The organism is Holdemanella sp. DFI.5.55, assembly GCF_020593575.1.
Lineage (GTDB): Bacteria > Bacillota_I > Bacilli_A > Erysipelotrichales > Erysipelotrichaceae > Holdemanella > Holdemanella hominis.
In genome coordinates this window covers 1-57,671 of record NZ_JAJDMK010000006.1, presented here as the reverse complement: position 1 = coordinate 57,671, position 57,671 = coordinate 1, and the positions used below count along the sequence as shown (strand labels likewise).

The 57,671-nt window shown below is 34.4% G+C and carries 57 protein-coding genes, 2 pseudogenes and 1 riboswitch; of the genes and pseudogenes, 7 read left to right on the top strand and 52 right to left on the bottom strand.

What is annotated here, in order from left to right; all coding sequences use genetic code 11:
• Positions 1 to 78: 78 nt before the first annotated feature.
• The 10 genes and pseudogenes from LJE08_RS02850 to LJE08_RS02805 form a co-directional block, all read right to left on the bottom strand.
• A complete protein-coding gene (locus tag LJE08_RS02850; RefSeq protein WP_186999573.1) occupies positions 79 to 1,773 on the bottom strand; it encodes an ABC transporter substrate-binding protein in 1,695 nt (564 codons plus the stop codon).
• A 77-nt stretch (positions 1,774 to 1,850) separates the two neighbouring features.
• Entirely contained in the window at positions 1,851 to 3,629 is a 1,779-nt protein-coding gene (gene pepF / locus LJE08_RS02845) for an oligoendopeptidase F (RefSeq protein ID WP_227402359.1), read from the bottom strand.
• An 81-nt stretch (positions 3,630 to 3,710) separates the two neighbouring features.
• Entirely contained in the window at positions 3,711 to 4,358 is a 648-nt protein-coding gene (pcp, locus tag LJE08_RS02840; RefSeq protein ID WP_227402358.1) for a pyroglutamyl-peptidase I, read from the bottom strand.
• Positions 4,359 to 4,371: 13 nt separating this feature from the next.
• Positions 4,372 to 5,234: pseudogene (locus LJE08_RS02835) on the bottom strand (DUF979 domain-containing protein).
• 89 nt (positions 5,235 to 5,323) lie between these two features.
• The gene (locus tag LJE08_RS02830) at positions 5,324 to 5,995 is read right to left on the bottom strand and encodes a 5-oxoproline transporter, DUF969 family subunit (RefSeq protein WP_227402357.1); all 672 of its coding nucleotides are present in this window, start codon (positions 5,993 to 5,995) and stop codon (positions 5,324 to 5,326) included.
• A gap of 93 nt (positions 5,996 to 6,088) precedes the next feature.
• On the bottom strand, positions 6,089 to 7,081 hold the full coding sequence (locus LJE08_RS02825) for a dipeptidase (protein WP_117925221.1): 993 nt from the start codon (positions 7,079 to 7,081) through the stop codon (positions 6,089 to 6,091).
• Between the two features lie 3 nt (positions 7,082 to 7,084).
• The gene (locus tag LJE08_RS02820) at positions 7,085 to 7,891 is read right to left on the bottom strand and encodes a Cof-type HAD-IIB family hydrolase (RefSeq protein ID WP_227402356.1); all 807 of its coding nucleotides are present in this window, start codon (positions 7,889 to 7,891) and stop codon (positions 7,085 to 7,087) included.
• Between the two features lie 95 nt (positions 7,892 to 7,986).
• Positions 7,987 to 9,315 (bottom strand): phosphopyruvate hydratase, encoded by a 1,329-nt coding sequence (gene eno / locus LJE08_RS02815; RefSeq protein ID WP_117925217.1) that lies wholly within the window; start codon positions 9,313 to 9,315, stop codon positions 7,987 to 7,989.
• Between the two features lie 62 nt (positions 9,316 to 9,377).
• Positions 9,378 to 11,543 (bottom strand): U32 family peptidase, encoded by a 2,166-nt coding sequence (locus LJE08_RS02810; RefSeq protein WP_227402355.1) that lies wholly within the window; start codon positions 11,541 to 11,543, stop codon positions 9,378 to 9,380.
• A 45-nt stretch (positions 11,544 to 11,588) separates the two neighbouring features.
• Positions 11,589 to 11,960, bottom strand: a complete 372-nt coding sequence (locus tag LJE08_RS02805) for a metal-dependent transcriptional regulator (protein WP_117925213.1) — start codon at positions 11,958 to 11,960, stop codon at positions 11,589 to 11,591.
• A gap of 81 nt (positions 11,961 to 12,041) precedes the next feature.
• On the opposite strand from LJE08_RS02805, the gene LJE08_RS02800 reads away from it, so the two are divergent.
• A complete protein-coding gene (locus LJE08_RS02800; protein WP_117925235.1) occupies positions 12,042 to 12,572 on the top strand; it encodes a TetR/AcrR family transcriptional regulator in 531 nt (176 codons plus the stop codon).
• Here LJE08_RS02800 and LJE08_RS02795 read toward each other — a convergent pair.
• Positions 12,562 to 13,176, bottom strand: a complete 615-nt coding sequence (locus LJE08_RS02795; RefSeq protein WP_117925211.1) for a pentapeptide repeat-containing protein — start codon at positions 13,174 to 13,176, stop codon at positions 12,562 to 12,564. The genes LJE08_RS02800 and LJE08_RS02795 overlap by 11 nt on opposite strands.
• A complete protein-coding gene (locus LJE08_RS02790) occupies positions 13,173 to 13,775 on the bottom strand; it encodes a hypothetical protein (RefSeq protein ID WP_186998752.1) in 603 nt (200 codons plus the stop codon). The genes LJE08_RS02795 and LJE08_RS02790 overlap by 4 nt, the downstream gene beginning before the upstream one ends.
• A gap of 79 nt (positions 13,776 to 13,854) precedes the next feature.
• Between LJE08_RS02790 and LJE08_RS02785 the strand changes: the two genes are divergently transcribed.
• From LJE08_RS02785 to LJE08_RS02770, 4 genes are read left to right on the top strand one after another with little or no spacing between them, the layout of a single operon-like run.
• Entirely contained in the window at positions 13,855 to 14,469 is a 615-nt protein-coding gene (locus LJE08_RS02785) for a M15 family metallopeptidase (RefSeq protein WP_117925207.1), read from the top strand.
• A complete protein-coding gene (locus tag LJE08_RS02780) occupies positions 14,459 to 14,830 on the top strand; it encodes a hypothetical protein (protein ID WP_217255987.1) in 372 nt (123 codons plus the stop codon). Before LJE08_RS02785 ends, LJE08_RS02780 begins: the two co-directional genes overlap by 11 nt.
• A complete protein-coding gene (locus LJE08_RS02775; protein ID WP_186998750.1) occupies positions 14,830 to 15,657 on the top strand; it encodes a hypothetical protein in 828 nt (275 codons plus the stop codon). Before LJE08_RS02780 ends, LJE08_RS02775 begins: the two co-directional genes overlap by 1 nt.
• Positions 15,658 to 15,667: 10 nt before the next feature.
• Positions 15,668 to 15,973, top strand: coding sequence for a multidrug transporter (locus tag LJE08_RS02770; RefSeq protein ID WP_186998749.1), 306 nt, complete (start codon positions 15,668 to 15,670; stop codon positions 15,971 to 15,973).
• Between the two features lie 28 nt (positions 15,974 to 16,001).
• On the opposite strand, the gene LJE08_RS02765 is transcribed toward LJE08_RS02770, so the two are convergent.
• The 9 genes and pseudogenes from LJE08_RS02765 to LJE08_RS02725 form a co-directional block, all read right to left on the bottom strand.
• Positions 16,002 to 16,922, bottom strand: coding sequence for a MetQ/NlpA family ABC transporter substrate-binding protein (locus LJE08_RS02765; protein WP_222620937.1), 921 nt, complete (start codon positions 16,920 to 16,922; stop codon positions 16,002 to 16,004).
• Between the two features lie 18 nt (positions 16,923 to 16,940).
• A complete protein-coding gene (locus LJE08_RS02760) occupies positions 16,941 to 17,639 on the bottom strand; it encodes a methionine ABC transporter permease (protein ID WP_186998748.1) in 699 nt (232 codons plus the stop codon).
• Positions 17,632 to 18,678, bottom strand: a complete 1,047-nt coding sequence (locus tag LJE08_RS02755) for a methionine ABC transporter ATP-binding protein (RefSeq protein WP_227402354.1) — start codon at positions 18,676 to 18,678, stop codon at positions 17,632 to 17,634. The genes LJE08_RS02760 and LJE08_RS02755 overlap by 8 nt, the downstream gene beginning before the upstream one ends.
• A gap of 224 nt (positions 18,679 to 18,902) precedes the next feature.
• Positions 18,903 to 19,823 carry a LysR family transcriptional regulator gene (locus LJE08_RS02750; protein WP_227402353.1) on the bottom strand — a complete coding sequence of 307 codons (921 nt, stop codon included), beginning with the start codon at positions 19,821 to 19,823 and terminating at the stop codon, positions 18,903 to 18,905.
• Between the two features lie 99 nt (positions 19,824 to 19,922).
• On the bottom strand, positions 19,923 to 21,128 hold the full coding sequence (locus LJE08_RS02745) for a M20 family metallopeptidase (RefSeq protein WP_227402352.1): 1,206 nt from the start codon (positions 21,126 to 21,128) through the stop codon (positions 19,923 to 19,925).
• A gap of 127 nt (positions 21,129 to 21,255) precedes the next feature.
• Positions 21,256 to 22,002 (bottom strand): annotated as a pseudogene (locus tag LJE08_RS02740) (transporter substrate-binding domain-containing protein).
• Positions 22,003 to 22,039: 37 nt separating this feature from the next.
• Positions 22,040 to 22,780: an amino acid ABC transporter ATP-binding protein gene (locus LJE08_RS02735; protein ID WP_227402351.1), complete on the bottom strand. Its 741-nt coding sequence runs from the start codon at positions 22,778 to 22,780 to the stop codon at positions 22,040 to 22,042.
• A gap of 3 nt (positions 22,781 to 22,783) precedes the next feature.
• Positions 22,784 to 23,440, bottom strand: a complete 657-nt coding sequence (locus LJE08_RS02730) for an amino acid ABC transporter permease (protein WP_117925185.1) — start codon at positions 23,438 to 23,440, stop codon at positions 22,784 to 22,786.
• A 58-nt stretch (positions 23,441 to 23,498) separates the two neighbouring features.
• Positions 23,499 to 24,434: an AEC family transporter gene (locus tag LJE08_RS02725; RefSeq protein ID WP_227402350.1), complete on the bottom strand. Its 936-nt coding sequence runs from the start codon at positions 24,432 to 24,434 to the stop codon at positions 23,499 to 23,501.
• Between the two features lie 158 nt (positions 24,435 to 24,592).
• Here LJE08_RS02725 and fucO point away from each other — a divergent pair, with 158 nt between their 5' ends.
• Entirely contained in the window at positions 24,593 to 25,756 is a 1,164-nt protein-coding gene (gene fucO / locus LJE08_RS02720; RefSeq protein ID WP_117925181.1) for a lactaldehyde reductase, read from the top strand.
• A gap of 73 nt (positions 25,757 to 25,829) precedes the next feature.
• Here fucO and LJE08_RS02715 read toward each other — a convergent pair whose 3' ends face one another.
• The 9 genes from LJE08_RS02715 to LJE08_RS02675 form a co-directional block, all read right to left on the bottom strand.
• A complete protein-coding gene (locus tag LJE08_RS02715) occupies positions 25,830 to 26,699 on the bottom strand; it encodes an NlpC/P60 family protein (RefSeq protein WP_227402349.1) in 870 nt (289 codons plus the stop codon).
• Positions 26,700 to 26,891: 192 nt separating this feature from the next.
• The gene (gene metK, locus LJE08_RS02710; RefSeq protein WP_227402348.1) at positions 26,892 to 27,986 is read right to left on the bottom strand and encodes a methionine adenosyltransferase; all 1,095 of its coding nucleotides are present in this window, start codon (positions 27,984 to 27,986) and stop codon (positions 26,892 to 26,894) included.
• A 40-nt stretch (positions 27,987 to 28,026) separates the two neighbouring features.
• A riboswitch (SAM-I-IV-variant riboswitch) is annotated at positions 28,027 to 28,149 on the bottom strand.
• A 103-nt stretch (positions 28,150 to 28,252) separates the two neighbouring features.
• Entirely contained in the window at positions 28,253 to 28,882 is a 630-nt protein-coding gene (locus LJE08_RS02705) for a lactate utilization protein (protein ID WP_227402347.1), read from the bottom strand.
• 4 nt (positions 28,883 to 28,886) lie between these two features.
• Positions 28,887 to 31,919 (bottom strand): DNA polymerase III subunit alpha, encoded by a 3,033-nt coding sequence (locus LJE08_RS02700; protein WP_227402346.1) that lies wholly within the window; start codon positions 31,917 to 31,919, stop codon positions 28,887 to 28,889.
• A 54-nt stretch (positions 31,920 to 31,973) separates the two neighbouring features.
• Positions 31,974 to 32,906, bottom strand: a complete 933-nt coding sequence (locus tag LJE08_RS02695; protein ID WP_117925372.1) for a bifunctional oligoribonuclease/PAP phosphatase NrnA — start codon at positions 32,904 to 32,906, stop codon at positions 31,974 to 31,976.
• Positions 32,899 to 34,098 (bottom strand): acetate/propionate family kinase, encoded by a 1,200-nt coding sequence (locus LJE08_RS02690; RefSeq protein WP_186998739.1) that lies wholly within the window; start codon positions 34,096 to 34,098, stop codon positions 32,899 to 32,901. Before LJE08_RS02690 ends, LJE08_RS02695 begins: the two co-directional genes overlap by 8 nt.
• A gap of 12 nt (positions 34,099 to 34,110) precedes the next feature.
• The gene (locus tag LJE08_RS02685; RefSeq protein ID WP_117925376.1) at positions 34,111 to 34,404 is read right to left on the bottom strand and encodes a sigma factor-like helix-turn-helix DNA-binding protein; all 294 of its coding nucleotides are present in this window, start codon (positions 34,402 to 34,404) and stop codon (positions 34,111 to 34,113) included.
• Positions 34,404 to 35,363, bottom strand: coding sequence for a signal recognition particle-docking protein FtsY (ftsY, locus tag LJE08_RS02680; protein WP_217256267.1), 960 nt, complete (start codon positions 35,361 to 35,363; stop codon positions 34,404 to 34,406). The genes LJE08_RS02685 and ftsY overlap by 1 nt, the downstream gene beginning before the upstream one ends.
• A complete protein-coding gene (locus LJE08_RS02675) occupies positions 35,363 to 38,290 on the bottom strand; it encodes a chromosome segregation protein SMC (protein ID WP_227402345.1) in 2,928 nt (975 codons plus the stop codon). Before LJE08_RS02675 ends, ftsY begins: the two co-directional genes overlap by 1 nt.
• Positions 38,291 to 38,398: 108 nt before the next feature.
• Between LJE08_RS02675 and LJE08_RS02670 the strand changes: the two genes are divergently transcribed.
• A complete protein-coding gene (locus LJE08_RS02670; protein WP_186998737.1) occupies positions 38,399 to 39,055 on the top strand; it encodes a hemolysin III family protein in 657 nt (218 codons plus the stop codon).
• 44 nt (positions 39,056 to 39,099) lie between these two features.
• Here LJE08_RS02670 and rseP read toward each other — a convergent pair whose 3' ends face one another.
• From rseP to LJE08_RS02560, 22 genes are all read right to left on the bottom strand, one after another.
• Positions 39,100 to 40,173, bottom strand: a complete 1,074-nt coding sequence (gene rseP / locus LJE08_RS02665; RefSeq protein WP_217256265.1) for an RIP metalloprotease RseP — start codon at positions 40,171 to 40,173, stop codon at positions 39,100 to 39,102.
• A gap of 11 nt (positions 40,174 to 40,184) precedes the next feature.
• Entirely contained in the window at positions 40,185 to 40,952 is a 768-nt protein-coding gene (locus LJE08_RS02660; RefSeq protein ID WP_117925387.1) for a phosphatidate cytidylyltransferase, read from the bottom strand.
• Entirely contained in the window at positions 40,949 to 41,641 is a 693-nt protein-coding gene (locus LJE08_RS02655) for an isoprenyl transferase (RefSeq protein ID WP_227402344.1), read from the bottom strand. The genes LJE08_RS02660 and LJE08_RS02655 overlap by 4 nt, the downstream gene beginning before the upstream one ends.
• Before the next feature lie 40 nt (positions 41,642 to 41,681).
• Complete coding sequence (gene frr, locus LJE08_RS02650; RefSeq protein WP_186998734.1) at positions 41,682 to 42,227, bottom strand: ribosome recycling factor; 546 nt, start codon at positions 42,225 to 42,227, stop codon at positions 41,682 to 41,684.
• An 11-nt stretch (positions 42,228 to 42,238) separates the two neighbouring features.
• Positions 42,239 to 42,949, bottom strand: coding sequence for a UMP kinase (gene pyrH, locus LJE08_RS02645; protein ID WP_003865905.1), 711 nt, complete (start codon positions 42,947 to 42,949; stop codon positions 42,239 to 42,241).
• A 103-nt stretch (positions 42,950 to 43,052) separates the two neighbouring features.
• Positions 43,053 to 43,943, bottom strand: a complete 891-nt coding sequence (tsf, locus tag LJE08_RS02640; RefSeq protein ID WP_186998733.1) for a translation elongation factor Ts — start codon at positions 43,941 to 43,943, stop codon at positions 43,053 to 43,055.
• A 24-nt stretch (positions 43,944 to 43,967) separates the two neighbouring features.
• Complete coding sequence (rpsB, locus tag LJE08_RS02635; RefSeq protein ID WP_227402343.1) at positions 43,968 to 44,873, bottom strand: 30S ribosomal protein S2; 906 nt, start codon at positions 44,871 to 44,873, stop codon at positions 43,968 to 43,970.
• A 144-nt stretch (positions 44,874 to 45,017) separates the two neighbouring features.
• Positions 45,018 to 45,893 carry a site-specific tyrosine recombinase/integron integrase gene (xerA, locus tag LJE08_RS02630; RefSeq protein WP_117925397.1) on the bottom strand — a complete coding sequence of 292 codons (876 nt, stop codon included), beginning with the start codon at positions 45,891 to 45,893 and terminating at the stop codon, positions 45,018 to 45,020.
• Positions 45,886 to 47,184: a methylenetetrahydrofolate--tRNA-(uracil(54)-C(5))-methyltransferase (FADH(2)-oxidizing) TrmFO gene (gene trmFO, locus LJE08_RS02625; RefSeq protein WP_217256262.1), complete on the bottom strand. Its 1,299-nt coding sequence runs from the start codon at positions 47,182 to 47,184 to the stop codon at positions 45,886 to 45,888. Before trmFO ends, xerA begins: the two co-directional genes overlap by 8 nt.
• A complete protein-coding gene (topA, locus tag LJE08_RS02620; protein WP_227402342.1) occupies positions 47,184 to 49,316 on the bottom strand; it encodes a type I DNA topoisomerase in 2,133 nt (710 codons plus the stop codon). The genes trmFO and topA overlap by 1 nt, the downstream gene beginning before the upstream one ends.
• A 55-nt stretch (positions 49,317 to 49,371) precedes the next feature.
• Positions 49,372 to 50,103, bottom strand: coding sequence for a DNA-processing protein DprA (gene dprA / locus LJE08_RS02615; RefSeq protein ID WP_227402341.1), 732 nt, complete (start codon positions 50,101 to 50,103; stop codon positions 49,372 to 49,374).
• 32 nt (positions 50,104 to 50,135) lie between these two features.
• A complete protein-coding gene (locus LJE08_RS02610; protein WP_217256260.1) occupies positions 50,136 to 50,744 on the bottom strand; it encodes a ribonuclease HII in 609 nt (202 codons plus the stop codon).
• On the bottom strand, positions 50,734 to 51,582 hold the full coding sequence (ylqF, locus tag LJE08_RS02605; protein ID WP_227402340.1) for a ribosome biogenesis GTPase YlqF: 849 nt from the start codon (positions 51,580 to 51,582) through the stop codon (positions 50,734 to 50,736). The genes LJE08_RS02610 and ylqF overlap by 11 nt, the downstream gene beginning before the upstream one ends.
• Positions 51,582 to 52,247 (bottom strand): signal peptidase I, encoded by a 666-nt coding sequence (gene lepB / locus LJE08_RS02600; protein WP_186998729.1) that lies wholly within the window; start codon positions 52,245 to 52,247, stop codon positions 51,582 to 51,584. Before lepB ends, ylqF begins: the two co-directional genes overlap by 1 nt.
• Before the next feature lie 85 nt (positions 52,248 to 52,332).
• Positions 52,333 to 52,680 carry a 50S ribosomal protein L19 gene (gene rplS, locus LJE08_RS02595; protein WP_117571589.1) on the bottom strand — a complete coding sequence of 116 codons (348 nt, stop codon included), beginning with the start codon at positions 52,678 to 52,680 and terminating at the stop codon, positions 52,333 to 52,335.
• A gap of 119 nt (positions 52,681 to 52,799) precedes the next feature.
• Positions 52,800 to 53,522 carry a tRNA (guanosine(37)-N1)-methyltransferase TrmD gene (gene trmD / locus LJE08_RS02590; protein ID WP_117925412.1) on the bottom strand — a complete coding sequence of 241 codons (723 nt, stop codon included), beginning with the start codon at positions 53,520 to 53,522 and terminating at the stop codon, positions 52,800 to 52,802.
• Positions 53,519 to 54,007: a ribosome maturation factor RimM gene (rimM, locus tag LJE08_RS02585; protein WP_227402339.1), complete on the bottom strand. Its 489-nt coding sequence runs from the start codon at positions 54,005 to 54,007 to the stop codon at positions 53,519 to 53,521. Before rimM ends, trmD begins: the two co-directional genes overlap by 4 nt.
• A gap of 38 nt (positions 54,008 to 54,045) precedes the next feature.
• The gene (locus tag LJE08_RS02580; protein WP_003865918.1) at positions 54,046 to 54,294 is read right to left on the bottom strand and encodes a KH domain-containing protein; all 249 of its coding nucleotides are present in this window, start codon (positions 54,292 to 54,294) and stop codon (positions 54,046 to 54,048) included.
• Positions 54,294 to 54,563 (bottom strand): 30S ribosomal protein S16, encoded by a 270-nt coding sequence (gene rpsP, locus LJE08_RS02575; protein WP_117571593.1) that lies wholly within the window; start codon positions 54,561 to 54,563, stop codon positions 54,294 to 54,296. Before rpsP ends, LJE08_RS02580 begins: the two co-directional genes overlap by 1 nt.
• 96 nt (positions 54,564 to 54,659) lie before the next feature.
• Positions 54,660 to 56,078: a signal recognition particle protein gene (ffh, locus tag LJE08_RS02570; RefSeq protein ID WP_227402338.1), complete on the bottom strand. Its 1,419-nt coding sequence runs from the start codon at positions 56,076 to 56,078 to the stop codon at positions 54,660 to 54,662.
• Between the two features lie 34 nt (positions 56,079 to 56,112).
• The gene (locus tag LJE08_RS02565; RefSeq protein ID WP_227402337.1) at positions 56,113 to 56,616 is read right to left on the bottom strand and encodes a GNAT family N-acetyltransferase; all 504 of its coding nucleotides are present in this window, start codon (positions 56,614 to 56,616) and stop codon (positions 56,113 to 56,115) included.
• Complete coding sequence (locus LJE08_RS02560; RefSeq protein WP_227402336.1) at positions 56,601 to 57,533, bottom strand: glycosyltransferase; 933 nt, start codon at positions 57,531 to 57,533, stop codon at positions 56,601 to 56,603. The genes LJE08_RS02565 and LJE08_RS02560 overlap by 16 nt, the downstream gene beginning before the upstream one ends.
• Positions 57,534 to 57,671 lie beyond the last annotated feature (138 nt).

Below are 57,671 nucleotides of genomic sequence, written 5' to 3'. Positions count from 1 at the left end.
CCTATTTCTTGGTGAGTCATAATAATAGACTCACCCCCTTTTTTTTAACAAGAAAAAAGAATGTACATATGTACACTCTTAATCTAAAGTAGCTGTATCCATTGCTTGTGACCAGTTATGAATTGGACCTGTCTTCATATTCTTAACACGCTTGTTATATAAGTTGAAATTCTGGTTTCCATATAATGCTAAATATGGCAATAAATCATTTTCCTTAATCATAACCTGTTTATAAAGCTCTGTTGATTTTGCTTCATCTGTTGTATACATTGCTTCATCCAATAATGAATCCAATTCACTATCTGATAGTCTTGCATAGTTATTTACATCCCCTGTTTTCAACATAGAATTTAAATCTGTATTAGCTACACCTGTAAAACTCATCGCAAGACAACTCATTTCCCATTCACCCAATGCACTATCATCACTTGTTTTTGATAATAATGAATTGAATTCTAGAATTGTCTGTTTTAAATCAACACCAATATCTTTGTATGTCTTTTCAATCATAGGAATCAAAGTTTCCAATGAACTAGAACCTTCCGCAATCATGAAACGAATGCTTAATTTTTGACCATCTTTATAACGATAACCATCATCTGCCATTTCCCATCCAGCTTCATCTAAGATTTGATTTGCCTTATCTTCATTAAATTCATAAGTTTCAAGACCATCCAAAGCCTCTTCACCACGAATATAAGTGCCTAAATTGGCGCTTGCTGGATTCGCATATACAGCTGGTACAAAGGCTAGTTTTTCTTTTTTTGCTTCCTTACTTGCTTTTTCCCAAGAGAAGAAACTATCGACAAAGCCTTGACGATCCGTCGCATAAGCTAAGGCTTTACGTACGGCTGGATCGGCTGTAGGACCTTGTGCACAGTTAAAGTAAACATAGCCTTCTGTCGCACGTGGGTATGTATTAAATGTCAAATTGTCATCTAGACTAACTTGTCCAATTTTAGTTGGATCTGCATTCTCAGGTAAATAATCCACATTTCCTTTTTGAAGTTCATTTAACTCAGTTGAAGTACTGCAAACTTTGATAATAACCTTATCAATTGAATATTCTCCTTTTTTAGCTTTAAAGTTCTCGTTTCTTACAAAGCTAGCGCCGGTTGCCTTTGAATATTTATTCAATTTATAAGCCCCACTACCAATCGGATTGGAAGTATCTTTTTCAATCTTTGATATGTGTCCCTTCTTGTACTTATATTGTGTATCCGAGCAAATAGCACGAGTACCAAAAGTAGTTACCGCATCAATTCTTGGCTGTGTCATATGGAAAACAACCGTATAATCATCTGGTGTCTCAATTCCACTTAATTCTGTAGCATCCCCATCATGATATTCCTTATAACCTTCAATATTCTCTACATCACTCGAAAACCTTCCTGTATAGCTAGGATCTGCCAACACTGTAAATGTATATTTTACATCACTAGAAGTAAGCTTAGATCCATCGGAAAACTTAACACCTTTATTCAACTTAAAAGTAACCGTTTTTCCATCATCACTAATTGTAGGAAGCTCCTTAGCCAAAACTGGCTGTAATTCTTCATTTTCATCATACTGAAGCATTGATTGATATATCAAGTTGATCGCATATGCATCGTATGCACTTTCATAATACAGTGGTGAAAATACACCATTCATCTGCGCAGTAATTCCAACGGTCAAAACATTATTCGAATTATCACTTGACGCAGATGAACATCCCACTAAGCTTGCAGCCATCATTGCTGCTAATCCTGACTTCATAATCTTATTGTTCATTCACATCACCCTCTTAATTTAAAAATATGATACATTTCTTTCATTTTCTTTGCAAGCCATTTTCAGTAAAATTTCAATTATTTACAATTGATCAATTCATCAAACTCATCCACAAGCTTATCAAACTGGCAAATCGCATCATGAATTGGTTGTGGACTTGTCATATCGACGCCTGCCATTTTTAATAAATCAATTGGAGACTTAGAACATCCACCCTTTAAGAAATTCAAATAATTCTCAATATCTTCTGGATTGCCTTTTAATAGCTTTTGCGAAATGGCCATGGAAGCACAAAAACTTGTCGCATATTGATACAAATAGAAATTCATATATAAGTGTGGGATTTTTGCCCACTCTAAATCAATTGGCTCATCTACAATCACATCTTCACCATAATATAATGCATTTAAATCATGATTGATCTTATTCAATAATTCAGCACTCAACGTATTATTTTTAGCCACTTCCTCATTGATCAACATTTCAAATTCTGCAAGCATAGCCTGGCGGTACATTGTTCCACGATATTGTTCCAATAGATAATTAATCAAATAAGCACGCTCTTTTTTATCCGTAGTTCTTTCCAATAAATAATGCATCAACAAAGCTTCATTACATGTACTTGCGACTTCAGCCACAAAAATCTTATAATCGCTATTAATAAAAGGCTGATGTTTAAAAGACATATAAGAATGCATCGCATGACCCATTTCATGTGCCAAAGTAAATTCACTTCTTAATGTATCTGTATGATTTAATAAGACAAAAGGATGGCATGGCACACCACAAGAATAGGCGCCTGAACGCTTTCCTTCATTTTCATATACGTCGATCCATCGTGAATTTAAACCTTTTTCATAAGCCTCTACATACTCTTGTCCTAATAAAGCTACGGAAGCTAACGCTTCTTTTTTTGCCGTTTCAAAGGTAATTTTCTTATCAAATTCCTTAACTAAAGGAACATATAAATCATACATATTTAATTTATCTTTCTTTAAAGCCTTTTTACGAACCTTCATATATTTATGCAAAGGTGCAATATCCTTATGTATCTGCTTAATCAAATTCTTATACACACTTGACGGAACTCCATTTTTATTTGTACTTGCCTCCAATGATGTTGTATATCCTCTTAAATCCGATTCATATTTCAACATCTTACATTGTGAATTCAATAAAGAAGCCATCGTATTTTGAACCTTACCATAAGCTGCATACATATTTTCGAAAGCCGACTTTCTTAATGTCTCATCTGCACTTTCTAAATAATCCACATAACTTCCTGATGTCAATGGTAGAACATTCCCCTTCGCATCTTTAACATCTTCAAACCTTGTATCCACATCATTCAAAATATTGAATGCTCTTTCACTACTAGAAAAAATATCTTGACACCCTGCTAACAATCCTTCTTTTTCCATAGACAAAGTATATGGCTTTAATCGATAAATATCTTGAATAAATCGTCTATATCTCTCTAATCCCGGTTCATTTTCGAAGTATGTTTCTACATCAGACAATTTTAAAAGCTCTACTTCAAAAAAGGCTTGCTGAGAATGAATCTCTGTAATAACTACGTTTGCCTTTCCTTTTAAATCTTGATAAAAAGCATTTGAACCATCTTGATCACTTAATAAAGATGTATAACAATCCAATGTATATAGTTTTTCATTTAATTCTTCATACCCTTTTAAATACGCATATAAACTAGATGCATTTGTTAGATGATCTTTATATTTCAATAATTCTTTTGATTGCGTCTTTGCTTTCTCTAATTCTTTATAAAACACATCTAGATTTGGATAGATATCTTCTATTTTCCATGTATTTTCAATTAATTGTTCATTTCTTTTCATATACACACCTCTTTTTTTTACATTTAGTGTAATCTCTTACATTCTAAAAGTCAAAAAAAAGAAAAGAATAAATCTTTTCTCTTAATGCGTTTCTCCAGAAACCACTTTAATATCCGTATCACTCTCTAACATAGCTTCTACAGATAATTCAATGGCTTTAGCAATATCTTTTAAATTCATTCCAGGAGTTCCTGCTGGCTGATTTACTGTTTGTTCAGTGGCAAAAGGCACATGCATAAAGCCACCTTTTACATCTTTAAATTCTGTATGACAATAATGCAATACAGAATACATTACATCGTTACAAACATAAGTTCCTGCTGTATAACTAACACTTGCAGGAATTCCATTTTCCTTCATTTTTTCAACCATTCTAAACACAGGAAGCATTGTAAAATAAGCTTCTGGGCCATTTTCTACAACACTTGTCTGTAAAGGTTGATTGCCTTCATTATCGGCAATTCTCGCATTTCTAAAGTTAATACCCACCCATTCTGGTGTGACTTGACTTCTTCCTCCTGCTTGACCAATACACAATACAAAATTTGGCTGATTCTCTTGAATCGCTTCATAAACTGCATCTGGCCCTTTTTGAAATACTGTAGGAATTTCTTTCTTAATAATTTTTGCCCCACCAATTTCATCCGGCAATAATTTAACAGCTTCATAAGCTGGATTGATTTTTTCTCCTCCAAAAGGATCAAAACCTGTAATTAATACTTTTTTCATAACATTTCATCTCCTATGACATCATGATCATCATGACAATTTGTACCACTAACATAATTACGGCAACAAGCACTTGTTTTTTAATGACACCATTTTTGTCTTTCATTTCTAAGATTGCAACAGGACCCATATTAAAGTTTACTGCCATTGGCGTACATAGTGTACCACAATATCCACAAGTTAATGCTAAAGATCCAATCACTACTGGATCTGCTCCATATTGAAGGACAAAAGGTGCCCCAATACCAACTGTCATTACGGTAATTGCCGCAAAAGCATTTCCCATGATCATGGTAAATACCGCCATGCCAATCACATAAACAATAATTCCAATTGTAATGTTGCCTGCAGGAATAATATTCGATACTAATCCAGAAATTACATCTCCAACGCATGCAGCTGTAAATATGGCACCTAAAGCAGAAAGTAACATTGGAAGCATACTTAATGGTCCAACCACATCCATCATTCTACGACAATCTTTTAAGAAGACACTTGGTGTATTTGATTTTGAATAGATACGCAAAATAATCACGGCCACAAAAACACCTACACTCATTCCAACCCGTGGTGAAATCTTAGTAAAGAATGCAGCTAATAGCGTAAATAAACCAATACATACTGCTGGAACAAATATTTTTGAGCCAATCTTCTTGTTGTTTTGTTCCATCTCTTCAAGAGTAGGTTCAGGCTCATTACCAGTGAAACTTTCTTAAAAATTGGAGGTAAAACCAAGATAATCAACAAAATACCATCTACCAATGCTGGCAACCATTTACCTAGCACAAACATCAATCCTAAATCAAACCAGAAAATAAATGAACCAACATTATTTTTGTTTTCTTTATCTTTTAGATTTTTAAAAGCAACATACATAGAAATCAATCCAATAATACAATACATGACTTCTAAAAGTTTATCTGAAAGTGTAACATCTACACGCGTATAAAATTGAATTGGATTCATTATTTAGTCTCCCTCCTAGATAATTGTTTATCTTTAATATAGTAATAAACAATCGCAACAGCTACGGCAATAATTGCCACTTGAATTTGTACTTTCATTAAATCAACCAATTCAACATTGTAGCCTAAAACAGCTAATGTAGATTGTACTAAAATCATTCCACTTGTTCCTACAAACAAAACTTGTCCGAAGAACCATGCGATATTTTCCATACTACTTGCCATTCCTTTTAAGTTTTCTTCATACTTTTCACTGATCTTTTTATCATTTTTCTTAGCTGCAGCTGTAGCCATAGGTAACACAATAGGACGAACAAATCCGGCAACGCCACCAAAGCTTACATTAAATGCCGCAAAGACTAGACGGAATACACCATAAATCGCAAGAACAACATCGGCTGATGCATTTTTAAATTTCTTCATTAAATTAGCTGCTGCTTGTTTTAAACCATTTCTTTCCAAAGTACCCGTAACTACCATAACCATCACAAACACACACATACTGCGGTTAGCTAAAAAACTAGATCCAAGTGTTTCCAAGGAAGTAACTGGATCTATACCTGCAACAAGTGCAGTCACAATAGCGGCAATCATAATAATCAAAATCGAATCGAATTTTAATACAAATCCGATTACGACAATTAGAATACCTAACAGTTTTAATGATTCCATAGCCTTTCATTCTATCTTTCATGTTTCTTACAGATTTTTACATCAGAAATTATATCATGTCCCTCACAAAAAAAAATGGATCCAACGATCCATTTACAATACTGATTTATAGACTCTTAATACATTCTTATAGAAGATTTTTTCCACTTCTTCTTGTGTAAGACCCGCCTTATATAAAGCTTCTTCTAATAAATTCATCATAGAAGCATCTTCAATTTCTAAAGGACATGAAATCCCATCAAAATCTGTACCTAATCCAATGACATCAATTCCAGCTAAGTCTTTGATGTATAGAATATGTTTCACCATATCTTCTACACAACTCTTGTGATCAGTGCGATCCGCCAAGAAACTGCCACAGAAATTAAGTCCCATGACACCACCACGTTTTGCCAATTGAAGAATCATATCATCACTCATATTACGGGCTACATTACATACACTTCTTGCGTTAGAATGTGATGCCACAAATGGTTTTGTCGTATATTTCAATACATCATAGAAACCTGCATCATTTAAGTGAGAAACATCAATGATCATGCCTAATCTTTCCATTTCATTTACATATGAAATACCAAACTCTGTCAATCCTCTTTCTGTATCTACACTACGCTTATAGTTAGGTTGATTCCCATTCATATCTTTCATAGAAAGGTTTGGATAACCAATTCCGTTCTCATAATTCCATGTTAGTGCAATCATTCTCACACCCATGCGATAATAGTTTCTTAACATCGCTAAATCATTGAAGCAAACACCACCATCTTCTAAAGTTAATAAACTTGATATTTTTCCTTCTTTATCATTTTTTTCAATATCACTAAATTTATATACAGGTGCAATATAATCTGCATACTTATCTATTTGTGTACAATATTCATCATACAAACGCATTGTCTGTTGCTCAGGAATAGCTAGTTCTTTTTGATCTGTAAACAACGCAAAATTCTGTAATAAATAATTACCCTTTTTCATTTTTTTTAAATCAATCGACAAATCATTTGAAAACAAACTTGCCTCTTTCCCTTTTAAATCACGACTCAATAATTCTAGAATCGTATCACAATGCATATCGACTACTCTCATATTCTACAACTCCTTTAACCACTCTATACAGCCATCTTCATAACATGAAGGAACAATTTTTTTTGCGACTTTTTTACATGCTTCACAGCCATTTTCAAGAGTAACACCAAGACCAGATGCTTCTAATACAGGCGCATCACTTGAACCATCTCCGATGGAACTGACATCTTTCCAAGAGATTTCAAGATTCTTCAACAAGCGGTTCACACTATTTAACTTTTCACAATCCTTATGAATAATGTCAATCATCGTATCTGTACTATGCACAACTTTTACATTACAATTTAATTCAATAATCGATTTCATTTCATCATAAATTGAATCAATTCGTGATTTTGAATCCGATATAGACACTTTCCACACAGAACCCTTTAAATATTTTTCCATGTGATTCGTTAAAATGTAATCCACATCACAATTATGCATATCCAGTTCAAATCCATGTGTCATTTTATTTGCCACAAAATAATCGGATTGACTATATCCAACGCCTAAATTATGCTTTTGAGCATATTGCCAAATAAATGAAACATCGTTATTTGAGATAACATACTCAAACATCGTCTTTTTCATTTTCACATCAAAACAATGGGCTCCATTACAACTAATGACATATCCACCAAAATCTTGCATCAAAATCTGTTTAGACAATGGATACACACCTTGAAAGCATCGAGCTGAATTTAATATAACTAAGACATTTTTCTTTTCAACCTCAATCAATGCTTCTTTAACAGCTTCATTTACATAGATTCCACTACTCGGATTCATCAAAGATCCATCTAAATCACATACAATTGTCCTAACCATATAGCACTTCCTTTTACTTGTTTAATAGTAATACGAAACGCGTCAAAAAAAAAGACCCCGAAGGGCCTTAATTAGCTAAAGTTCTTAGCGAAATACTACTTTTTGAATTCAACAGCTGGTAAGTTGTAGAAAGTCTTGTCTCCAAGGTATTCAGCAACGTTAACAGTTCCACGTTGGTTCAATTCGTCTTCAATACGCATTAAACGGTTGTATTTAGCAATACGGTCTGTACGGCTTAATGAACCAGTCTTGATTTGTCCTGCGTTCAATCCAACAGCGATATCAGCGATTGTAGTGTCTTCAGTTTCTCCTGAACGGTGAGATACGATGCAAGTGTATCCGTGTTTCTTAGCCATTTCGATAGCGTCAAATGTTTCAGTTAAAGTACCGATTTGGTTAACTTTGATTAAGATTGCATTAGCGATTCCTTTTTCGATTCCTTCGTAAAGAATTGAAGGGTTAGTTACGAATAAGTCGTCACCAACTAATTGTACTTTATCTCCTAGACGGTCAGTTAATTTTTTCCATCCGTCCCAGTCGCTTTCTCCTAATCCATCTTCGATAGATACGATTGGGTATTTAGCAATCCATTCTTCGTACATGTCGATCATTTCATCGCTAGTCTTAGTTCCTTGACCAGATTTTTTCAATTCATATAATCCAGTTTCAGTGTTGTGGAATTCAGAAGCAGCAACGTCCATTGCGATCTTCATATCTTTTCCTGGAACATATCCAGCAGCTTTCATAGCTTCAACTAATAATTCAAGAGGTTCTTCGTTTCCATCTTTACAGCTTGGAGCGAATCCACCTTCATCACCAACGTTAGTGTTGTATCCTTTTTTCTTTAATACAGATTTTAAAGCGTGGAAAGTTTCAGCAGCCATACGAACAGCTTCTTTTTCACTCTTAGCACCAACTGGCATAATCATGAATTCTTGGAAATCTACTGTAGAGTCAGCGTGTGATCCACCGTTGATAACGTTGCACATAGGAACTGGCAATGTTTTTCCGTTGAATCCACCGAAGTATTTGTATAAAGGTTCTCCGTAGAAATCAGCAGCTGCTAAAGCACAAGCCATAGAAACACCTAAAGTAGCGTTAGCACCTAAATTTTTCTTGAATGGGTCTCCATCCAATTCTAACATTGTTTTGTCAATTAATACCTGGTCACGGCAATCCATACCGATAACTTTTGGAGCAATTTTAGTGTTTACGTTTTCAACAGCTTGAGTTGTTCCTTTTCCTAAGTAACGAGCTTTGTCTCCATCACGTAATTCTAAAGCTTCACGAACACCAGTACTTGCACCACTTGGTACCATAGCACGTCCGTAAGCACCAGATTCTGTAGTTACTTCAACTTCAACAGTTGGATTTCCACGTGAATCTAGAACTTCACGAGCATATACATCAACAATAATAGGCATAATTAAAATATCCTCCTCTAAGCCTTAAGCTAATAAAATAATAGCACGCAAGCCATCTAAAATCAACGATTATAGGCTCTGAAAGCGCTTTTAACTTCCTCTTGACTTTCATCAGTAAACACAAATCTAAAATGTTTTATACCATACGATTCATAATCTTTTCGATTTTCAATTTCATCCATAATATTCACATCATACAATCGCATGTGACAATCTTTATCTCCAAGTAAAAAGACACGCTTTCCATCTAAGCCTTCAAGCTCATAACGATGATGATGACACAAACTGCAATTCATTCGCTTACCATCTTTTAAAGTCGTATTTACAGGACAATGTTTCATCGTCATCAAGCGTTGTTTTTGATATAAAGTCTTATAGACTGGAGCATCAAAATGATAACGACTTGAAAAAGCCTTCATTATTTCTTCAACCTGATACTTGTCACACTCATCACTGATTACACAACTTTCATATCCCATTTCTAAGATAGCAGCCACACTATACGAATTAGAAACATTTAATGAATCTACAATTTTTCCTTTACCTAGATGCGCATTCACAAATCCATCAACTCTCGTTATATTTGATTTTTCTAAGACTTGATCACTGTTAAACATTTCACTCACATAACAAGAAGAATCATCAACCTTTTGATTCATTGAATTAATTTCAAACAAATCAAATGAGGTTTTACTCTCTTGCGGAATATAACTATATTCTTTTTCAACAAGTGCCTCCTGTTTTAAACAAGCCTCTTTCATTTTCTCAAGAGCATCCCTACGAAGTTGGTTCATGACAGAAATTGGAAAATAAATATCTTTACCCAAATGATATTCAATATGATCAAAACGTGCCCAACTATCTTTTGTCTTAGAAAACTGTTTGTTTAACGTTTCTTCATCCGTTGCACGCTTTAAAGCTTGTACACTATCAATTTCAGTAGAAACACTAATTTTTGTCAAATCATTGTATACTTCCATCACCATTGGCTTTCCAACTGCACCACAAGTCACTATCGCATTAACCTTGCTTTGACGATTGGATGTACGAATTTCTTCAGCAATTGTTTTATTCAATTCAGAATCCATTGTTTTACGAACAATACTACCTACATGCAGACCTGACGGTCCTTCGATTAGAACTGTATTATTTTTAGGCATGAAAGAAATCAACTTTTGTTTCTTATCATACATAAAATTCACATGACAACCCAAGTTCTCTTTTTCAAAACGAATTCCATCATTTTGATGCAGATCTTGACTTAATTGAATACAAATCTTATTTTTATTTACCTTTACAACCTTGCCAATTTCAATTCCCTGATGATTACAAGTTTTACTATTCATTAATTCTTTGCCACTGGCCCTATACATATGCCCTACAGTATATTTTCGATTGAATGTAACACGTAAGTTTTGTTTGTCCTCAACATTTCGTTCCATATTCTCTAATACCTTTTTGACTTGTAAAACACTCTCATAAACATATGGAGCACTCTTCATTCGCCCTTCAATTTTTAATGAACAAACCCCCATATCCGCTAATGTATTCACTTCATCAATCAAAGATAGATCTTTTGGACTTAATACATATTCTCCATGCGTATCCACTTTATTTCCATCTTCATAAAGGGTGTATTTCATTCGACATGGCTGTGCACACATTCCACGATTTCCACTTCGTCCATAATGTATACTTGAAAAATAACATTGTCCCGAATAACAAATGCATAAAGCTCCATGCACAAAAACCTCCACTTCAATACCTGTATCTACACATGCTTGAATTTCTTCTTTTGTACATTCTCTAGCTAAAACAACACGTTGAACACCTAATTTTTTTAGTTGTTCAATTTGATAAGGATTAGAAACTGAAAGCTGTGTAGAAGCATGTAGCACCAAATTGGGTAGTCTATGATGCAAAAGATGAATAAAACCTAAATCTTGAATGATCAAAGCATCTACGCCAAAAGAATGAACCATCTTTGCCATATTGTAGGCATCCTCTATTTCATCCTCATATAATATTGTATTCATCGTAATATATACTTTTACACCACACAAATGACATCTTTCAATAACTTCTTTTGTAGTTTCTAAGTCAAAATTATTTGCGAATGCCCTAGCCCCAAAACTAGGCAAGCCAAAATAAACAGCATCACATCCTGCTGCTAATGCTGCATTTAATGCTTCCACACTTCCTACGGGTGCTAATATTTCTGGTCTCATTTTCCTTACTCCTTTCAAAATAAAAGCTACAGATACAATCTATAGCTAGTTTTTATTATTTTGATAATACTTTTTAATTGCCTCAAAAGTTTCTTGCGAAATCACATGTTCAATACGACAAGCATCTTCTATCGCAATATTTTTAGGTACACCTATATTTTGTAGCATATCTGAAAAGAAAGTATGACGCGCATATGTTTCTTCTGCGATTTTCTTTCCTTCTTCACTTAAAGTTAAAAATTTACTAACATCTAAAACAATTAATCCTTGCTCAGACAATAATTTTACGGCATGTGAGACGCTAGGCTTAGAAAAACCCAAATAACTTGCGACATCAACACTACGAACATGATCTAAACATTTTGATAAAACTAATATGGCTTCTAAATAATCTTCCATCGATTCGCCTAACTGCATATTCTTTACTCCTCTAATTCTCTTATTTAATTTTAAGCTAGTCCTCTTTTAAAGTCAATTGTCATGACATATAATAGTTATATGAACGATACAAAACTAACAATCGCAAATGCGCTATTAAACTTATTAAAAACACAACCCTTAAACAAGATTACAGTCACTCAAATCACAAAGGAATCCAATTTAACACGACAGACTTTTTATCGTAATTTTGAAGATAAAGAAGATCTAGTAAACTGGTATTTTGAAAAGCTATGCCTAGACTCTTTTAAAGAAATGGCTGATCAAACCACTTTAAAAGAAGCTTTAATTAAGAAATTCACTTTTATTCAAAGCCAAAACACATTTTTTAAAGAAGCCTTTAAAGAAGATGACTACAATTCTTTGACAAACTATGATTATCGCTGTATCTATGATTTCTACAAAAAGAAAATTGAAACAAAAACAACAATTGATCCACAACTAGACTTTCTACTTCAAATGTATTGTCATGGATCTATTGAAATGACTAAGTCCTGGGTCGAAAAAAATATGTATCTAGATATAGAAACGCTAGTCAATATGTTGATTGAATCCATGCCCGAAAGATTAAAACAATATATCAATCTTTAACTACAATACCTAAAAGTCTCACAAATTCAAGTGCCTGGGATGAATTCACGACAACACCTGTTAATTTATCACTCGACAACGCAATATTTTCAATTTCACAGCTTGAGAAATCAAGCTCTTTTAATTTTGTGTTAAACCATTCCGTTGAATTTAATATACATTTATCAAATGAAGTCTTTTTAAAATCACATTGAACAAATCCAGAACCCGTTAAATCATTGATGTCAAACATACAATCTTTAAATGTACTGCCACCAAAGTCACAATAATGTCCTTTGCATAATTGAAATAATGTATCTTGCACTAAGCTTTGTGAAAGTTCCATTCCACTGATTCGACAAGAAATGAAATGAACACGACTTAAACTACATTGATTCAAGTGTACATTTTCAAATTCACAATGATCAAAAATAATGTCCATATATTCAATAAAGCTAAAGCTACAATCTTTAAATTGACACTTGCTAAATTTACACCCATCCATCGTGATATTATCTAAGTTTTCTTCAATACAAACATTCTCAAATATATAATCACTCACATACGATTCATATGTCCATTCATCCATTTGTTCAAGACTCGTATTGATTTTTAGCTTTTTCATAGATTCTTAATTTTCAATAATACTTCTTGATTAAACAAGATATCTTTTAATAATTGTAAATCTTCATGGCTCACAAAATCATACTCTGCACGATTTAAAATAATATAGATTTGTTGAAGAGCATTTTTAAGTTCCATCCATCCTTCTGGCGTACCAAACTCTTCATCAAACAACTTATGAATGTTATCCTGGTTCATTAAAGGATATAAATAAGAATAGATGGTTGTCGTTGAAGGATTATTAAATCCATCAAAGAAATTCTTAAAGATAGGATAGATATATTTTCGTAACATGTTCAAAGTAGCTTTCGCATAAAATAAGGCACTCGCACTAAAATCTGCATCCTTTACATCTTCATAATAGACTTCCAAATCACTTCCTGCTTCGATTTGATCTAAGACACTTCCCGGAAAATCTGCATAATCTTCTTCATTTATATTTAAAGCTTCATAAAAGTCAGTTTCTTCTTCAGGCTCTTCGTTTTGTTTCATATTATTCATCATATTTTGAGCCATGTCATTTAACTTATTCTTTTCTTCATCGCTCATATTGTCCATCATTCTTGAAATGGCAGAAAAATCAATATCACTAAATTTCATGTTTATTACCTCATTTCTAACAAGTATTATACACAAAACATAAGTGGATTAACATAAACAAATATATTAGAATATATACATGAAATTATTAAATATACAAAAAGAAATACCCGATATTCTTTTAGATATTCGCTATTGCACAACTTACAATTTCATTGGTGAAATCATTGATGGCTATATAGATCCGGTAGCGTTAGGAACAAAAGAATTGGTGAAGCAATTAAAAGTAATCAATTCAAAGGCAAGACAAATGGGATATCGATTAAAGATTTGGGATGCCTATCGACCTCAAAGTGCCCTTGATCATTTCATGACTTGGAAAGATACTGAGGATGATAAAATGAAATCCATTTTCTATCCAAAATATTCCAAAAGCTATCTTTTTGAGAATGACTTTATTATTGAAAAATCAGCGCACACCAGAGGTAGCACTGTCGATTTAACTTTAGTTGATGAAAAAACAGGAAAAGAATTAGATATGGGATCTTACTTTGATTACTTTGGCGATATTTCTAGTCCATTATACACAAAAGGATTAACGAATCATCAAATAAACAATCGCAAGACACTTAGAAATTTAATGTTAGACAATGGATTTATCCCTTTAGAATCCGAGTGGTGGCACTATACTTTAAAGGATGAACCCTATCCAGATACTTATTTTAATGTGGAGGTAAAATCTGATGGAAACTAAATTATGGTCTGCTTTAATTGGTCTTTCTAAAACCGTGGATTCAAATCCAAAAACAGAAAACACAGACACAATTATTTTAGATTGTCTTCAACATTTAAAAAATCATACGGTAACACAAGATCTAATTGATTTAGTACACAAAGAAAAAGACAAGATATCACCAGGATGTAAAACGTGTACGCATCCTTGTGGCAATACAAGTGATTATGACATGTCTTTGATTAATGACAAGAAAAAGGAATTGATGAATCAAATCCTTCATTTAAATGATATGAACTTCATCTATCGCGGTCTATGTTATTTAGGCTTTGACATTGATGATTCTTATATTGATGAATTGATAGAAGAGGTCAAGAAATAATGAAAAAAAGAAAAATTCGCTATGACCGTATTTTATTGCCTATCTTAATACTGTGTGTAATCATCTTTGGGATATCTTCATGTCATAAAACAGAAGAAACAAAAGTTCAATCAAAACCCATTCATACTACAACTGATTTTTTAAAGAACGCGTTAAAACCCGTTGGTCAAACACTCTATATTTATGGTGGAGGCTGGAACGAAGCGCAAACAGGTTCCGGAACTGAAGCGTTAACTTTGGGCTTATCTAAGGAATGGAAATCCTTCTATGATACACAAGATAGTACATATAATTATGAAAACTATATGTATGAAATCCATAAAGGTCTTGATTGTTCAGGCTATATCGGTTGGACTATCTACAATACTCTAGAAACCAAATCCAATCATGGCAATGGCTATGTATTAAAGGCTGAAGAAATGACAAAAACATATGCGAACATGAAGTTAGGAAGCTACAAAGATTCAATTCAAAACGCAAAACCAGGTGATATTGTCTCTATGGCGAATGCTCATGTTTATATTGTACTTTGTGTATGTGAGGATGGCAGTTTATTGATTGCTCACTCTAGTCCTCCAGGTGTTAAAATTTCAGGTACATATGACCAAAATGGAAATTCAAATTCACAAGCTGTCGGATATGCACAAAAAATCATGGAAACGTATTATCCAGACTGGTACAGTCGTTATCCAAATTGCACTGTCGATTCTAGTTTTACTGAACCAAGTAATGTATCTTTATTTCACTGGAATTCAAAAACATTAAAAGATACAGATCAATTGCACTCTATGAGTATTGATCAAATCATTCAAACTTTATTTCAATAGGGAGGTCAACATGGAAAAAGATTGGAAATTATTTAGAAAGAAACTAGGTAGATGGCAAGAAGCCTATATGGATAAGCTCGTTGAGGAATACAAATCCATTTTAAATTCAGATGCATTATCTTCTGATAAATACTGGGCTCTACGAAAGAAAATTTATGAGGATTATAAAAGTCCTGGTGTTTTGGCAAGAGATGTTTCTCGTTCAAATATGTTTATCATTTTGTTAGGATTATTGCGCGATGAAGCAATCACCATGGATGATCTAGATGAGTTTAGTGATGAGCTAAAGGAAGATATTAAACAATATATGAAGTAAAAAGCCGAAATAAATCGGCTTTTTTCATTTAGTCTTCTTTTTTACCAGCTAATTCTTTTAATGCTTTCAAAGAATCAACTTTCTTTGAATATAAAGTTAATGGAGCAGAACTAGTATCACCAATCGCTGTTAAATCATATCCTTGTGCTTTACATTCATTTTCTAAATACGCTTTGTGTTGAAATGAGTTCAAATCAATTTCGCCATTATTTAAAGCTTCATTTGGTAAGTTATATGCATCAAATACAACTACATCTAAATAGATTCCAGAATTTTCATCATCTAATACTTTTTGTACCGCTCTAAATGTATCGGCAGAACCACAAGTACCAATCTTAATAACTTTCTTTCCATCTGAACTTGATTGATATCCTTCAATATCGCTCACAAAGTTTTTATCGACTGTATAATCTTCATCATATTCAAATGCAGGAACCGTAGCGCCACTATTCTTTTCTAAAATATATTCAGCCACCAATTGACTTTGGTATGTCTTTACTACCTTTTGATAATCTTCATTATCTTTATCAGCTGTACGCGCAACAATCACATTAATAAATGGATTATCACTTCCTACTTCTTGTACTTCCGTAATTAAACCATCCTTTTTAGGTTTTAATCCAGCTGGAACCGCATATGTTCCATTGATTGTGGCTGCTCCAAAATCATCCAAAGTCGAAACTAATGTATTGGCTTGTGTAGGAACAATTTCAATATTGTATTTATACTTCGTAACATCCTTCAATTCTGGAGTCCAACCAGCCTTGTCATCCACTTCAATCAAGCCAGCTTTTTCTAGAAGCAATAACCCTCTTCCACCATTTGTGGCATCGCTTGGAATACCAATTTTTACAGGTTCACTTGATGACTTTGATGAACATCCTGTAAGTAATGTTGTAGCTACTAAGCCTACTGTTAAAAATGTTTTAAATAATTTATTTGTCTTCATAATCCTTTTCTCCCTCTTTTATTTATGAAACAATTCTTTATTCGTTGTTGCTTTTGACAATGTATTTCCCAATAATTGAATCAACGAAACAATGATCAATAATAAGATTACACATAAATTCACAACATCTTGATAATGTAAGTTTTGTCCATAATTAATTGCGAACGAACCAATTCCACCAGCACCAACTGCACCTGCAGAAGTTGTTAATCCAATCAATGAAATAGCCGTAATGGTTGTTACACGAATCAAATCCGGTAACGCCTCATGCAGATAAACACGAAAGATAATTCCTAGTGTTGAGCTTCCCATGCTTCTAGCGGCCTCTATTTTTCCTGGATTTACATCCGCTAATGCCGTTTCGACTTGTCTTGTGTAGAATGGAACCGCTCCAAAGACTAATGGAACAACAGCCCCTTTGACTCCAATCGAAGTACCCGCAATACTTCGTGTTAACGGAATCAAGAAAATCAACAGGATGATAAATGGTACGGCTCTAAACACATTCGTGATAACTTCTAGAATAAAATGAATAATCCGATTTGGCTTAATACCATCTGTCTTTGTTACAATCAATGAAATTCCAAAAGCACCTCCAATTAGTAATGTAATCAAGCCTGCGATGAAAAACATTTGATACGTTGCAGTCAATGCTGTTAAAAATATATCCCAGTAATTGGTAACGTTTGGAAAAAAATCTGCTATAAATTTAGGCATGATGAATCACCTCCACTTTTACATTAGATTCATGTAGAAAATCTATGGCACGCTGTACATTTTCTTTAGTCCCTTCAATTGAAGCAATAATGCCACCCAAAGCATCCGCATTAACGACATCCACGTTAGCCAACATGATATTTACATCCACATTATATTCACGAGATATTTTTGAAATGGTTGCATTACCAACACTATCTCTAGTGAATGTAAGTTTAACTAATTTACTATCTGCAGGAACAATTGTCTTATTCTCAATCAACTTCGTAATATTCGATAATGCAGAAGACGAGTTGATAAATTTTTTGGTAATCTCTTCTTTAGGATTGGCGAAGATATCATATACATCTCCTTCTTCAACAACCTTACCATTCTCCATAACTGCCACACGATTTGCGATAGATTTAATCACACTCATTTCATGTGTGATCAAGATAATTGTTATTCCTAATCTTTTATTTAAATCCCTCAATAACTTTAGAATGGATTCTGTCGCATCTGGATCTAAAGCAGAAGTTGCTTCATCAGAAAGTAACACCTTAGGATTGTTTGATAAGGCTCTTGCGATGGCTACACGCTGTTTTTGTCCACCAGATAATTGTGATGGATACACGTATTTTTTATCTGCCAAATCCACAAGATCTAATAATTCATCCACACGAGTCTCAATTTCTTTCTTTGATAACCCCGTATATTTTAATGGGTACGCCACATTATCAAATACAGTGCTTCGATCTAATAAGTTAAAATGTTGAAAGATCATTCCTATGGATCGTCTTAACTCTCTTAATTTCTTTTGACTTATATCTAAACTTCCTTGATTTGCACTTACTTTTCCAAATCCTTCAATTTCAATACTTCCAGAATCTGGAATCTCTAAAAAGTTCAAGCATCGAACCAAAGTACTTTTACCAGCACCAGAATATCCAATCACCCCATAGATTTGCCCACTTTCAATATGTAGTGAAACATCATCTACGGCATGTACGTCTGCATTCTTTAAATGATAGGTTTTATCTAAATGCTCTATATTAATCATTTATAACACTCCAATCTAACAAAAAAAGCCGAGGTATTTCCCCGGCAATCACACACTTAAATAAGCGACAAACGAATTGAAAACCGGGTCACATTTTTTAACATATACATTTGCATCATTGACATCATCATTGTTTTCATTTTCGTTTCCTCCTTGCATGTTTGTATTCTACAAGAAGGTTTAGCTATTGTCTAATTGTTAAATTTTTGAAGCAGTAATAAATTTTATTTATTACTAAAATAATCCTTCATCGTTTGAATATACGTACTACCAATCTCACTCAACACTGTATTTTTCCTTGTGATATACCCAATTTCCATCATAGAATTGGGATTCTCTACATTCGCTTCATAAGGCACAACTACATAGTCATCCCCATTCAAATCACGACTAATAATTCCAGAACATAAAGTATATCCATTCAGTCCTCTCATTAAATTCAGCATCGTAGCACGATCATTCACTTGAATCTTTCTTGGAAATTCATTTTCAACCAATATCTCCTCTGCCGTATACATCGAAGGATTATCCCCTTGATCAAAAGTCATATTTGGATATGGCAATAATTCTTCATACGTAATTGATTTTTTATTAGCAAGAGGATGCCCCTTATACAAATACACAAAGGCATCGCAATCCGCTAATTTATGAAATTCTAAATTCCACTCATCAAATTGTTTCATCATAAAACGACGATTATAGTTGGATAAATATAAGATTCCTATCTCACTTAAAGAATTACCTACATCCTCAATAACATGCATCGTCTTAGTTTCACTGATCGCAAAATCATATTTGGAAGTCCCATACTTCTTCACTGTATCCACAAATGCTTTGGTCGCAAATGAATAGTGCTGGCACGAAACACGAAACTTATTTCTTCGTAAGCTTACATCTTCATAGCGATTTTTTAACAATTCATATTGTTGGTACAACTGTCTTGCGTATGTTAAAAACTCTTGTCCTTGTTGCGTCAAAGTGACTCCATGACTTGTACGATTAAAGATTTGAATATCCAGTTCTTTTTCAAGTGATTGAATGGCAGACGTTAAAGTAGGCTGAGACACAAAAAGCTTTTCAGCCGCCTTATTCATAGATTTCTCATCTGACACCGTTAATACATAAAGTAATTGTTGAAGCGTCATTTTCAGTCTCCTTTATTTATATAATTTTAATGAATATTTGTTGATTTTCAAGATTCCATAAAATAAAAGAGCTTGAAAAGCCCTTTAAGCGTAAAATAATTAATTCTCTTTTTGATGTTCTACATGCCAAGTATGATCCTCTTTCACTTTCGCAAGTTCTTCTGGATTTTCAAATAATTCGAGTGCCGTAAAAGCCAATGCTTTTGCACCTTTGACAATCGCATCCATTGCCTTTTGACTACATGAAGCATTGACCATATCTTGACTATGCCCTGCAATCTGTACATCTGTAATACTAATATGTGGCTGAATCGTAGGTACAACCTGACTAATGTTACCCACATCACTACTTCCAGGCATGACCACATCTTCTACATGTTTTACAGTATTGCCAAGTTCTGTAATATATTTTTCATAGATTGCATCTAAAGAAGGTGTTAAAACCATATTTTCTACAAGATTTTGATACAACTTCATACTCGATGTACAACCCGTCTGTAAAGCGGAACCCTTCACAATATTCTCTACTTTTTCATATAACTCATGCAACGTATCAATATCGGCAGCTCGAATATAATATTTGGCCTTTGTGTATTCTGGAATGACATTGGGAGCTGTTCCCCCATCAACAATCACACCATGAATGCGGATGCGATCTGTTAGTTGTTGTCGTAAAACACCAATGGCTGCATAAGTTAAGATCTGCGCATCCAACGCATTGATTCCATCTTGAGGACATCCTGCTGCATGCGCCGGTTTTCCCCAAAATTCAATATCTACAGGTGCACATGCATAATTACGCGTACTTAATCCATCTTCTGGACCTGAGCCTGGATGCACGCATAAGGCAAAATCCACATCTTTTAAATATCCCTTCTTCACAAAAGAACCTTTGGCACTTCCATTTTGTCCACCCTCTTCTCCAGGCGTACCATATACACGTACTTCTCCACCAATTTGATCCACGACACTTTTTAAAGCAGCACCAGCAAGAGAAGAAGTAGCACCAAACACATTATGTCCACATCCATGGCCTAAACCTGCAAGAGCATCATATTCTGCTAGAAAAACAACCGTAGGACCTGGTTTATTACTTTTGTAGGTTGCCGCAAAGCCTGTACGATGTCCTGCCGCTGGTAATTCAATCTCAAAGCCTTCTTTTTTTAATTGTTCACTCAAGGTTTGAGAAGCAAAATATTCAAAGTCACTAACTTCTGGCTTGGCATGAATAGCCAAAGAAATATCTTGATATACTTTTGCTTTTGTATCTATAAATTGAGAAATTTGATTCTTTAATTCTGACATAAAATAGTTCCTCCTAAAAGTTGAGTCTATTGTACAAAGAACAAGTGCTATATTCAAATTCTATTTATTTATATCTAGTTATAAATTATTTTTATATTTCAAGCAAAAAGAAAAACGGCATAGCCGCTTATTCTTTCGTTAGATCCTCACCAAAATACTTGATAGAAATCTTAGATAAAGTTCCATCTTCTTTTAGTTCTTTTAAAGCCTTATTTACAGCTTTCTTTAAAGAGGCATTATCATCCCCTTTTACCATTGGGATGGCATAGGGGGTAGATTCTTTAGATTGATCAACAATTTTAAATGAACTATCCTTTGTCGTCTGAAGATAATCATTGATAGAAGTAGCTGCATTGATTGTCGCATCCACACCACCACTCTTTACAAGATCCATACATTTCGTTAAATCATCAACACCTTTTACAGTTGCCCCATAGTCTTCACCCAATTCCATATAGGTAGATCCAATCGAATTGGCAGTTGTCTTTCCTTTTAAATCATCAAACGAAGTAATTGTCGTATTATCATTACGAACAACTAAGACTGTATGATCATACGCATAAGGTGTAGAAAAATCAAATTTATTTTCTCTTTCCTTTGTGATATCGACACCATTAATAACTAAATCATACGTACCCGTTGATAATCCAGTTAATAATCAATCCCATTTGCCTTCCACAATATTGGCTTTTACACCTAATTTCTTGGCAATATTCTTAGCGACTTCCACATCAACACCCATCAATTTATCATCCTTATTATGATAAGAGAATGGTTGCCAATCTCCTTCTAAACCAATTGTGATTTCACCTTTATCTTGAATCGTAGCTAAATGATCCTTACTTGATCCACATCCTGCTAAAGTAAAAACCATAGCCGTACTTAATAAACTTGCTAATAATTTTTTCATCTTACATTTCCTCTTTCCTTAAAAAATCTTTTGTTCGTTCTTGTTTCGGATTTTCAAAGAAATTCTTTGAACTGCCCTCTTCAACAATTTTTCCTTTTTCCATTAAAATCACATGACTAGAAACATTCTTCGCGAAAGCCATCTCATGCGTGACCACAACCATAGTCATTCCTTCATTAGCCAGTGTTTTCATAACACTTAAAACTTCTTGAATCAACTCTGGATCAAGAGCTGAAGTCGGTTCATCAAAATAAATAATGTCTGGATTTGTTGCCAAAGCTCTTGCGATTGCAACACGCTGTTGTTGTCCACCCGATAATTGTAAAGGATAATGAGTCGCAAGATCTTTCATTCCTACTTTTTCAAGCATCTGCATACCAATCACATTGGCCTCTTCTTTAGAAACATTTCGCGCTACAGTAAGACCTAATGTTACATTTTGTAGGGCTGTCTTATTCGCAAATAAATTGTAATTTTGAAATACAAATCCCGTATACTTTCTAAGCTGGGCAACATCCTTCTTTGATGTATTCGATAAATCATAAGATTTTCCATTAAAAATCATAGTCCCTGCATCAGCTGTCTCTAAATAATTAATGCAGCGAAGCAAAGTTGTCTTACCCGATCCTGAAGGACCTAATATCGCAATGACATCTCCTTTATTGACCGTAAGATCTATTCCATTCAAAACATTTAAATTCCCAAATGATTTATGAATATCTTTAATTTCTAATAAAGCCATACTCTATCTCCCTGCCTGATAATAATTCAGCTTCTTTTCACCCCAAGCTTGCAGCCAAGTTAAAACTGTACAGAAAATCAAATAAACTAAAGCCACTTCTATGTATAACTGCATAAACTGATAAGTTCTTCCTGCAATCCTTTCGGTCTGCATAAACATTTCTGTAACTGTAATATTCGCAGCTAAAGACGTATCTTTTACAAGTGAAATCAAGTTATTAAACAATGATGGAAATGCACTTCGAAAAGCTTGCGGTAAAATAATATGCATCATAATCTGCATATAGCTCATTCCTACACATAGTCCGGCTTCCATTTGTCCTTGTGGTACACTTTCAATCGATCCGCGAATGGTTTCTGCACAATAAGCGCCTGTATTTAATGAAAATACAATAATCGCTGCCGTAATAGCCGATATTCTCACGCCAATCGATTGCATTCCAAAATACATAATAAATAATTGTACAAGCATAGGTGTTCCTCTAAATATCCAAATATAGAATTGAACAACATACTTCATAACCGGAACTTTCGCATATTGTATCAAGGCACAAAAAATGGCCAATATCATAGCTAGAACAAAAGAAATGACTGCCAAAGGTAATGTCATTACAATTCCCGAAATAAATATCTTTGGGAATGATTCTAAAAACAATTCCATTCTTTCCCTCCCTAAAATCTTTATACTATTCTACACCCTAAAGTGAACTTTAGGTCAACTAAATCAATCCAAACGATTTTAATATCGTTAACCAGAATGTAATACTGAAAGCACTAAGCAATGTTGTCAGCATCACAACACTTGATGTTAAAACACCTTTATGTCCCATACTTTTAGCCATCACAAAACCAGATACGGTTGTACTTGAACCACACATAATCAAAATCGCAACTAAGGCTTGATTTCTGAATCCTAATAAAGCTGCAATTGGTAAGAAGATCGTACAAAAACCAATTAATTTCATAAATGTACAAAATAAAGATGGTTTCAATTCTCCTTTCGCCTGATCAAAATCAAAAGTAGCTCCCATCGCCATTAAACCTAGTGGTGTTGCCGTACTTGCAATCATAGAAATTGTTTTATTGATGACTTGTGGCAGTTTAAACGGTAATATACTAACAAGTACACCTATCACAATACCTAGAATTAGTGGATTCTTTAAAATTCCAATGAATGTTTTCTTATAATAAACCTTCGATTGTTCAGCCTTAAAGAAAGATAGAATCACAACAGATACTACGTTATAAACAAATACAACACTCATCAACATCAATGGGGCAACACCTACATCTGGATAAATATTTGATGTTAATGCAAGTCCTAATAAGGCAGCACTGCTTCTGTAACAAGCTTGAATAAATTCACCTTGAAGCGCTTTATCTTTTAATCGCAATGAAAATAATATAGATAATAGAATACTAATTAGAGTAGATACAACACAAAATACGACAAACTTTGTATCCCAAAGATCTTTAAAATTAGATTTAGACACATCGACAAACAACAATAGTGGCAATGATACTTTAAAGACAAATGAATTTAATTTCGATGCCAGTATGTCATCCAACACATTGATTTTATTTAAGAAATAACCGACAACCATCAATAGAAAGATGGGAATCGTTGCATTTAGGCTAAATAATAAATTTTCCACAAAAATCCCTCCAAAACTTTCTTAAAATTTTAGCACAAATATTGGACAATATGCACTAAAACACTTATATGTGACATTATTATCAATCTGTAACTTGTATGTAAGCGGTTTAGTTCGTAAAATGAAATTAACAAGTATATAAGGAGGAAATAATACTTATGGCAAATCGTTTTATTTTAAATGAAACAAGTTATCATGGTGCTGGAGCCATCAAAGAAGTGGTTACAGAAGTTAAAGCACGTGGATTAAAGAAAGGTTTAGTTGTTACAGACAAAGACTTGATCAAATTTGGTGTAGCTACTAAAGTCACAGACTTATTAGATGAAGCTGGTCTTCCTTACGAAATCTATGATGAGGTTAAGGCAAACCCAACTGTTGAACAAGTTAAAAATGGTGTACAAGCAGCTAAAGATGCTGGTGCAGACTATTTAATCGCTATTGGTGGTGGAAGCCCACAAGATACTTGTAAAGGTATTGGAATCATCTTGGCAAACCCAGAATTTGAAGATGTTGTTAGCTTGGAAGGTGTTGCTCCAACTAAAAACAAATCTGTCCCAGTTATCGCTATTGCGACTACAGCAGGTACTGCAGCAGAAACTACAATCAATTATGTAATTACAGATACTGAAAAGAAAAGAAAATTCGTTTGTGTAGATGCTCACGATATTCCAGTTGTTGCGATTATCGATCCAGAAATGATGTCAAGTATGCCAAAGGGCTTAACAGCAAGTACTGGTCTTGACGCATTAACTCACGCTATTGAAGGATATACAACTTTAGCTGCTTGGGAACTTGCTGATACATTAAACTTAAAAGCTATCGAAATCATTTCAAGAAGCTTACGTGCTGCATGTGCTAACGATCCAAAAGGACGTGAAGACATGGCTTTAGGACAATATATGACAGGTATGGCATTCTCTAACGTTGGTTTAGGTGTTGACCACGGTATGGCTCACCCATTAAGCGCATTCTACGGAATCCCTCACGGTGTTGCTTGTGCTACATTACTTCCATACGTTATGGAATTCAACAAAGATTACACTGGTGAAAAATTTAGAGAAATCGCTCGTGTAATGGGAGTTGAAGGTGTTGATGAAATGTCTCAAGAAGAATATCGTCAAGCAGCTATTGATGCCGTTATTCAATTAAGTAAAGATTGTGGAATTGCTCAAAGCTTAAAAGAAATCGGTGTTAAAGAAGAAGACCTACCTACATTAACAGATTCAGCTATGGCTGACGTATGTACAGGTGGTAACCCACGTCCATGTACTAAAGAATTGATCTTCGACTTATATAAATACGCATTTAACGGAAGAGACTAATACATCCATTTAGAAGGCAATCTAGTTGCCTTCTTTTTTCTGTGCAAAAAAAGATGAGATCACTCTCATCTCATTAACGATTTACATGAACATATCCAATAAATGGTTGGTTACATTCAACACTATAAATTGTTGTCTGACATCCAAACCATCCACCATGAACAGCCTGCCCATTACCAATATATAATGCTACATGTCCTTGATAGACACAAATATCTCCTGGAACTGGATTGTTTGTCAAAGTTCCTAAACTTAAATAAGCTGCTGGTGCACCATGGAAATTGATTCCTACAGCAGCAAGTGAATTTGTCACTAACATTGTACAATCTTGATAAACACCAATCTGAGCTAATGCAGCATCGGCAATTCTTTGATAGAAATCTTTTTCTACATTAACTGTAATATTTTTTTCACTTACATTTCCCGCTTTATCTTTCGCTTTAATGGATGTTGTAAAAGTTCCTGTATTTGCTGTATCTACATTTTTAGTCACAGTCATAGTTCCTTCTTCATTTAATGAAACATAGCGATTGATATCAAATGCTTCATTTTGTTCCACTGTGATTGTATCCTCACAAGTAATTACAGGAGCTGTTGTATCTTCTACCTTGATACTTACTTCAGCACTGTGCTTTTCATTTGTATTTTTGTTTTTTCCTTCAATAGAAACAGTTTGTTTACCAACTGTTTCTATATCTAAATCTTTTACTTTTACCTTGTAGTTTTTTGATTCATATACAGATACATTTTTTGATTTCTTTTTAAATTTTACATTCGCATATTTTTTATGTAATTCTTTTGTAAATACAGACTGCATTGAATCTGCATCTTGATATTCAATTTTATAAGCTGCTGTGTTTTCTTTTGCCGCAACACTTGTAACGCCTCCAAATGTAGATGTAGCAATCATCACACTCGCAAATACTTGCATTAATTTTTTCATTGTTATGGGCCTCCTCATTGCTCACACAATTAAAGAAGCTACACTAATTTCTTGTAAGTGTCAAAAGAATACCCGTATTTCCCACAATTTAACATATTAATTTGTTTAAATTTGCCATTATTAACGAGCTCGTCCCATTAATTTGCACTTTTTAGTAAAAAAAAGAACTACAAGATTTGTAGTTCTAAACGATTAATATTCCAATTTTTTAACCTTTTCCCAAGTAAATTGAGGATCACCAAAGTGTCCATAGCATGATGTTTTGTGGTAAACTGGCTTTCTTAAATCCAATTCGGAAATGATGTTTCCTACTTCAAAATTGAAGTTTTTCTTAACGATTTCTAATAGTTTTTCATCATCAAATTTACCAGTTCCAAAAGTGTCTACACATAAAGATACAGGTTGTGCTTTACCAATTGCGTACGCAACTTCAACTTCACAACGACGAGCTAAGCCATTGGCAACAATGTTTTTAGCTACATAACGAGAGTAGTAAGCAGCACTACGGTCTACTTTCGTAGGGTCTTTACTAGAGAAGCATCCTCCTCCAATACGTCCACGTCCACCATATGTATCACATACGATTTTACGTCCTGTCGTTCCTGAATCTCCCCATGATCCACCAACAACGAAGCTTCCAGATGGGTTAATGAAATATTTTGTGTTTTCATCTAAATATTTTTCATCAATGCAAGGTTTAATCACTTCATTCATGATTAATTCTTTAATTTCTTTTTGCGTAATATCTTTTGAATGTTGAGTTGAAACAACGATTGTATCAATACGTTTGATTTCATCATTTTCATATTCAACAGACACCTGTGTTTTTCCATCTGGTTTTAATAAATCTGGGTGTTGTCTTCTAACTTTTGACAATTGACGAGCTAAAAGGTGTGCATAATAGATAGTTAATGGCATGTATTCATCATTTTCATCACATGCATAACCAAACATAATACCTTGGTCACCAGCACATACTTCATCACGGTTTACCGCATTGTGAATTTCAGGACTTTGTTGGTTTACAACAGTATGTACATGATATTCTTCTGTATATCCAATACGTTTGATTTCATTCAATGCGATTGTTTCATAATCCAATTCTGCCTTTGTATTACATTCACCATAAATTAATACAAAATCATCTTTAATAGTACATTCAACAGCCATATTTGAATATGGGTCTTGAGCTAATGCAGCATCTACGATTGCGTCGGCAATTTGGTCACAAATTTTATCTGGATGACCTTCAGTAACACTTTCACTTGTAAAAATATAGTCTTTCATTTTGTCTCCTCTTTTCTTGCTTATCCATAAAAAAAACATACTTTAAGAAGTATGTTACAAATCTTTATACTTCTTATCGCTGTTAGCAGGACCACCTTAACATATTGTCAGGTTGGCGTGAAGTCAACGAGCTAACTCTCTACTTCAACTCTGGATAATTTTTTTACGCATAAAGATTAAAACATGAAACTACAAATAATGCAAGAAATTCATCACCATTATTATACACATATGAAAAAATGGCTAAATTGTATAGCCATTTCATTCTAATATCCTAATACTTCATCCACTAAAATGACATGGATACGATCGGGTTCCATGCTGTTTCTTGTGATAACCAATTGGTCACAAATGCAGCCTTGGGCTAAACAATTTGCACAACTACCTGTTAATTGACAAGGTCTGTTTCCACTAAAACGTTGATTATTAATGGGTGCAGCCACATTTCTTAATCTAGAAATTGCACTATCTAAATCTTTTGTCACCTTATTCATACCTACAATCATTATGATATGTCTAGGCCCAAAGCATAAACATGACACACGATTACAATGCCCATCCATATTGACTAAAATTCCATCTTCTGTCATCGCATTGGTACTCATTAAATAGTAGTCTGCATAAAAACAATCTCTTTCCAACTTGTACTTTTCTTCAGCATCTTTTGCCTGATCTCGATCAATAACTTTAAAATTTCTTTTATAAAGCTCTTCCTTGATACCAATCTTATTTAAAGTATCTGAGCCTCCCCAGCCTACACTTGAGCCCGGCTTCATAATTTCAAATGCCAAATCTACAGCTTCTTGTTTCGAATGCACATAATACCCATTCATATGTCTGTTTTTTAAGCTTTGAATCACTTTTTTAGACAATAAATCATTTCGTTTTGTGATCATTTTTTTACACCTCGATCCATTCTATTTTATTCACTACAATCGATGTTGGTCGATCCTTTTTTCCTTGAATCAGACAAATACGATCTTTTTGAATGTTTTCTTTTTGTTGTTCATACAAACGAGGCATGATAACCGCATCCATTTTACCAGCTTCATCCTCAACACTCATAAAGCACATCCAATCGCCTTTCTTTGTCTTATGCGTTCTAAAAGATGCCACACGCACTAAAATACTCATATATCCATCTTTATTTACTGCATTTAACAATGGTATACAATTTGGATATTTGTGCATACGTAAAGACTGCACAGGATGTTCACTCACATAGAAACCGTACACATATTGCTCTTTTTGAGCTTTTTGTATTGGATTCTCTTTGATTCTTTGAATACCTGGACGAGAGACAATACTAAAATCGAAACGTAAATTGTTCGGATCTTCAATTCGCACAATATTTACATAATCAATCAGCTTTCTTAAATTCTCATTAAGAGTTGCACGATTATATCCAAAGCAATCCAATGCTCCGCCATCAATTAAAATTCGAATCGTAGATTCATTGATCTTATACATACTTGCTTTGGCAAGAAAATCAAATAAATCTGCATATGGTGCATGTTCTAAAATCGTTGGATAAATTGTTTTCCCTACACCTTTTAAAACTTGTAGTGGCATACGAATTGAATTCTGTTCAATCGTATAGAAAGCCTTTGAATGATTAATATCACACCCATTCACAACGATATTTCTTCGTTTACATTCATAAATATATTGTGATGTTTTTATACCTGAACCAATGACACTATTTAAAAGGCTCTGATAGAAATATAAAGGATAGTTTGCCTTTAAATAAGCCATTTGATAAGCTACTAAGCTATAGGCATAACTGTGTGATTTATTAAATCCATAACCGGCAAATTGTTCCATGATAGAAAATATCTCATTGGAAACAGAATCCTTAATACGCTTCTTTCGAGCTCCTAAAATGAATTGCTCTTTTAAATTCTGCATGACATCCAATTTCTTTTTCGACATAGCCTTTCTTAGTGTATCTGCTTGTGCCAAGCTAAATCCACCAATCACTTGGGCTGTCTGCATAACTTGCTCCTGATAAATCATGATACCATAGGTTTCCTTTAAGATTGGTTCTAGTAAAGGATGAGGATACACGACTTTTGAAGGATCCTTTTTTCTTTCAATATATGTATCAATATGCTGCATCGCTCCAGGACGATATAAAGCAAGTACAACACTGATATCTTCAAATTTGTTGGGTTGTATCTTTTGTAGTAAAGACGTAATTCCACTAGATTCCAATTGAAATACACCTAATGTGTTTCCAAACGATAATAATTGATATGTTTTCGCATCCTTTAAATTGATTTTCATCATATCCAAAGAAATATGTTTTTGTTCTTTTAGATTTGTGACAATCTCATGAATCGTCGTTAAATTACGAATGCCCAAAAAATCCATTTTGATCAAGCCCAAATCTTCTTGATATTCCGCTGTAAATTGTGTAGCCTGAATATCTCCATCGACACTGACAAGTGGACAGACATTCACAATAGGCTGATCTGAAAGAACAATTCCTGCCGCATGTAAAGATGTATGTCTTGGTAATCCTTCAACGTTTACACACATCTTAAATAATTCAGTTAATTTTTGATCTGACTGAATCCTTTTTCGAAATAAAACATTCTCATTATAGGCCTGCATCAACGTAATTTTAGGTGTATTCTTTAACATCTTAGAAAGTTCATCCACGATTCTTGCCGGAATATTCATGACACGCCCTACATCACGAATGGCTTGTCTTGCCTGCAAAGTATTAAAAGTCACAATATGACTGACATGATCATAACCATATAATTCACGAACATACTGAATCACTTCATCTCTTCTATCATCTGGAAAATCCGTATCGATATCCGGCATGGAAACACGTGATGGATTTAGAAATCTTTCAAACAATAAATTATTCTGAATTGGATCAATATGTGTAATACCTAAACAATAAGCTACTAAAGAACCGGCTGCACTACCACGCCCTGGACCTACAAATATGTCTTGACTTCTGGCATATCGAATAAAATCCCATACAATCAAAAAATAATCGGTAAATCCCATAGTGACTATGACATTTAATTCATATTCTAAACGTTTGATATAGGTAGGATTTAAATTCCCATTTAAACGTTTTTCTAACCCCTTCTTACAGAGTTTGATCAAATAGTCCCTCGAATCAATTTGAAGTTTATTTTTAAATACAGGAAGCTTGGACTTTTGAAAAGCCATTTGAATATTGCACATTCTTGCGATTTCTTCTGTAGCGATCAATTCACTTTCATCATACAACACTTCCATTTCCTGTGGACTTCTTAAATATCTTTGAAATTGTACGTCCAAACCTTGATTTTCAATATTTGTTTGTTTGGCAATAGCCCTTAATATTTGTAAAGATTTCACGTCTTCACTATTCTCATACAGAATTCGAGATAGAGCCACACGTTTACAATCAAGTTGTTTTAAAATTCGATTATCGGCTCTTTTTTTACCCGAATCATTCATAGATACAGAAATATAGAAATCTGAAAAAGATTTTTTACACAATTCTACAAATGCATTTAACTTTTCTAAATCTTGATGTTCAATATATGCACTGAATGTATCTTTTCCGTCGCTGGAAGTTAATACCACACAATCTTTGGCATACTTTATAACTTCTTCAAAAGATACATTTTCTTTTATGATCGAACTTAATTTATATAAATTCTGTAGACCCATATCATTCTTCGCTAGAAGAATAAAATGAAATGGCTCATCATTATAGATGGAATCAACTTCTAAACCAATAATCGGATGTATATTGTGCTTTTTGCACAATTGATAGAACTCCATCGTTCCATACATCACATTATGATCGGTCAAACATACATGGTTGAATCCAAGTTGTTTTTGATGAAGAATCATATTTTCTAAACGAATAGGTGATTCAAGTAAAGAGTATGAACTTCGCATATGTAAGTGAACCATGAAATCCCACCTTTCTTTCTAAAATATTATACCATAAGAAAAAGAGATAGCTTATTAAGCTACCTCTCGATTTGATAAAATTTCAATAATTTGATTGACTTGATCACGTGTTAAGTTTTTGATTCCACTTGCACATTCGTGACCACCGCCACCAAATTCCATAGCAACATCACGAATTGGAATATTTCTTGAACGTAAAGACGCACTATAATGTACACGATCTTCCATACGCGTAAACAATGCCCACATTTCAACACAATCGATACCTGCTAAACAATAGACTTTGTCTTTCGCATCTGTAAAGCTTAAACCAAATTCTTCATAATCTTCACATTCTAGAATTGAATAAAGGAACTTGTTTTTAAACACTGTATGATTACGTACAACAGTTTCATATTTATAGTCTTCCATGGATTTTGAAAAGTTCAATTGTTCCACTTTTGTGACATCTACACCTTGTTCAAATAAATATTTTGCGGCATCAAATGTAGCTGGACGAACATTATTTGTCGTAAAACGAATATTGTCCGCTGTTAATCCAAGATATAACATCAGAGAACTTTGTAGAGGAATGTTGGCCTTTTTTTCTTGTAAATACAAAGCTAATAACTCACATGTGGCACTTGCCTTATCATCAATCCATTCTTCATCACAAATTGTTTCTACTTGTACGTGATGATCAATACGAATTGATTTTTTTGCCAATTGATACCTGTCATCATCAATGCGTGCAGCATTTGAAGTATCTAAAACAATTGCTAAGCTGGAAGCTACTACTTCATCATCTACAACATCCATATGCACGTTGTTTCTTTGTGAAACTGGACAATCATTACCTAAACAATAGATTTTTTTATTCGGATAGGCACTTTCTAAATAATACTTTAAGCCAAATTGTGATCCTATCGCATCCATGTCAGCAAAAACATGGCGAAAGATTGTGATTGTATTAAAATCTTTTACGCTTTCTAAAATATCATTAGGCATTAGCCATCAAATCCTTGTAAGCATCACGTGCAATGACTAATTCTTCATTTGTTGGCAATAACCAAACTTGCATTTTTGATTCAGGAGCACTTAATAATTTTTCAACGCCACGAACTCCATCGTTGTCTTCTGGTTTTACAACAACGCCAAATGCTGATAATCCATCACAGATTCTTTGACGCATTGCACAGTCATTTTCACCGATACCACCCGCAAAAACAATCGCATCAGCACCACCCATTAATCCGTAGTATCCTGATACAACTTCGACAATACGATTTACATATACGTTTTGAGTTAAAATAGCACGTGGGTTTCCTTCTTTGATAGCTGCTTCAATGTCTCGACCATCACTAGAGATTCCACTTACACCTAACATACCCGATTTTTTATTCATGATTGTATCCATTTCATCTGGTGTATATCCATATTTATTTTCTAAGAATGGAACGATTGCAGGGTCAATATCTCCACAACGAGTTCCCATCATGATTCCTCCAAGAGGTGTGAATCCCATTGATGTTTTATATGATTTACCATTTTTAACAGCTGTAATACTAGCGCCATTTCCTAAGTGGCAAGTGATGATATTCATTTCTTCTTGTGTTTTTCCTTGAAGCTCAGCCAAACGTTTTGTCAAATATTCATGACTTGTTCCATGAGCACCATAACGACGTACTTTATCGTTAGTATAATATTCATACGGAAGAGGGAAAATATAGTTTTCTTCTGGCATACTTTGGTGGAATGCTGTATCAAATACGAATGTGTGTTTACACTCTGGTAAAGCATCTCTAAATGAACGATATCCAACTAATGCAGCTGGGTTGTGTAATGGAGCTAATACACATAATTCTTCTACTTTAGCTTCAACATCAGCATCTACAGGTACTGAATGAGAGAAATATTCTCCACCATGAACAACACGATGACCAATCGCTTTGATATCTTCTAAACTATTTACAACTTTGTGTTCAATTAATGCTTCCATTAATTTTTTTACAGCTACTGCATGATCTTTGATATCTAAGATCTCTTCAATTTTTTCTCCATTGGCTTTCATTCCAAAGATAGAATCGTTTAAACCAATACGTTCTACGTTTCCTTGAGCTAGAACTTCTTCTTCTGGCATTTTGAAAACTTGGAATTTCAAAGACGAACTTCCTGCATTAACACTCATAACAATCGACATTTTTTGATCCTCCTAAAAAATTTCTTTTAATATTTCGATTTGTTCAACATCTTCATGATGTAGAATCCATGAATCCAATAATTTTTTCTTGGCAACATAACCAATCGCTGCTTCATATTTTTCCAGTAATTTCGTAGCTCGATGTACCGAATCCATCGCGGCTGCACGAGAAATCTCTAGTTCCTCACTTATTTCAGTATAAGAGAAATCTTCCTCATAGTAAAGAGATAATATCTCTCTTTGACGTTCTGTCAACAATTCTCCATACACATCTAATAAATCATTCGCATCTAATTTTGAAATCATTATTCTTCCATACCCTTTGTGATTCCCATCAAGAAGGCATTGATATCAAATGGTCTTAAATCAGCAGGCTTTTCTCCTAGACCTAGGAAACGAACTGGTAAGTGTAATAGATCACGAATTGCGAGTACAACTCCACCTTTTGCCGTACCATCCATCTTCGTTAAAACGATACCTGTTACATCAGTTGCTTCCAAGAATACTTTTGCCTGTGAAATACCGTTTTGACCTGTTGTCGCATCTAAAACTAACCAGACTTCTTGTGGTGCTCCCTCAATTTCTCTTTGTACAACACGGTGCATCTTACTTAATTCATTCATCAAGTTTGTTTTATTTTGTAAACGACCCGCTGTATCGCAAATCAAAATATCAACATCATTTTCTTTGGCATAACGACAAGCATCAACTAATACGGAACTTGGGTCTTGGTTCATTTTTCCTTTAACACAATGAACACCTAAACGTGTTGCCCAAGTATCAATTTGATCAATGGCTCCAGCACGGAATGTGTCGGCTGCAGCAACCGCAACTTTCTTACCTTGTTCCTTATAATATTGAATTAATTTTGCACTTGTAGTTGTCTTACCACTACCATTTACACCAACCATTAAAATAACTGTTGGACCTTTTTCATTCATTTTAATTGGTTCGTCGTTTGATTCATCATAGAAATCATAAAGAATTGAAACCAAATAATCTAACATGGAATCATATTCTTTAACATGTTTTCCATTTGATTCAAACGCATCCACAATTTTTTGTGCTGTATGAATACCCACATCACTCTCAAGTAGAATAACCATAATTTGCTCTAATAGGTCATCATCAATTCCATGAAAGTTATTGGATAAAGCACGCATACGATCTCCAAAGCTTTTCTTTGAACGATCAAGGCCTGATAAATATTTATCTTTATCTTCACTTTTTACGAAAGCTTCTTTTATTTTCGAAAAGACCGACATTACTTTTCCTCCTTAGCTATATGTACTGCATCTTTCAATTGAACTTTTAACACTTTACTAACACCATCTTTTTGCATTGTAACCCCATATAACGTATCGCACTGTTCCATAGTTCCTGGTCTATGTGTTACCGCAATAAATTGAGATTGACCACGATAATGAGATAAATAACGAGCAAAACGCTCAACATTTGCCTGGTCTAATGCTGCTTCTACCTCATCAAAGATACATAAAGGCATTGTACGAGCCTTCAATATCGCAAACAATACACTAATCGCAATCAAAGCTTTTTCTCCACCCGAGAATGTCTGGATATTTTTAACCATTTTTCCAGGAGGCTGAACATCAATATCAATACCCGTATTCAATACGTCTTCTGGATCCACCATGGAAAGGCTAGCACGTCCTCCACCAAACATAGCCTTGAATACGCCATCTAGTTCAGCATTAATTTTATTAAACATCTCAGTAAATTGACTGATCATTGTCTTGTCCATCTCATCAATGGCTGCCAATATTTGTTGACTTGCCTTTTCTAAATCTTCTTTTTGGCTTGTCATAAAATCAAAACGTTCTTTGACTTCTTTATATTCGTTCGGTGCATCCAAATTCACATTTCCCAAACGAGAAATGGCTTGACGAAGTTGAATAACCTCTTCTTTAGCTCTTTCGATTTCGACATCTTCTTTTTTAGTTAACGCATACTCATATGTCATTTCATAATCTGTGCTTAAGCGATTCAACGCGTTCTCTAACTGCGTTTTGATTTTCACAACTTCCATTTCATAGTTATGAATCTGCGATTGTTTAGAACTCATTTCTCTACGAACTAAACGAATCTGATTTTCAAGTTGTTCTGCTTCATTTCCTTTATCAAAACGAGTCTGACGCAAGCTTTGAATCTCTAAAGACAATGAATCCAATACGGCATGCATCTTAGACATTTGTACAACAAGATCATCTTGTGCTAATTCACCACTATCTTCAATATCTACACCTAACTCCTGATATTCAGCTAAAATTGAATCGTATTTTGCCTTTTTAGTCGCATAAATATTTTCTAGCTTAGCCAATTCAATCTGTAAAGTTACAATCGCATCATTTTCTTTTTGAAGTTTCTGCGTAAGAATCTCTGTTTCATCCAAACAATTGTCGGCTTTGATTTTTTGCCCTTCAATTTTTGAATTGATTGTTTCTAATTCCTGACGCATTGTGACCGGTGTACTTTGATTCTTCGTAACACCACCCGTCATACTACCACCTGTATGTACGATATCACCGTCTAGTGTAACAATTTTATATGCATAACGTAAACGTTTCGCGGTTTCATTCGCATTCTGCAATGTATCCACCACAATCACATTACCAAGCAATCGTTCTTTAACGGGATCAAAGATCTCTTTACAGTCAACACATTCACTCGCAAAGCCTAGAAAGCCTGGACTTGTTGAAGCAACCGTGATCACTTGTTCATTCATTTTTCTAGGATGACATACACTTAATGGTAAGAAAGTTGCGCGTCCACTACGGTTTCGTTTCAAGAATGAAATGGCATTTCTTGCATCTGCCTCATTTTTAGTGATGATTTGATAGATACTTCCACCTAATGCTGCATTTACCGCCAATGCTTTATCGGTATGTGCAATCAACAATTCACTGACAACTCCATAAACGCCAGATAAAGAGTTTTTTGCCTGCATTACGGAACGCACACCTTGTTGATGAGCAAATGGCTGCTTCATCATATTTTCCAATACTTGTCTACGATTTTGTAGCTGTATCAAGATATTGTTTGCCTGATCCGATTCATAACGAGCCTTAGAAATTTTTGTTTTCAAATCATTCACAATATTACGACGGTTATTTAAATCTTGTTGCGTCTGCATCAAACGTTGATGACGATCCTGATATTCGAATCGTGCTTCTTCAAGCATAGCCTGCAATTCTTTTTGACGAGCTTGTTTATCCGCTACCTGCAACATATACTTTCGCTTTTCATCCTGCTCGATTTTACGTCTTTCAAGCTGATAATTTTCTTCCATCGCCTTTGTGTATTTTCCTTGCAGCTCATTGATTTGTTTATCTAGAGCATACATTTCTTTTCGAATGCTTTCTAAGCGATTTTCCTGCTTTAAAAGCTCCGCATTTTCTGATGTATGCATAGCTTGGATATCAAACAATTCTTTATTGATCTGATTGATTTTATCATTATATTGATCAATATCCTCAACCAATACACTAATTTCAATTTTAGATAGTTTATCTCTTAAAGAAATATATTTTTCTGCCTTTTTAGCTTGTTTTTCCAAAGGTCCAATTTGTCTTTCAAGCTCATCTAGAATATCCTGCAAACGATCTAGATTTTCTTTTGTCTGCTCTAATTTAGACAATGACACCTTTTTTCTCTTTTTATACTTTGCGACACCCGCAGCCTCCTCAAATAAAGAACGTCTATCTTCTGGCTTTGCATCCGCAAAAGAAGAAATATTTCCCTGCGTAATTATACTTAAGGAATCTTTGCCTAATCCTGTATCCATGACTAAATCATTAATATCTTTTAATCGGCATGGTGTTTTATTTATAAAATAACTTGCTTCATTATTGGCACGTAAAATTTGTCGTGTTATTTCGATTTCATCAAAATCCGAATCAAAAACACGTGTTGAATTGTCAAATACCAATGTAACGCGTGCCATGTTTACAGGTTTTCTATATTCACTTCCTGAGAAGATAATATCTGACATATTAGTACCTGAACGAAGTGATTTAACACTCTGTTCACCTAGCACCCAACGAATGGCATCATTCACATTACTTTTACCACATCCGTTTGGTCCTACAATGCCTGTAATATCTTGATCAAATTGAATCACTGTTTTATCTGCAAAGCTTTTAAAGCCTTGTAATTCAATACGTTTTAAAAACATCAAGACCCTCCACTCTAACTAGTGTATTATATCAAAAAAATCACATAAAATATATCTAGTATCCATTTCTAGATTGTATATTATTTATTATTATGTTATAGTACGTGTATGAATAAGAAAGATAGTATGAGGTATGTTTATCCACTTTGTTTTGGTGAAGAAGTAGGAAACTGTATCACACATGGAGTTATGGCACTTTTGATTCTATTTGCACTTCCATACTATAGTGTTCGTGCCTATTTACAAGGCGGAGCAATCAAAACATTTGGAACAGCGGTATTCTTGATTTGTCTGCTCTTTATGTTTACAGGGTCTTGTCTTTACCATAGCATGCCACATGAGACAACACACAAATATGTATTTAGAAAATTAGATCACATTATGATCTTATTGGCTATTGCAGGAACTTATACGCCCATTTGTCTAAATCTTATGAACAACTGGAAAGGATATACAATTTTAGCTATCGAATGGATTATGGTAATTGCAGGAATCTTATTGAAATCGATTGCGACGAAAAGTTATCCTAAACTTTCAATGGTAATCTATATGGTCATGGGTTGGTTAGCTATCTTTATCTTTCCTACGCTAATCAAAGAAACTCAACCTATATTTATCATTTTGATTGCCTTAGGTGGTGTTATGTACACCATGGGTACTTTCTTTTATTCAAAACCACAAAAAAGATATTTTCATTTTGTATGGCATATCTTCATCATTTTAGCTAGTATTTGTCACTTATTAGCTATCCTATACTTTATGTAGAAAAGAACCTATATCTTGGAATTTCCAAAATATAGGTTCTTTTTTTAAAACAATCGTACGATATCATTATATGTTGCGTATAAAAACAGCAACATCAAGAGTACAAAACTTGCCATGATGATATTTTCTACTACTTTTGTGGAAACTTTTCGTCCAATTAGTTTTTCAATCAATAAAATCAAGATTCTTCCCCCATCAAGTGCTGGAATGGGAATAGCATTAAAGATTCCAATATTTAATGAAATCAGCGCAAACAAGCTAAAATACATGTCCAATCCATATTGTACAGATTTGCTAGTAACATTTAAAATGCCAACGGGACCTGATAAGTTTTCTAATCCCTGTCCATGAATGATCATATTCAAAGATTTAAATATAGTTGTTGCACTATCCCAGGTATTTTGACAGCCAACCCATAAAGATTGATACCAAGGAATCTTCTTCGCATATGCAATCGCCTTATAGCCAAGTGTATAGCCTTCCATATCCTTATCATAAGATGGAGTTAGCGTAGTTTCAAATGTTGTGCCATCACGCTTTACAGTTAAGGTCAATGTATCATGATGATATTGAATAAACTCTAAAATTTCATATTGTGTTTTAGGTTGAATACTGTTTCCATCTTCACTTTGAACTTTAACGATGTGATCATTTTTTTCTAGACCTGCTTTTTGTGCCACAGAATCCTCTTCGACTACATAGACAACTGGTTTTGCGTCTTCTACTACATAGCCTTGAGCTAAGGCCACACCCATATATATGATCCATGCCAATAAAATATTCATCATAATACCAGCAATCATGATGCAGACTTGTTTCCATTTTTCAATACCGTTTAAACGTCTATTTTCCGGAACATCCTTTAGCCAGCTATCTTCTTCGCTTTGTGAGCCATCTTCTTCACCAGCCATCATTACATAGCCGCCAAAAGGAATAGCGCGAATTGAAAAAGCAGTCTCTTTTCCTTGTTTTTGATAAAGACATGGTCCCATACCAATAGAAAATTCTTTACAGTAAACCCCAAAATGTTTAGCAACTAAAAAATGTCCTAACTCATGTAAAATGACAATCACACTTAGCATCACGACAAATGCTATTATACCTATAATAAAATCCATTCAAATCCCCCTTAGAGAATGATTGTATATAAAACACTAAATACCATGATATTTAATAATAGTGAATCTACACGATCTAAAACACCACCATGCCCTGGTAAAAGATTAGAAAAGTCTTTTACAGCAAAATGACGTTTAATAGCACTAAAACACAAATCTCCAAGTTCTGCAGTAATAGGACATACTAAACATAAGAATGTATTTAAAACTGGGTTTAAGTTTGATACGTAGCTAAAACTAACCACAAAACTTAATACAGAACCAAATACAATTCCTCCCACAAAACCTTCCCAACTCTTTTTAGGTGAGATCCTAGGATTCATTTTGTGCTTTCCAATAGCTCGACCCACAAAATAAGCTCCTGTATCACTTCCATATGTAGCAAAAACAATCGTCCATAGGTACTGATGTACGTTTGCGATTTGTCCTACCGCATGATAAACAAGGGAGAAAATTGTAACATATGAAATACACACAAAGGAATCTATGATTGAGTAGTTTTCAACAAAAACAACAAGACTCCATAAGAATACAACAATCAGTGTCATAACAACGAAAAAGTATTTATCCGGTAAAACCCTTGTTAAAACGACAGCTAAAGCACTGAGTGGAAGAACATATTTAGGCCAGCTTTTAAAATGTGGCTGAATATGCATCCATTCATATGCACCTGCACAAACAATAAATAAGGCAAGAGATTCTAACCAATATCCTCCAAGAGCTACTGGTAGTGCTACAACAAGAATGATACCTATAGCGGTAATTATTCTTTGTTTCATGAAGTTAATCCTCCAAATCTGCGATCTCTTGAAGCAAATTCGTCTAGACAATCTTTTAATGCTTTTTCATCAAAATCAGGCCATGCGACTGGTGTAAAAATCAATTCCGCATAGGCGAGTTGCCACAACAAATAATTCGAAATACGAAGTTCTCCACTTGTACGAATCATCAGATCAATGTCTTCTGGTACAAATAAATATTTTGAGAACTCTTCCTCAGTTAAATCGTTTTCTCGTTTACCTTGAGCAACCTCATCCGCATATTTTTTCATACCAAGTAACATTTCTCTTCGCGAACCGTAATTAATGGCTAAACATAATTCTAATCCAGTATTATCCTTAGTCATATTTACAGCCTTATTAATTACATTTTGTGTTGTTTGTGGGAATTTTTCTAATTCACCGGCAAAAGTCACACGAATGTTCTTTTCCATCAATTCATTAATAAATTTATTAAAAAATAATCCTGGTAATTTACATAAATAGGAAACTTCATCTTCTGGTCTTTTCCAGTTTTCTGTTGAAAAAGCATATAGAATCAATTTTTGAATTCCCATATCTTGTGCAGCTAAGGCCACAGTACGAATTGTATCCGCACCCTTTTTGTGTCCTGCCGTTCTTGGTAAGCCTCTTTTTTTGGCCCAACGACCATTACCATCCATAATTATAGCTACTGTTTTTGGTGCCATAAAAACCTCCTTTTTAAAAAAGTCCAAATCAAGTTTGGACTTAGACATTTAATATTTCTTTTTTCTTTGCTTCACAAATTGAATCAACATCTTTAATGTATTTGTCTGTTAATTTTTGTGATTCTTCTAATGTTTGTTTTTGTTCGTCTTCTGGAAGTTCTTTATCTTTTTTAATGGCATCGTTCGCATCACGACGTACGTTACGAATCGCAATCTTAGCTTCTTCACCATATTTTTGTGCATCTTTAGCTAATTCTTTACGACGATCTTCAGTTAATTGAGGAACTTGAATACGAATGACATCTGCTTCTGCTTGAGGATTCAATCCTAAGTTAGCAGCTTGAATTGCGTGTGCAATATCTTTAATAATTGAACGATCATAAGGTTTAATAACAAGTTGTGTACCTTCAACAACAGAAATCTGAGCCATCTGGTTGATTGGTGTCATTGCACCATAATATTCAACTTGTACACGTTCTAACATTTGTCCACTGGCACGTCCAGTACGGATTTGACGAAGGTTTGATTCTAAATTATCAATAACACCCATCATTTTTTCTTCTGCATTTAATAAAATATCACTCATTTTAATTCTCCTTATTTCTTTTTAGTGATTGTTGTACCGTTAACTTCACGGCGAACTGCTTTGACAATATTACCAGGTTCATTCATATTGAAAACAACTAAATCAATATCATTATCCATGCACATACTAATAGCTGTTGAGTCCATGACTTGTAAGCCCTCGTTTAATACGTCCATATAATTTAGTGTATCGTATTTCTTAGCATTTGGATTTTTCTTTGGATCTGAATCATAAACTCCATCAACACCATTTTTAGCCATTAAGATAACATCTGCATTGATTTCAGATGCACGTAATGCTGCAGTTGTATCTGTTGAGAAGTATGGAGAACCTGTACCAGCTCCAAAAATAACGATTCTTCCTTTTTCCAAGTGACGTAAAGCACGTCTTAAGATGAATGGTTCTGCAACCTTTTGCATTTCAACAGCTGTCTGCACTCGAGTTTGAACACCTTCTTGTTCTAATGCATTTTGAACAGCTAAAGCGTTGATTACAGTACCTAACATACCCATATAATCGGCTTGAGCACGGTTCATTCCCATTTCAGCCATCATCTTACCACGAATGAAGTTGCCACCACCGACAACAATTGCTAATTCTACTCCTAATTTTTGTACTTCTTTTAACTCTTTTGCCAATCTTTTTAAGATTTCTGGATCAAAAGCAGCTTCAGGGCTAGATAAAGCTTCGCCACTTAATTTTAATAAAACACGTTTATACATACTATTGCTCCTTATTGAATTGTCACAACAATTATACACTATATTACGCTATTTAAAAAGAAAAACCCTTGGAATTTCCAAGGGTTTTAAAGTAAAAGATAAATTACTTAGCCATTTGAGCAGCAACTTCTTCAGCAAAGTTTTCTTCGCGTTTTTCGATACCTTCACCAGTTTGGAAACGTACGAAAGTTACTACTTCGGCTTTGTTGTCTTTCAAGAATTGAGAAACCTTAGTTTTAGGTTCTAAGAAATATTCTTGATCCAATAAGCATTGGTCTTTAAAGTGTTTGTCAACTTTTCCTTTTAAGATTCCTTCCAATACTTTTTCTGGCTTGTTAGCCATGTTAGGATCAGCCTTCATCATTTGTAATTGAAGTTCACGTTCGTGTTCAACTTCTTCACCTGGTACTTCAGCTTGAGATACATATTTTGGAGCCATACTAGCAACTTGCATTGCTAAGTTTTTAGCTACAGTAGCATCTTGAGTTCCTTTAACAACTACAACAGCAGAAATTGATCCACCCATGTGCATGTATGAACCGAAGATTTCATCATCTGCTTTTTCAATAACAGCAACACGACGGAAAGAAATTTTTTCTCCGATAGTAGCTGTAGCGTTGATGATTAAATCATTGATAGTTCCTTCAGCAGTTTGAATATTTAAAGCTTCTTCAGTTGTAGCAGGTTTGTTTGCAAGAATTGCTTCTTGTAAAGTATCCATTAAACCTAAGAATTGTTCGTTCTTACTTACGAAGTCAGTTTCTGAGTTAACTTCGAATAATACAGCAGTGTTTCCACTAACAGCAACACGAGTTAAACCTTCAGCAGCGATACGTCCTTCTTTTTTAGCTGATTTTGCGATTCCTTTTTCACGTAACCAGTCAACAGCTTTTGCAATGTCACCTTCACATTCAGTTAAGGCTTTTTTGCAATCCATCATACCAGCACCTGTTTTTTCGCGTAATTCTTTTACTTGAGCAGCAGTGATAGCCATTTTAGCATCCTCCTATATTTTTTATTATTCAGCAGCTTTTGCTTCTTCAGCTTTTGCAGCTGATTTTACGTCATCATTTTTCTTATTGAAAGGACGACGGTTTTTACGTTCGAAGTTACGTTTTCTACGTTCTTCATTTCTTTGACGACGACGACGTTCGTTTTCAGCGATTTGTGCTTCAACATTTTTGATTACGTCTTCCATAGTTACATCATCTTCAGTTTCATCTAAGTAAGCCATTTCTAATAGACCACCCTTAGCATCAACGATAGCGTCTGCTAAGATTGTTGTAACTAATTTGATTGAGCGAACTGCATCATCATTAGAAGCGATTGCAAAATCAGCATCTTCTGGATCACAGTTTGTATCTAACATAGCGAATACAGGGATTCCTAATTTTTTAGCTTCAGCGATTGCATTGTGTTCTTCTTTTGGATCAATAACAACTAATGCATCTGGAAGTTTCTTCATTTCTTTGATTCCACCTAAAGAACCTTCCAATTTAGCTTTTTCTTTACGTAAGTTAGCTTGTTCCTTCTTAGTGTAAACTTCGATTTTTCCGCTAGCTTCCATTTCTTCGATTTCTACTAAACGTTTAATACGTTTTTGGATTGTACGGAAGTTTGTTAATAAACCACCTAACCAACGTTTGTTAACGTAGAAAGATCCTGAACGTAAAGCTTGTTCTTCAACAACTTCTGCAGCTTGTTTCTTTGTTCCTACGAACAATACTTTTCCTCCACGTTCGCTAATTGCTTTTAATTCATTGTAAGCAGCCTCGATTTGTGCTTGAGTTTGGTTTAAATCTACGATATAAACCCCGTTGCGACTTGTGTAGATGAATGGTTTCATCTTTGGGTTCCAACGGCGAGTCTGGTGACCAAAGTGAACACCGTTCTCTAACATTTTCTTCATTGATACGATTGACATAATAGTCCTACCTTTCCGTTTCTCCTCCATCATTTCAGACGCATGCAACACTAATGTGCACGGGCACACGAATCCATGATGTGTGTTATAAGCGCAATCACGCGCTTTTACATTATAGCAATAACCTTTTTAACTTGCAAGATGTTATTTTTCAAAAGGGTGCGCTTTTTTATAAACCTTCACTAACTGCGCTGTAGTCACATGCGTATAAATTTGTGTTGTTGATAAAGATGAATGTCCTAGTAACTCTTGAACAACACGAATATCCGCTCCATTATCTAATAAATGTGTCGCAAAACTATGTCTCAACATATGTGGATGCAATTTCATATGCATTCCAATGGCTTTGGCATGTTTATCCATTAAATACTGAATACCACGAGAAGTTAATTGTTTACTTCTTAAATTCACAAATACATGATCATCCACTGCATATTTTGACCAAAAACTATTTTTATATTCCCACAATTCTTTTTCAAAACCTTGATAAAAAGGTACAATGCGATCTTTATCCCCTTTACCTCGAATATGCACGATTCGATTGTTTAAATCAATTTGATTCCATTCCAATGCAACACATTCACTAACACGTAATCCACATGCATACATCATCGTAAATAATATGCGATCGCGATATTGATCTTCTTTGGCGTCATTATAAGAATTTAAAAATTCCTGAATTTCTTCTACAAATAAAAAATCTGGAATTTGTTTTGACTTCTTTGGTGTCTGTATCCCTAATAAAGGGTTTTCATTGATACCCATATACTCTGCCAAATACGCATAGAAAGAACGATATACACTCATTTTACGTGCAATCGAACTGGATTTTAAATGATCCAATGTAGCTAGAAAATTCATAAAAGTCAATCTATCACACGATTCAAAAGAATCAATAGATTGACTTAATAAATATTCTTTATATTGATTCAAATCATTTTTATACGATTCGATAGTTTTATCTGATTGCGTATTCTTTCGATATATATATTTTAGAAAACGATCAATCAACTCATCCATTGACTTGTTCCTGAATTTCTTGAATACGAGAAAGTGCCTGAGCAGCAAATTTTTCTTTACGCTCATGTTTCTTACATTTTTCGTTTAAATGCATAATGCCAAAGTTTGCATTCATTGGCTGGAAATGTTTTGGATCACAATGCGTAATATAGTATGCTTGTGAACCCATCACACAAGTATTTCCAAAACAAATTGGTTCTTTACCTTGCATATACAACGACATATTGATTCCGGCAATCAATCCGGATGCACAAGATTCAACATAGCCTTCAACTCCAGTTAATTGTCCGGCAAAGAATAAATCATCACGTTTCTTTGATTGATATGTTTCTTTTAAAACAATTGGACTTGATAAATAAGAATTTCGATGCATAACACCATAACGAGTAATTTTCAAATTTTCTAATCCAGGAATCAAAGAGAAAACTCTTCTTTGTTCAGGCCAAGTTAAATGTGTCTGGAAACCAACAATATTGTACATACTTGCAGCTACATTATCTTGGCGTAACTGAACTACGGCAACTGGATGTGAATCCTTGTCTTTTTCCAATCCCACCGGCTTTAATGGCCCAAACAACATAGTCTTCTTTCCACGACGTGCCATTTCCTCAATGGGCATACAACCTTCAAAATATGTTTCTTTTTCAAAATCGTGCAAATTCACACATTCTGCATGAATCAATGCATCATAGAATACTTCAAATTCATCCGCATTCATCGGACAGTTGATATAACTTGCTTCACCTTTGTCATAGCGAGACTTATAGTAGGCTTTACTAAAATCGATCGAATCCTTTTCAATAATAGGTGCTGCTGCATCATAGAAATGGAAAGTATCTTCAGAAGTGAAATCATGTATAGCCTTCGCTAGAGAATCACTTGTCAAAGGTCCTGTTGCGATAATGCATGGTCCTTCTGGTAAAACTGTCATTTCTTCATTAACAACTTCGACCAATGGATGATTTTTGATTGTATCAGTAATATATTGTGAAAAAGTCTCACGATCAACTGCCAACGCACTTCCAGCTGGTACAGCATGCATATCTGCTGATTTCATAATCAATGAATCCATTTGGCGTAATTCCTCTTTTAAAATACCAACCGCATTATTCATCGCATTGGATCGAAGTGAATTCGAACACACAAGTTCCGCAAATCGATCTGTATGAAAGGCTGGACTTTCCTTTTTAGGACGCATTTCAATCAATCGAACCGGAATATTTCTTTTTACGAGCTGCCATGTTGCCTCACACCCGGCAAGTCCTGCTCCTACAACCGTAACTTGTTCCATTATTTATCTTCCTCTGTTTTCTTAGGTTCTTTTTTTATATAGTGGCATTTTGGATAATTTGAACAACCAATGAAAGTTGTCCCAAAACGTGATTTTCTTCTGACAAGCTCATGTCCACACTCCGGACAAATTTCACCTGTTAGCTCAGGTTTCGCCTTCTTTTTCAAAGATTCGATAGTTTTGCATTCCGGATAATTTGAACATGCCCAGAACTGGCCATAACGCCCTCTTTTAATCACCATCTTAGCTCCGCAGTTCGGACAGATTTTTTCTTCTTTTGCCTCTTCTGGAAGTTCTTCTTCATCATTTTCAGTGTAGCGACATGTTGGAAAGTTAATACAAGAAATAAACTTACCAAAACGACCATTACGATAAACAAGCTCTCCACCACATTCAGGGCAAGTACGTCCTACACGTTCTAATTCCTTCTTTGGCATTTTTTCATAGGCATCTTCTACAAGTGGAGCAAATTTATCATAGAATTTGTGCATGTAAGATACAGAGTCCTCGTTCCCTTCGGCAATTTCATCCAAAGTTTTTTCCATATCTGCCGTATATTCTACGTTAATGACACTTGAGAAATACTGTTGTAGTTTTTCATTTGTCAAAATTCCCTGCTCACTAGGAATAAATACCTTCGTCTTTGAAGTTTCACTTGTCTTTTCTAATGAGGCATAGCCACGTTTTTGTAAAGTATCAATAATTGTCGCATATGTACTTGGACGACCAATTGACTTTTCTTCAAGATCTTTAATCAGGCGTGCTTCTGTATAACGTGCTGGTGGTTCTGTAAAGTGCTGCTTTGAAGTTGGAGTTACATTTTTTAAAACTTCATTTTCTTCCATCTTAGGAAGTAAAGCATCGCTTTGTTTTTCATATTTAGAATATACTTTGTAGTAACCATCAAAAGTCATAGTTTGTCCGCTTGCACTAAATTCTAAATCGTTGTTTGTGATTTTAACACTGGTCACATCATATACAGCATCTTTCATTAAGGATGCCAAAGTACGCGCATAAATCAGTGAATATAAACGATATTGATCATTCGTTAAATGGTCTTTGATGGATTCTGGTGTACGATTAATGTTTGTTGGTCGAATGGCTTCATGTGCGTCCTGCGTATTTTTACCATTCTTTTGATGTACATGTCCAACATATTCTTTACCATATGTATTTGTGATGAATTCCTTGGCATCTGAAACGAAAATATCAGATAAACGTGTTGAGTCCGAACGCATATACGTGATCAAACCTTCCATATTTCCGCCTAGATCAATACCTTCATACATTTTTTGAGCTACACTCATTGTTTTCTTTGCGCCAAATCCTAATTTTGTACTGGCTTCCTGCTGCATAGTCGATGTTGTGAATGGAAGTTTAGGTTGTTTCTTTTTCTGCTTTTTAGAAATCGATGAAACAATATATTCTCCATTACATCTTTCTAACAATGCTTTAGCTTCTTCTTCATTTTTGATTTTAGGCTTTTTACCTTCAACCTTCACTAAATCTGCTTCAAATGCTTTATTCTGCTTTTTACATTGTGCATGAATCGTCCAATACTCTTCTTGTTTAAACGCCTTGATTTCATTTTCACGATCAACAATCAATTTCAACGCCACAGATTGCACACGTCCTGCAGATTTAGACTGGATTTTATTCTGCAGCAATTTACTGAGTTTAAACCCAATAATTCGATCTAACATACGACGTGTTTCTTGTGATTTCACAAGGTCCATATCAATTTTTCTTGGTTCTTTCATAGCTTCAAGAATTGCAGGTTTCGTGATTTCATGGAAAACAATACGATTATTGTCTTCTGTATTTAAATCTAATACACGTGCTAAATGCCATGCGATTGCTTCCCCTTCACGGTCCGGGTCACTGGCAAGATAGATATCTTGTGCTTTAGAAGCGTACTCTTTTAATTCTTTCACTATTTCTTTTTTCTCTTTGCTAATTTTATATTTAGGTTCGAAATCATGATCTACATCAATTCCTAAACCTTCTTTTCCGCTTGTCGCCAAATCACATACATGGCCTTTGCTGGAAACAACTCTGTATTCTTTTCCTAAATATTTTTCAATCGTCTTCGATTTGGAAGGCGACTCCACAATAACTAAATGTTTTTTCATTTGTTCCCCCATATTCACGCTATATAAAACATTAAAAATTTCAATTTGTCAATCCTCAGATATCATCAATGTCTTTTATATCCACCAAAATATTGGCTCCATTACTAATCAAGTAGTTACATCCTTGATACTTTTTATCTTGAAAAGCTGTAGGCACACAATAAATAGGAACACTCAATTCGAGACATTCATTCACAGTAATCATTGTTCCACTTTTATAGGTTGCCTCAATCACAACTAAGTTGCTGCTTAAAGCGGCAATCAAGCGATTTCGCCATGGAAAGTGATAAGCCAAAGGCTTCACATGCATAGGATATTCACTAATGATCAATCCGCTTTTTTTTATCCTTTCAAATAAAAATGCGTTTTCCTTTGGATAAATCACATTAATTCCACAACCAAGCACACCAATTGTTTTTGATGCATTCAAATGGGCCCTGGCATCAATACCTTTGGCAAGCCCAGATACAATGACATACCTTGATTGTAGTCTTTGTACGATTGTATCCGTATTTTGCAGTGCCTGCGCTGAACAGTTTCTAGCTCCTACTATACCTACACCTTTTTCTTTCAACAAACAAACATTACCCTGATAAAAAATAATCCATGGCGGATATCTTAAATGTTTAAAGGCTTCCGGATACATCTCATCAACGATTGTAAGATAAGGATATGGATATGCAATGATGGAATAGTTTTCGTGTGCCTTTATCGCATTGCCAATTTTCTTCCAATCTCCATCATATTGGATGGCATACCATAAAATAGCTTCTCTTTTTATTCTCATATACTCATATACGAAAAAAAAGAGACTTTTAACTAAAAAAGTCTAATTTCTTCAAGTTTTTTTACAGGACCATAACTTCTTCGATAGAAATCCTGTAATCCATACTTGTTTAAAGCTTCAATATGCGCTTTTGTCGGATATCCTTTGTGTTTGGCTAAACCATACTGTGGATACATTTCATCCAACTTTTTCATCCAGTGATCACGCGTAACTTTCGCTAAAATACTTGCCGCCGCAATAGACAATGATTTTTGATCTCCCTTCACAATAGCTTGGTAAGGTTTATCAATATCTGGTAATGGCATCGCATCACTCAACACAAAATCACATTGTGCTTTATTGGCAATCTCCATCATAGCTTCTTGTGTTGCACGATAGATATTTTTCCTATCAATCGTCTTTTCATCTACAACTAAAATTTGATAATACAAAGCATCCTGAATAATTGTTTTAAACAACTCTTCACGCTTTTTTTCACTCAATTTTTTAGAATCATCAATTAACGCATTTTGATATCCCTTTGGAAAGATAACACCTGCTACCATCAATGGACCGGCAATAGGGCCTCGCCCTGCTTCGTCCATACCAAGTACACTTTGATTTTGATCCCAGTAATCATTGTCCAAAGGTCTATCCAACATGTGGTTTCTCCCAAGTAATCAAGCCACACTTATTTTCACGAATATCTTTGACAAAACTTAACATCAAACGATTTTCATCAATTTCACCCTTTAATAAATAACCACGTTTTATGGCGATATTCTGTAATGTTTCATAAGGCGTATCCGCAATCTTGACATGATATACTGTATCAAAGATTTCAGATTTTTCCTGCATTAAATACTCACACGCAAATAATGCCAAATCGTCCATATTTACAACTTGATCTTTTACTGAACCCAATAGAGCAAGTTTTAGACCTACTTGTTGATCTTCAAATTTTGGCCATAATACACCCGGCGTATCTAATAGCTCAAGTGTTTGACCTACTTTAATCCATTGAAGACTCTTTGTCACGCCTGGACGATCACCAGTTTGAGCTGCTTTACGTTTCGCAAACGTATTAATAAATGTGCTTTTACCTACGTTAGGAATTCCACACACCATGGCACGCAAAGCTCTAGGCTTCATTCCTCTACGTTTTTGTCTTTCAATTAAATTGATACATAATTCGTTCGATGCCTTAATCAATTGTTTCGAGAAATTTTCATGAATAAAATCCAATGCTAATACTTTTTGATTCTCTGTTTCTAAGGCATTTACCCATTGTTTGGTAAGTTCTTTATCAGCCTTATCTTTTTTTGACAAAAGAATCAAACGCGGTTTATTTTGAATCAATTGATCCAACATTGGATTCTTACTGGCATCTGGCATTCTTGCATCACGAATCTCAATCACAAAATCAACTTTTTTTAAATTCTCTTCCATTTGCCTTTTGGCCTTGGTCATATGACCTGGAAACCATTGTACGTTTGCCACTAATCTTTCACTCCTATATCTGAAATTGGTAACAAGACTAACATCTTCTTGGCAAAGATTTGTGATTTCTTAACAGGACCTACATAGCGTGAATCTTTAGATTTAGGGCGATTATCTCCCATCACAAAATATTCATCATCACCTAATGTAACTTCTTTAAAATCAATTACTCTGTTCTCATTTTCAGGATTGTAATTTCTTTTATTGTCCCCTACATCAGAATTCTCTACTTGATTAAAGTAACCTATTTTATCAATCCACGATTGACGGTAATCTGGATCAATATATTTAGTCTCATCCAATACTTTTCCATTAATATATACAACATCATTTACACAGCTTACAGTTTCACCTGGTAAGCCAATTACACGTTTTACCCAATGTGTTTTCTGTCCCTCTTCTTCCATGGTTACAACGACTATATCCCCTCGTTCTACACCATTTAATAATACACCCCCAACATTGGTAAATCCAAATTCACCATCTTTCAATGTTGGATACATACTTTCTCCATCTACACGAACTGGATGTGCCACAAAGTTCACAAACAATAAAATCACAATGGCACTAATGACAAACACTTTAACAAAATCAAGTATATCTTCTAGTAAAGTACGTTCGTCATCTTCATTGTACCTTAGCTCGTTTTTCTTTGACTTCTTCATATAATCTCTAACCCCCTAAATGTTATAAATCTATTATAAAGCTATTTAGAAAAAAAAGCCTGAAAATCAGACTTTTTTTAAACAATTAACGAACTTCTTTTAAACGAGCAGCTTTACCTGAACGGTTACGTAAGTAAGATAACTTGTTACGACGTACTTTACCGTGACGAACTACTTCAATGTGGTCAATGATTGGTGAGTGTAAAGGGAATTTACGTTCAACACCAATTTGGTTAGAAATCTTACGAACTGTGAATGTTTCAGAGATTCCTCCACCTGCACGTTCAATTACAACACCTTCGAATACCTGGATACGGCTCTTGTCACCTTCTTTGATTTTAACGTGAACACGAACAGTACTACCAGAACGGAATGCTGGAATATCAGTCTTCAATTGTGATTTTGTTACTTCATTAACTAATCCTAAGTTCATTTTCTTTTCTCCTTCTTTTCTAATATTTGGTTATCAGTTCATTCACACAATGTGCCAGCGGAACTACCTATGCGTAAACGCCCATTAATATTACCATGTCAATAGATTTTGCGCAAGAATTATTTTTTGATTTTTAATACTGAATCGACTACTTTTTGATCTTCTTTATTTAAATTTAAATTTTCTAATAAATCCGGACGATACATCGCTGTTCTTTTTAAAGACTCTTCATGTCTATACTTCTTGATGTTCGCATGATGACCACTCAATAATACATCTGGAACTCTTTTTCCATCATAGATTTCTGGCCTAGTATATTGAGGATATTCTAAAAGTCCATTTGAGAAAGAATCATCATCACTGGAATCTTGGCGAATAACACCCGGTAAAATACGTAATATGCAATCGCACATGACCATACATGCACTTTCACCACCAGTTAGTACAAAGTCACCTAAAGACATTTGAATATCTACATAATCACGAATTCGTTCATCAAATCCTTCATAGTGACCACAAATAAAAATTAAATGTTCCTTTAAAGATAATTCCTTTGCGATGGATTGATTAAATGTCTTACCTTGAGGTGTCAATAAAATAACTGTACTATTTTCTGTACGAATGGATTCTAATGCATCTAATATAGGCTGACACATTAATACCATTCCCGCACCACCACCATATGGTGTATCATCCACGTGTCCATGTTTTTCTTTTGTGAACTGACGAAAATCGATGGTTTCAAACTCAAATAAATCTTTTTCCTTGGCACGCTTTAGAATACTTGTTGTCATTAAAGGTTCAAAGTATTCTGGAAATAATGTTAATACAGATATTTTCATCGTAAGCCTTCCATTTCACGAATTGTGATTTCATGAGCTTCTTTGTTCACATCAACAATAAATGCAGGTACAAAAGGCAATAAGAAACTATTTCCTTTTGATTTTACACGAAGTACTAGATTGGCTCCTGTTTCTAAAATATCCACAACTTCTCCAAGCTTTTCTTTTTCCTCGTTATAAACTGTACAATGCATCAATTCATGATAATAATATTGTCCGTCTTCAAGTTCAGGCAAATCCTCTTGGGCAATAAATAGATTCTTTGTCTTCAACAATTCAGCTTTTTCAATTGAATCTACCCCTTCAAAGTAACAATAGCCAAAACCCTTTTGTTCGCGATAACGCACAACGGTTAATGTACGACCATCTTCTAAATGTAATACTCTACCTTTTTCAAAACGATGCTGCGGATCATCTGTCACAAGATACAATTTACATTCACCCTTAAGTCCATGAGTATTAATGATTTGAGCTACTTTTATCATATGTTCCTCCTAAAAAAATCAGGATGTGAAATCACATCCTAATACGCTTCAAATTTTACTGAAATTCTTTTGTGTACATCACGTGCCGCAATAGACATCATTTGACGAATACTGCTAGCCATAATTCCCTTACGGCCAATTAAACGTGCAACATCTTCACTATTGGCATATACATACAATAAAATTTCATTTTCATTTGTAGTTGCCATTGTTTTTACAGATAATGCTTTTTGATCATCTACAAGTGGTAAACAAATGTCTAATAATGTTTTTTCTAAATCAATCATTATTTTGAACTTTTAGCTTCGTGCATTTCTTTTAAAACACCTTCGTGTGATAAAATTGAACGAACTGTATCAGTTGGTTGTGCACCGTTGCTTAACCATTTCTTTGCTAATTCTTTGTCTAAAGTTACTTTTTCTTCAGCTTTAGTTGGGTTGTAAGTACCGATTTGTTCGATAAAACGACCATCACGAGGACTACGTGAATCAGCAGCTACTATACGGTAGAAAGGAGCTCCCTTTTTACCCATTCTTTTTAAACGTAATTTAACCATATTTAAATTCCTACCTTTTCTAATTTGTTAAAGCTCATAAAGAATAACATGAATAAAAAAGGGTGTCAAGTATTTTTACTTTACACCTTAATTTTTTTATTTTTTCTTCTTTTTCTTTTTTTGTTTCTGTTTTTTACTACCAGAATGCTTTGACATTCCAGGCATTCCGCCTCCACGCTGCATATTCTGTAGAGCAGACATATCAGGAAGTTTTGCCTTACCGCTCATCATCTTTGTCATCATTTGCATCTGTTCTAATTGATTAATCAAACGATTGACATCCATGACTTTAACTCCGGCACCCTTGGCAATACGATTCTTTCTTGATGCTTTTAAACATGATGGATTTTCACGTTCATATTCTGTCATCGATAAAATAATGGCTTCACTCTTTTTCATCTGTGAATTCATTTTTTCATCATCTAAATTTTTAGCAACCTTATTAATACCAGGAATCATATTCATCATTTTCTGCATAGATCCCATTTTAGAAACCTGACCTAATTGTGCTAATAAATCATTGAATGTAAAAACACCCTGTTTCATACGTTCAGCCGTTTTTTTCTGAACTTCAATATCTAATTTATCTTGAGCCTGCTCAACTAAAGTGACAATATCTCCCATTCCCAAGATACGATCTGCCATACGATCTGGGTGGAACTCTTCTAAGTCATCTACTTTTTCACCATTTGACACAAATAATACAGGTACGTTTGTGATAGAACGAACTGACAACAATCCACCACCACGTGCATCGCCATCCATTTTTGTAACGATCAATCCTGTTACAGATAATCGTTCGCTAAATTCTTTGGCGACAGTCACAATATCTTGACCTGTCATCGCATCTACAGTTAATAAAATTTCATCAGGAACAACAAGATCCTTCATTTGTTGAAGTTCCTGCATTAATGCTTCATCAATGTGCAAACGACCAGCCGTATCGAAAATCACTAAATCTTTTTGACGATCTTTCGCATAGGCCAATGCCTGTCTTGCTGTTTCAACCGCAGATGTTTCTGGCCCACAAGTAAACACTTCTACATCAATACTTTTTCCTAATGTCTGTAACTGCTCAATAGCTGCAGGACGCACAACGTCACATGCTACTAATAAAACACGACGTGCTAATTTGTTTTTGCAGTAATTCGCAATCTTTGCACTTGCTGTTGTTTTACCAGTACCCTGTAAACCAACCATCATAACCGTAGTCATGCCTTGCTTTTTAAAGTGAATACGAGCATCTTCTTCACCTAATAATACTTGCAATTCATCATGTACGATTTTAACAACCATTTGACTAGGATTTAAAGAATCTAATACTTCTTGTCCTAGTGCTTTTTCTTTTACGTTTTCGACAAAGCTCTTTACTACTTCGTAATTAACATCTGCCTCTAATAATGACATGCGCACTTCTTTTAACATGTCATTCATATTTTTCTCAGTCAGTTTTCCCTGTCCTGAAATATTTTTAAATGCTTTATTTAAACGTTCACTTAATGATTCAAATGCCATAAATTATAATCTCCCCAAACTGTTATAAGTTTATCTAATTTTTATTTAAATTACAATGGAAGGCCAGTCGACTTTGTCCATTTTTTAAATAAATTGTACCCACATGTTTAAATCCATGCTTCAACATGAAATTTTGCATGGGCTTGTTGTCCACATGTGTGTCCATCCGAATATTATCAATCTTAGATTTACAATATTCTAAAACGATATCAGCCATATGCTTTTTTAAACCTCGTGTTGCGATACGATGAATAACACCATACGGTTCATCATTTAGCCATTGGCCATCATATATTTTATTGTAACAAGGATCAATACCACAATAAAACACAAAGCTGGCTTGAATTCCATCTTCATCTACTAAAACATACATTTCTTTTTTTTCAATATCCTCAGTCAATATTTCTCTTGATGGATATCCATTTGTCCATTGATTTGTATTTCCTGTAGAAACCATGAATTTTCTAGCTCGTTCATAGATTTCTAATAAAACAGGCATATCCTCTAGAGTTGCCTTGCGAATTAATTCTCTTGCCATTTTAAAGACCATCCAAACTTTACACATGCGATGAAACGCCATACAATATATCCAATACGATAGAATATGTTAATTTTTGACCAATCAATTACAGCCGGTACATAGACAGGTTGTTCTTTTCTAGAATAGAAAAAAATCAAAGTATATAGAATTACCATATCACTATTATAAAAATTAATATCGTAATAAAAATTTTCTTTAGGAAACAATTGATGTAAACAAAGCTCCTGATATTCATAGGCTGCGCGCATTTCATACGCCTGTACAAGATCCATGTGATCGGTTAAAGATCCTGGACGTTTAACGTAATGATAATAACAGTTAGGTATTATTGAAACGCGTTTTGCGTTATAGATTGCTTTAAAAACTGTGTACGTATCTTCGAATCCCTTTTTCACATCTGGAAATTTAACGTCTTTAAAACAAGAAGCCGCATATAGTTTTCCCCAAGGGTAATTATTAATACCTTTATTTTGACTCAATGCTCTTAATGCAGATAAAGAATCCATGTTTTTTTTACACATTGGACTCACTGGTATTGATAATCCTTTATACTCAATACGGTATCCACAAGTAACAATCTCACTATGCGTTCTAATAGCTTCATTTATCATTTTTTCAATCATATGCGGATTTACATAATCATCACTATCAACAAACAAATAATAATCCCCAGTTGCCTTTTCTAATGCTCGATTTCGAGTTGTAGAAATACCAGCATTTTCATAGCTATAAACATGAATAAAGTCATAATTAAAAGCATATAATTCGGCAATATCCAATGATGAATCTGTTGTTCCATCATTAATAATAATGATTTCTATATTTTTGTATGTCTGTAAAAGAATAGATTCCAGACATTTCGATAAATATTTTTCCACATTGTATACTGGAATCAATATACTCACTTTATACATGAACGGCCTCCTTAAATGCCATAATACAATATCCCTTTGTAAAGAAAATATCAAATTTATATATAAGAATCAACAAAAATCTAAAAAAAAAGGACCCGGCAGCTAGCTATCTTCGCAGGGGCAAGCCCAACTATTGTC

Coding starts and splice junctions, on each gene's coding strand:
- LJE08_RS02610 (WP_217256260.1), bottom strand. CDS start 50,744: ATGTTGGATAGACCTTTGGACAATGATTACTGGGATCAAAATCAAAGT.
- tsf (WP_186998733.1), bottom strand. CDS start 43,943: ATGGCTATCACTGCTGCTCAAGTAAAAGAATTACGCGAAAAAACAGGT.
- LJE08_RS02565 (WP_227402337.1), bottom strand. CDS start 56,616: ATGGCAAGAGAATTAATTCGCAAGGCAACTCTAGAGGATATGCCTGTT.
- LJE08_RS02795 (WP_117925211.1), bottom strand. CDS start 13,176: ATGAAAAAGCTAAAAATCAATACGAGTCTTGAACAAATGGATGAATGG.
- LJE08_RS02770 (WP_186998749.1), top strand. CDS start 15,668: ATGGAAAAAGATTGGAAATTATTTAGAAAGAAACTAGGTAGATGGCAA.
- LJE08_RS02695 (WP_117925372.1), bottom strand. CDS start 32,906: ATGCCTAATGATATTTTAGAAAGCGTAAAAGATTTTAATACAATCACA.
- ffh (WP_227402338.1), bottom strand. CDS start 56,078: ATGGCATTTGAATCATTAAGTGAACGTTTAAATAAAGCATTTAAAAAT.
- dprA (WP_227402341.1), bottom strand. CDS start 50,103: ATGAGAATAAAAAGAGAAGCTATTTTATGGTATGCCATCCAATATGAT.
- LJE08_RS02750 (WP_227402353.1), bottom strand. CDS start 19,823: ATGACGCTTCAACAATTACTTTATGTATTAACGGTGTCAGATGAGAAA.
- LJE08_RS02660 (WP_117925387.1), bottom strand. CDS start 40,952: ATGAAACAAAGAATAATTACCGCTATAGGTATCATTCTTGTTGTAGCA.
- LJE08_RS02655 (WP_227402344.1), bottom strand. CDS start 41,641: ATGGCACCAAAAACAGTAGCTATAATTATGGATGGTAATGGTCGTTGG.
- LJE08_RS02580 (WP_003865918.1), bottom strand. CDS start 54,294: ATGATTGATTTAGAAAAAACATTATTAGACATTTGTTTACCACTTGTA.
- LJE08_RS02700 (WP_227402346.1), bottom strand. CDS start 31,919: ATGGTTCACTTACATATGCGAAGTTCATACTCTTTACTTGAATCACCT.
- LJE08_RS02785 (WP_117925207.1), top strand. CDS start 13,855: ATGAAATTATTAAATATACAAAAAGAAATACCCGATATTCTTTTAGAT.
- LJE08_RS02760 (WP_186998748.1), bottom strand. CDS start 17,639: ATGCCTAAATTTATAGCAGATTTTTTTCCAAACGTTACCAATTACTGG.
- LJE08_RS02755 (WP_227402354.1), bottom strand. CDS start 18,678: ATGATTAATATAGAGCATTTAGATAAAACCTATCATTTAAAGAATGCA.
- rpsB (WP_227402343.1), bottom strand. CDS start 44,873: ATGTCAATCGTATCAATGAAGAAAATGTTAGAGAACGGTGTTCACTTT.
- LJE08_RS02810 (WP_227402355.1), bottom strand. CDS start 11,543: ATGAGACCAGAAATATTAGCACCCGTAGGAAGTGTGGAAGCATTAAAT.
- LJE08_RS02825 (WP_117925221.1), bottom strand. CDS start 7,081: ATGAGAGTAGTCGATATGCATTGTGATACGATTCTAGAATTATTGAGT.
- LJE08_RS02800 (WP_117925235.1), top strand. CDS start 12,042: ATGAACGATACAAAACTAACAATCGCAAATGCGCTATTAAACTTATTA.
- LJE08_RS02805 (WP_117925213.1), bottom strand. CDS start 11,960: ATGCAGTTAGGCGAATCGATGGAAGATTATTTAGAAGCCATATTAGTT.
- lepB (WP_186998729.1), bottom strand. CDS start 52,247: ATGAAGAAGTCAAAGAAAAACGAGCTAAGGTACAATGAAGATGACGAA.
- LJE08_RS02690 (WP_186998739.1), bottom strand. CDS start 34,098: ATGTCGATTGTTATGAGTGTTAATGCAGGAAGTTCGTCTTTGAAATTC.
- LJE08_RS02560 (WP_227402336.1), bottom strand. CDS start 57,533: ATGTATAAAGTGAGTATATTGATTCCAGTATACAATGTGGAAAAATAT.
- rpsP (WP_117571593.1), bottom strand. CDS start 54,563: ATGGTTAAATTACGTTTAAAAAGAATGGGTAAAAAGGGAGCTCCTTTC.
- LJE08_RS02685 (WP_117925376.1), bottom strand. CDS start 34,404: ATGATTTCAAAATTAGATGCGAATGATTTATTAGATGTGTATGGAGAA.
- LJE08_RS02790 (WP_186998752.1), bottom strand. CDS start 13,775: ATGAAATTTAGTGATATTGATTTTTCTGCCATTTCAAGAATGATGGAC.
- metK (WP_227402348.1), bottom strand. CDS start 27,986: ATGAAAGACTATATTTTTACAAGTGAAAGTGTTACTGAAGGTCATCCA.
- LJE08_RS02850 (WP_186999573.1), bottom strand. CDS start 1,773: ATGAACAATAAGATTATGAAGTCAGGATTAGCAGCAATGATGGCTGCA.
- pcp (WP_227402358.1), bottom strand. CDS start 4,358: ATGAAAAAAGTATTAATTACAGGTTTTGATCCTTTTGGAGGAGAAAAA.
- fucO (WP_117925181.1), top strand. CDS start 24,593: ATGGCAAATCGTTTTATTTTAAATGAAACAAGTTATCATGGTGCTGGA.
- LJE08_RS02775 (WP_186998750.1), top strand. CDS start 14,830: ATGAAAAAAAGAAAAATTCGCTATGACCGTATTTTATTGCCTATCTTA.
- eno (WP_117925217.1), bottom strand. CDS start 9,315: ATGCCTATTATTGTTGATGTATATGCTCGTGAAGTTCTAGATTCACGT.
- frr (WP_186998734.1), bottom strand. CDS start 42,227: ATGAGTGATATTTTATTAAATGCAGAAGAAAAAATGATGGGTGTTATT.
- ftsY (WP_217256267.1), bottom strand. CDS start 35,363: ATGTCGGTCTTTTCGAAAATAAAAGAAGCTTTCGTAAAAAGTGAAGAT.
- LJE08_RS02670 (WP_186998737.1), top strand. CDS start 38,399: ATGAATAAGAAAGATAGTATGAGGTATGTTTATCCACTTTGTTTTGGT.
- rseP (WP_217256265.1), bottom strand. CDS start 40,173: ATGGATTTTATTATAGGTATAATAGCATTTGTCGTGATGCTAAGTGTG.
- rimM (WP_227402339.1), bottom strand. CDS start 54,007: ATGATAAAAGTAGCTCAAATCATTAATACTCATGGACTTAAGGGTGAA.
- trmD (WP_117925412.1), bottom strand. CDS start 53,522: ATGAAAATATCTGTATTAACATTATTTCCAGAATACTTTGAACCTTTA.
- topA (WP_227402342.1), bottom strand. CDS start 49,316: ATGAAAAAACATTTAGTTATTGTGGAGTCGCCTTCCAAATCGAAGACG.
- pyrH (WP_003865905.1), bottom strand. CDS start 42,949: ATGTATAAACGTGTTTTATTAAAATTAAGTGGCGAAGCTTTATCTAGC.
- LJE08_RS02730 (WP_117925185.1), bottom strand. CDS start 23,440: ATGGAATTGTTTTTAGAATCATTCCCAAAGATATTTATTTCGGGAATT.
- LJE08_RS02715 (WP_227402349.1), bottom strand. CDS start 26,699: ATGAAAAAATTAATGCAAGTATTTGCGAGTGTGATGATTGCTACATCT.
- LJE08_RS02765 (WP_222620937.1), bottom strand. CDS start 16,922: ATGAAGACAAATAAATTATTTAAAACATTTTTAACAGTAGGCTTAGTA.
- rplS (WP_117571589.1), bottom strand. CDS start 52,680: ATGAACTTAGGATTAGTTAATGAAGTAACAAAATCACAATTGAAGACT.
- LJE08_RS02745 (WP_227402352.1), bottom strand. CDS start 21,128: ATGTCAGAATTAAAGAATCAAATTTCTCAATTTATAGATACAAAAGCA.
- LJE08_RS02735 (WP_227402351.1), bottom strand. CDS start 22,780: ATGGCTTTATTAGAAATTAAAGATATTCATAAATCATTTGGGAATTTA.
- LJE08_RS02675 (WP_227402345.1), bottom strand. CDS start 38,290: ATGTTTTTAAAACGTATTGAATTACAAGGCTTTAAAAGCTTTGCAGAT.
- pepF (WP_227402359.1), bottom strand. CDS start 3,629: ATGAAAAGAAATGAACAATTAATTGAAAATACATGGAAAATAGAAGAT.
- LJE08_RS02780 (WP_217255987.1), top strand. CDS start 14,459: ATGGAAACTAAATTATGGTCTGCTTTAATTGGTCTTTCTAAAACCGTG.
- LJE08_RS02830 (WP_227402357.1), bottom strand. CDS start 5,995: ATGGAATCATTAAAACTGTTAGGTATTCTAATTGTCGTAATCGGATTT.
- trmFO (WP_217256262.1), bottom strand. CDS start 47,184: ATGGAACAAGTTACGGTTGTAGGAGCAGGACTTGCCGGGTGTGAGGCA.
- LJE08_RS02820 (WP_227402356.1), bottom strand. CDS start 7,891: ATGGTTAGGACAATTGTATGTGATTTAGATGGATCTTTGATGAATCCG.
- LJE08_RS02705 (WP_227402347.1), bottom strand. CDS start 28,882: ATGATCACAAAACGAAATGATTTATTGTCTAAAAAAGTGATTCAAAGC.
- xerA (WP_117925397.1), bottom strand. CDS start 45,893: ATGGATGAGTTGATTGATCGTTTTCTAAAATATATATATCGAAAGAAT.